Source organism: Streptococcus pneumoniae, from assembly GCF_001457635.1.
Classification (GTDB): Bacteria; Bacillota; Bacilli; order Lactobacillales; family Streptococcaceae; genus Streptococcus; species Streptococcus pneumoniae.
This window is the reverse complement of sequence record NZ_LN831051.1, coordinates 1035237-1092907: the sequence shown is the minus strand read 5'-3', so window position 1 is coordinate 1092907 and position 57671 is coordinate 1035237. Positions and strand designations below refer to the sequence as shown.

At 39.7% G+C, this 57671-nt stretch carries 54 protein-coding genes and 3 pseudogenes (1 of these 57 only partly in view); 6 read left to right on the top strand and 51 right to left on the bottom strand.

Annotation, left to right across the window (positions count from 1 at the left end; translation table 11 throughout):
* From AT689_RS05845 to pbp2b, 11 genes are all read right to left on the bottom strand, one after another.
* Positions 1-565 carry the 5' portion of a YlmH family RNA-binding protein gene (locus AT689_RS05845; RefSeq protein WP_001032425.1) on the bottom strand. The gene continues 221 nt to the left of window position 1, outside the view, so the window shows 565 of its 786 coding nt (coding positions 1-565); it begins with the start codon at positions 563-565; its stop codon lies beyond the left edge, outside the window.
* Entirely contained in the window at positions 562-825 is a 264-nt protein-coding gene (locus AT689_RS05840) for a YggT family protein (protein ID WP_000576513.1), read from the bottom strand. Before AT689_RS05840 ends, AT689_RS05845 begins: the two co-directional genes overlap by 4 nt.
* On the bottom strand, positions 825-1364 hold the full coding sequence (locus AT689_RS05835; protein ID WP_000053388.1) for a cell division protein SepF: 540 nt from the start codon (positions 1362-1364) through the stop codon (positions 825-827). Before AT689_RS05835 ends, AT689_RS05840 begins: the two co-directional genes overlap by 1 nt.
* A gap of 9 nt (positions 1365-1373) precedes the next feature.
* Entirely contained in the window at positions 1374-2045 is a 672-nt protein-coding gene (locus AT689_RS05830) for a YggS family pyridoxal phosphate-dependent enzyme (protein ID WP_001101084.1), read from the bottom strand.
* A 4-nt stretch (positions 2046-2049) separates the two neighbouring features.
* Positions 2050-3309, bottom strand: coding sequence for a cell division protein FtsZ (ftsZ, locus tag AT689_RS05825; RefSeq protein WP_000144280.1), 1260 nt, complete (start codon positions 3307-3309; stop codon positions 2050-2052).
* Between the two features lie 16 nt (positions 3310-3325).
* Entirely contained in the window at positions 3326-4699 is a 1374-nt protein-coding gene (gene ftsA / locus AT689_RS05820; RefSeq protein WP_000090395.1) for a cell division protein FtsA, read from the bottom strand.
* A gap of 218 nt (positions 4700-4917) precedes the next feature.
* Entirely contained in the window at positions 4918-5622 is a 705-nt protein-coding gene (locus AT689_RS05815) for a YwaF family protein (RefSeq protein WP_001055246.1), read from the bottom strand.
* 94 nt (positions 5623-5716) lie between these two features.
* Positions 5717-7090: a UDP-N-acetylmuramoyl-tripeptide--D-alanyl-D-alanine ligase gene (locus tag AT689_RS05810; protein WP_000778712.1), complete on the bottom strand. Its 1374-nt coding sequence runs from the start codon at positions 7088-7090 to the stop codon at positions 5717-5719.
* A gap of 83 nt (positions 7091-7173) precedes the next feature.
* On the bottom strand, positions 7174-8217 hold the full coding sequence (locus AT689_RS05805; protein WP_000814633.1) for a D-alanine--D-alanine ligase: 1044 nt from the start codon (positions 8215-8217) through the stop codon (positions 7174-7176).
* A gap of 175 nt (positions 8218-8392) precedes the next feature.
* Positions 8393-8989: a recombination mediator RecR gene (gene recR, locus AT689_RS05800; RefSeq protein ID WP_000966743.1), complete on the bottom strand. Its 597-nt coding sequence runs from the start codon at positions 8987-8989 to the stop codon at positions 8393-8395.
* A 10-nt stretch (positions 8990-8999) separates the two neighbouring features.
* Positions 9000-11057: a penicillin-binding protein 2B gene (pbp2b, locus tag AT689_RS05795; protein WP_078132150.1), complete on the bottom strand. Its 2058-nt coding sequence runs from the start codon at positions 11055-11057 to the stop codon at positions 9000-9002.
* A 199-nt stretch (positions 11058-11256) separates the two neighbouring features.
* On the opposite strand from pbp2b, the pseudogene AT689_RS05790 reads away from it, so the two are divergent.
* Positions 11257-12113 (top strand): annotated as a pseudogene (locus AT689_RS05790) (MurR/RpiR family transcriptional regulator).
* Between the two features lie 15 nt (positions 12114-12128).
* Here the strand turns inward: AT689_RS05790 and AT689_RS05785 are convergent.
* The 38 genes and pseudogenes from AT689_RS05785 to nrdR form a co-directional block, all read right to left on the bottom strand.
* Positions 12129-13013, bottom strand: coding sequence for an ROK family protein (locus AT689_RS05785; RefSeq protein WP_000222983.1), 885 nt, complete (start codon positions 13011-13013; stop codon positions 12129-12131).
* A 17-nt stretch (positions 13014-13030) separates the two neighbouring features.
* Positions 13031-13948 (bottom strand): dihydrodipicolinate synthase family protein, encoded by a 918-nt coding sequence (locus AT689_RS05780; protein WP_001281529.1) that lies wholly within the window; start codon positions 13946-13948, stop codon positions 13031-13033.
* 168 nt (positions 13949-14116) lie between these two features.
* Positions 14117-14761 (bottom strand): YesL family protein, encoded by a 645-nt coding sequence (locus tag AT689_RS05775; protein ID WP_000057490.1) that lies wholly within the window; start codon positions 14759-14761, stop codon positions 14117-14119.
* 82 nt (positions 14762-14843) lie between these two features.
* Positions 14844-15035, bottom strand: coding sequence for a hypothetical protein (locus tag AT689_RS13430; protein WP_001811772.1), 192 nt, complete (start codon positions 15033-15035; stop codon positions 14844-14846).
* Positions 15036-15044: 9 nt separating this feature from the next.
* Positions 15045-15323 carry a hypothetical protein gene (locus AT689_RS05765; protein WP_001842512.1) on the bottom strand — a complete coding sequence of 93 codons (279 nt, stop codon included), beginning with the start codon at positions 15321-15323 and terminating at the stop codon, positions 15045-15047.
* Between the two features lie 171 nt (positions 15324-15494).
* Positions 15495-15947, bottom strand: coding sequence for a YhcH/YjgK/YiaL family protein (locus tag AT689_RS05760; protein ID WP_000575458.1), 453 nt, complete (start codon positions 15945-15947; stop codon positions 15495-15497).
* 272 nt (positions 15948-16219) lie between these two features.
* Positions 16220-17059, bottom strand: a complete 840-nt coding sequence (locus AT689_RS05755) for a carbohydrate ABC transporter permease (RefSeq protein WP_001192007.1) — start codon at positions 17057-17059, stop codon at positions 16220-16222.
* Between the two features lie 15 nt (positions 17060-17074).
* Positions 17075-17941, bottom strand: a complete 867-nt coding sequence (locus tag AT689_RS05750; protein ID WP_001821805.1) for a carbohydrate ABC transporter permease — start codon at positions 17939-17941, stop codon at positions 17075-17077.
* Between the two features lie 251 nt (positions 17942-18192).
* A complete protein-coding gene (locus AT689_RS05745; protein ID WP_000672121.1) occupies positions 18193-19521 on the bottom strand; it encodes an ABC transporter substrate-binding protein in 1329 nt (442 codons plus the stop codon).
* Between the two features lie 124 nt (positions 19522-19645).
* The gene (locus tag AT689_RS05740) at positions 19646-21163 is read right to left on the bottom strand and encodes a PTS transporter subunit EIIC (RefSeq protein ID WP_000477450.1); all 1518 of its coding nucleotides are present in this window, start codon (positions 21161-21163) and stop codon (positions 19646-19648) included.
* A gap of 18 nt (positions 21164-21181) precedes the next feature.
* A complete protein-coding gene (locus AT689_RS05735) occupies positions 21182-21880 on the bottom strand; it encodes an N-acetylmannosamine-6-phosphate 2-epimerase (protein ID WP_001135651.1) in 699 nt (232 codons plus the stop codon).
* 172 nt (positions 21881-22052) lie between these two features.
* Positions 22053-23156 carry a Gfo/Idh/MocA family protein gene (locus tag AT689_RS05730; protein ID WP_000241729.1) on the bottom strand — a complete coding sequence of 368 codons (1104 nt, stop codon included), beginning with the start codon at positions 23154-23156 and terminating at the stop codon, positions 22053-22055.
* An 11-nt stretch (positions 23157-23167) separates the two neighbouring features.
* Positions 23168-25261 carry a neuraminidase NanB gene (gene nanB / locus AT689_RS05725; RefSeq protein ID WP_001042164.1) on the bottom strand — a complete coding sequence of 698 codons (2094 nt, stop codon included), beginning with the start codon at positions 25259-25261 and terminating at the stop codon, positions 23168-23170.
* Positions 25262-25278: 17 nt separating this feature from the next.
* A complete protein-coding gene (locus AT689_RS05720) occupies positions 25279-26112 on the bottom strand; it encodes a carbohydrate ABC transporter permease (RefSeq protein ID WP_000730333.1) in 834 nt (277 codons plus the stop codon).
* On the bottom strand, positions 26112-26996 hold the full coding sequence (locus AT689_RS05715) for a carbohydrate ABC transporter permease (RefSeq protein WP_000237985.1): 885 nt from the start codon (positions 26994-26996) through the stop codon (positions 26112-26114). Before AT689_RS05715 ends, AT689_RS05720 begins: the two co-directional genes overlap by 1 nt.
* Before the next feature lie 78 nt (positions 26997-27074).
* On the bottom strand, positions 27075-28412 hold the full coding sequence (locus tag AT689_RS05710; RefSeq protein ID WP_000738763.1) for an ABC transporter substrate-binding protein: 1338 nt from the start codon (positions 28410-28412) through the stop codon (positions 27075-27077).
* Between the two features lie 18 nt (positions 28413-28430).
* Positions 28431-28883 (bottom strand): YhcH/YjgK/YiaL family protein, encoded by a 453-nt coding sequence (locus AT689_RS05705; RefSeq protein WP_000587478.1) that lies wholly within the window; start codon positions 28881-28883, stop codon positions 28431-28433.
* A gap of 1013 nt (positions 28884-29896) precedes the next feature.
* Positions 29897-32794, bottom strand: a complete 2898-nt coding sequence (nanA, locus tag AT689_RS05700) for an LPXTG-anchored neuraminidase NanA (protein WP_130883206.1) — start codon at positions 32792-32794, stop codon at positions 29897-29899.
* 287 nt (positions 32795-33081) lie between these two features.
* Entirely contained in the window at positions 33082-33309 is a 228-nt protein-coding gene (locus tag AT689_RS05695) for a hypothetical protein (protein WP_000576349.1), read from the bottom strand.
* A gap of 804 nt (positions 33310-34113) precedes the next feature.
* Complete coding sequence (locus AT689_RS05690) at positions 34114-35094, bottom strand: acetylxylan esterase (protein ID WP_000795120.1); 981 nt, start codon at positions 35092-35094, stop codon at positions 34114-34116.
* 315 nt (positions 35095-35409) lie between these two features.
* Complete coding sequence (gene recG, locus AT689_RS05685) at positions 35410-37425, bottom strand: ATP-dependent DNA helicase RecG (RefSeq protein WP_001048751.1); 2016 nt, start codon at positions 37423-37425, stop codon at positions 35410-35412.
* 18 nt (positions 37426-37443) lie between these two features.
* Complete coding sequence (gene alr, locus AT689_RS05680) at positions 37444-38547, bottom strand: alanine racemase (RefSeq protein ID WP_000648081.1); 1104 nt, start codon at positions 38545-38547, stop codon at positions 37444-37446.
* On the bottom strand, positions 38537-38899 hold the full coding sequence (acpS, locus tag AT689_RS05675) for a holo-ACP synthase (RefSeq protein WP_000635011.1): 363 nt from the start codon (positions 38897-38899) through the stop codon (positions 38537-38539). The genes alr and acpS overlap by 11 nt, the downstream gene beginning before the upstream one ends.
* A 44-nt stretch (positions 38900-38943) precedes the next feature.
* Complete coding sequence (locus tag AT689_RS05670; RefSeq protein ID WP_000864061.1) at positions 38944-39975, bottom strand: 3-deoxy-7-phosphoheptulonate synthase; 1032 nt, start codon at positions 39973-39975, stop codon at positions 38944-38946.
* Between the two features lies 1 nt (position 39976).
* Positions 39977-41008 carry a 3-deoxy-7-phosphoheptulonate synthase gene (locus AT689_RS05665; RefSeq protein WP_000232209.1) on the bottom strand — a complete coding sequence of 344 codons (1032 nt, stop codon included), beginning with the start codon at positions 41006-41008 and terminating at the stop codon, positions 39977-39979.
* 80 nt (positions 41009-41088) lie between these two features.
* The gene (secA, locus tag AT689_RS05660; protein WP_001274089.1) at positions 41089-43602 is read right to left on the bottom strand and encodes a preprotein translocase subunit SecA; all 2514 of its coding nucleotides are present in this window, start codon (positions 43600-43602) and stop codon (positions 41089-41091) included.
* 145 nt (positions 43603-43747) lie between these two features.
* Positions 43748-44035 carry a hypothetical protein gene (locus tag AT689_RS05655; RefSeq protein WP_000940714.1) on the bottom strand — a complete coding sequence of 96 codons (288 nt, stop codon included), beginning with the start codon at positions 44033-44035 and terminating at the stop codon, positions 43748-43750.
* A gap of 10 nt (positions 44036-44045) precedes the next feature.
* Complete coding sequence (locus AT689_RS05650; protein WP_001235283.1) at positions 44046-44696, bottom strand: ABC transporter ATP-binding protein; 651 nt, start codon at positions 44694-44696, stop codon at positions 44046-44048.
* On the bottom strand, positions 44693-45364 hold the full coding sequence (locus tag AT689_RS05645; protein WP_000475769.1) for a hypothetical protein: 672 nt from the start codon (positions 45362-45364) through the stop codon (positions 44693-44695). The genes AT689_RS05650 and AT689_RS05645 overlap by 4 nt, the downstream gene beginning before the upstream one ends.
* Positions 45357-46148, bottom strand: a pseudogene (locus AT689_RS12510) (hypothetical protein). Before AT689_RS12510 ends, AT689_RS05645 begins: the two are co-directional and overlap by 8 nt.
* A gap of 184 nt (positions 46149-46332) precedes the next feature.
* Positions 46333-46668, bottom strand: a complete 336-nt coding sequence (locus tag AT689_RS05635) for a hypothetical protein (RefSeq protein WP_000400509.1) — start codon at positions 46666-46668, stop codon at positions 46333-46335.
* Between the two features lie 139 nt (positions 46669-46807).
* Positions 46808-47143 (bottom strand): hypothetical protein, encoded by a 336-nt coding sequence (locus tag AT689_RS05630; RefSeq protein ID WP_000400502.1) that lies wholly within the window; start codon positions 47141-47143, stop codon positions 46808-46810.
* 139 nt (positions 47144-47282) lie between these two features.
* Positions 47283-47618 carry a hypothetical protein gene (locus tag AT689_RS05625; protein ID WP_000400493.1) on the bottom strand — a complete coding sequence of 112 codons (336 nt, stop codon included), beginning with the start codon at positions 47616-47618 and terminating at the stop codon, positions 47283-47285.
* 90 nt (positions 47619-47708) lie between these two features.
* A complete protein-coding gene (der, locus tag AT689_RS05620) occupies positions 47709-49019 on the bottom strand; it encodes a ribosome biogenesis GTPase Der (RefSeq protein WP_001207696.1) in 1311 nt (436 codons plus the stop codon).
* Positions 49020-49032: 13 nt separating this feature from the next.
* Entirely contained in the window at positions 49033-49746 is a 714-nt protein-coding gene (locus tag AT689_RS05615; protein WP_000140849.1) for an NADPH-dependent oxidoreductase, read from the bottom strand.
* Positions 49743-50639: a primosomal protein DnaI gene (gene dnaI, locus AT689_RS05610; RefSeq protein ID WP_000446531.1), complete on the bottom strand. Its 897-nt coding sequence runs from the start codon at positions 50637-50639 to the stop codon at positions 49743-49745. The genes AT689_RS05615 and dnaI overlap by 4 nt, the downstream gene beginning before the upstream one ends.
* A complete protein-coding gene (locus tag AT689_RS05605; protein WP_000802394.1) occupies positions 50640-51809 on the bottom strand; it encodes a DnaD domain protein in 1170 nt (389 codons plus the stop codon).
* Complete coding sequence (gene nrdR / locus AT689_RS05600; protein WP_001203672.1) at positions 51810-52283, bottom strand: transcriptional regulator NrdR; 474 nt, start codon at positions 52281-52283, stop codon at positions 51810-51812.
* 139 nt (positions 52284-52422) lie between these two features.
* On the opposite strand from nrdR, the gene AT689_RS05595 reads away from it, so the two are divergent.
* The 3 genes from AT689_RS05595 to AT689_RS05585 are packed head-to-tail and all read left to right on the top strand — an operon-like array spanning position 52423 to position 54272.
* Positions 52423-52788, top strand: a complete 366-nt coding sequence (locus tag AT689_RS05595; protein ID WP_000119153.1) for a GntR family transcriptional regulator — start codon at positions 52423-52425, stop codon at positions 52786-52788.
* A 4-nt stretch (positions 52789-52792) separates the two neighbouring features.
* Positions 52793-53488 (top strand): ABC transporter ATP-binding protein, encoded by a 696-nt coding sequence (locus AT689_RS05590; protein ID WP_000054201.1) that lies wholly within the window; start codon positions 52793-52795, stop codon positions 53486-53488.
* A gap of 16 nt (positions 53489-53504) precedes the next feature.
* A complete protein-coding gene (locus AT689_RS05585; protein ID WP_000498745.1) occupies positions 53505-54272 on the top strand; it encodes a membrane protein in 768 nt (255 codons plus the stop codon).
* 352 nt (positions 54273-54624) lie between these two features.
* On the opposite strand, the gene AT689_RS05580 is transcribed toward AT689_RS05585, so the two are convergent.
* Positions 54625-55824, bottom strand: a complete 1200-nt coding sequence (locus AT689_RS05580; RefSeq protein ID WP_001245355.1) for an ABC transporter permease — start codon at positions 55822-55824, stop codon at positions 54625-54627.
* Positions 55821-56714 carry an ABC transporter ATP-binding protein gene (locus AT689_RS05575; protein WP_000895297.1) on the bottom strand — a complete coding sequence of 298 codons (894 nt, stop codon included), beginning with the start codon at positions 56712-56714 and terminating at the stop codon, positions 55821-55823. The genes AT689_RS05580 and AT689_RS05575 overlap by 4 nt, the downstream gene beginning before the upstream one ends.
* Before the next feature lie 122 nt (positions 56715-56836).
* On the opposite strand from AT689_RS05575, the gene AT689_RS13425 reads away from it, so the two are divergent.
* Both AT689_RS13425 and AT689_RS05565 read left to right on the top strand, forming a co-directional pair.
* Positions 56837-57073, top strand: a complete 237-nt coding sequence (locus tag AT689_RS13425) for a hypothetical protein (RefSeq protein WP_000836792.1) — start codon at positions 56837-56839, stop codon at positions 57071-57073.
* Positions 57074-57465: 392 nt separating this feature from the next.
* A pseudogene (locus AT689_RS05565) lies at positions 57466-57654 on the top strand (IS30 family transposase); the annotation flags it as partial.
* Positions 57655-57671: the final 17 nt, after the last annotated feature.

Here is a 57671-nt window from a genome sequence, read left to right as displayed (position 1 = left end):
AAAGAACATCTAATCGAAAACTAGACACAGATAAATCCAGTTCTCGATACTGTTCTAGCTTATCTATTTTCTCGGTGAAAGGACGTTCCTCCAGCGAAACAGGTATACGACCAATTTTCTTTAGTCCATCTTGAAAGAGAAGAAGAAACTGCTGATTAATCATAATCTGCGCCCGTTCTTCATCTACTAGGATATCTCCAAAAAGTTTCCGTTCAATCCCTAATTGATTGATGACTGTCCCTAAAATCTTAGCATGCGTTAAATGTTCAAATTTATTGGAATACACAATTTCCTGGAGAGATATTTCAAAATCTGAAAACTCTGGTTGGAAATAATCTGGGTATAATAAAACTCGAACATACTCACTCAAGACGAATTCCCCACTACTGCTACAAGCAAGACCATAGGTTTTGGCCAAAATCTTTAATAGCTTCTCCTGATGAGGATTGATAAAAGGAGTTAAAAAAGGAGTATAGCTATCTTCTACCTTCTTTATCCATTCCATTCCCTTGTCAAGAAATGGACGATCTTCTATGGAGAAATGCTGATAAATCCCTTTATTCATCCTATCATCGCCAGAAAACGCACTAGGTTTTCTCCTAAAAATCGAACCAAAACAATCGCGACCCAAACAGATAAATCAAGACCCGCTATCTGTAAAGGCAGGCGTTGCAAGGGAGCAAGCACTGGTTTTACCAACGCTACAATCCAACGACCTAAACTGGATTCGTAGGCACCTGGAAACCAAGACATGACAGCGAAGGCTACCAAAATCAGGGAGTAAATATCCACTGCATTATAAATCATACGAATTAAAAAAATCATTATCGTACTCTATTTCGCTTCATATCAAAACCGAACTCACCCTGTTGATCTTCATCTGGTAAACGGATATCTTCAACATTTACAATAACGTTCACTGGTGTCAACAAATACATGGTAGAAGCTACCTTTTTCAAATTTCCAGCTAAAACATGACAAGCTCCATCCAAATAGTCCAAACAACGACGAGCCTGCACCTCTGTCATATACTGAAAATCAATCAAGATACTTTCGTTTCCTGCCAATAAATCAACAATTTCTGTTGCATCCTCATATTTTCTAGGATAACGAACATCTATAATGACCTTATCCGTTGCACGCTGACTCTGATTTGCCAATTCCTGTTGTCTTGCATGAAGTCTGGTGATATTGTTCTCTTTTGTACCAGCCGACTGTGAAGGTTGATTCATTGGGAGAGCCGGTTCCTGTGAAGAATTTACTGAAGTAAACACAGGCTCATCTCTTTTTTCATAAGGGAGACTTGAATCCTCATCCTCCGTAAAATAATCTATAAATCTATCGAATCTATCTTTTAAAGACATGGTTCTCTCCTACTTAAAAAATGATGTACCTATACGAACAAAAGTGGAACCGAATTGAATCGCTTCTTTATAATCACGACTCATTCCCATACTTAACTCGGTCATAGGCATAGTTGGAATTTGTTTCTCTTGAATTTCTCTTTGTAAATCTTGGGTCGCCTTGAAAATCTCTTTCAACTGCTCACTGCTAGCCTCAAAAGGTGCCATCGTCATTAAACCAACATATTCAATCTTATCTAGTCTGGCTAACTCTGGCAAGATTTCCAGCAGTTCCTCTCTCGAAAAACCGTGTTTGCTTTCTTCTTTAGAAATATTTACTTGAAGGAAACACTTGATGACTCGGTCACTTCTTTTTTGAATTTCCCCTGCTAGCTTTACTGAGTCCAATGCATGGAAATAATCAACGTATTGAATGACATCTTTCACCTTACGTCTTTGCAAGGTACCAATCAAATGCCAAGTCACATCTCGATCTTTTAAAGCTTCATATTTTTCCAGAAACTTATCTACACGATTTTCACCGATATGATGGACACCTAGCGGAAGCAAGGCTTCCGCTGTCGGTACATCTACATACTTGGTAACTGCAATGACAGAGACCGAACCACTCTCTCGATGAGCACTCAGACTAGCCTCTGCAACTTCTCGAAAAACAAGTTCTGTATTTTCTTTTACATTCATTTACTTAACGATTTTTGAAAAATGGAGGTGTATCCAATTCATCTTCATCTTGTGAAATTGGGGCTTCAAAGCGCTCGACTGGAGAAACGACTGAATCTGTTGTACGAACAATCGATTCACGGCGAAGATCCCAATCACCAAAAGCAGATGCCTGAGTTGGTTCCAAACGACGTGGATTTTGTTTTGGCAATTCAACTGTTTCTGCCATATCAAAATGACGATCAAAGCCATGTGAATGAGCTGGTTTCACTGTCTCACGGTAGTTAGTAGCAGATCTAGCTTGTGGAGCCACAACCTTTTCTACGCGGTCTTGACGAACACCCGTTGCAACAACTGTTACACGAATTTCATCACGCATACTTTCATCAATTGAAGTACCGAGCCAGATGTTCACTCCTTGACCTGCTGCCTGGTTCACAATTTGTGAAGCCTCTTCTGCCTCAATCAAGGTTAAGTCAAGACCACCAGTAACGTTGACGATAACATCCTCAGCACCGTCAATAGTTGTTTCAAGAAGTGGTGAATAGATTGCCTTACGTGCCGCTTCTACCACACGTTCTTCTCCACTACCGATACCAATACCCATAAGAGCATTCCCTTTGTTTGCCATTACCGTTTTCACATCGGCAAAGTCAAGGTTAATCAATCCTGGATTGGTAATCAAATCGGTAATCCCTTGAACACCTTGACGAAGAACGTTATCCGCTTCGCTAAGAGCCTCCAAAAGCGGTGTTTTCTTATCAACAATTTCAAGCAAATTGTTGTTTGAGATAATCAATAGAGTGTCTACATGCTCACGAAGTTGATTGATTCCTTCTACAGCAAATTGTCCACGCTTACTTCCTTCAAAACCAAAGGGACGTGTTACAACACCAACTGTAAGCGCACCTAAATCTTTGGCGATACGAGCAATAACAGGAGCAGCTCCAGTTCCAGAGCCTCCTCCCATACCAGCAGTGATGAAGACCATATCGGCACCACTAATAGCTTCCGTCAGTGTTTCTTCGCTTTCTTCAGCGGCTTTACGACCAACCTCAGGTTGACCTCCTGCACCCAAACCACGAGTCAATTTAGGTCCCAACTGAATAACAGTCTCAGCTTTTGTACTACTCAATGCTTGTACATCTGTGTTTGCTGCGATAAATTCTACGCCTGTAACACCTTCGTCGACCATACGGTTGATGGCATTGCCACCACCTCCACCGACACCAATTACTTTAATCACTGCCCCTTGAGCAGCAGCTGTATCAAATGAAAATGTCATAATTTATTTTTCCTCTTTATTCGTCAAACATGCTTCCGATCAATCCACGGAAACGATCTGCTAATTTCGGTTTATTTTGTGAAGCTTGTTGGAAATCCGCCATTGGTTCTGTAGGCGCCACCGGCTCTACTTCTGGAGCAGGAGCTGGTTGAACAGGCGTTGATTGTACAAACTGAGCTGTTTTTTGCAGCATCCCACCAAAACTAATTGGCTGATGACTTAAGTCATTCTCACCTTTTATCGCTCCCTGAGCCAAAAGATTAACTTCTGTTAATTGACCCGCAAATTCTGATAAACTAATCACATGCGCAAAGGCTGGATTACGGATACCAACTTGATTTGGAACATAAAGCTTGACACGGACGCCAAAGACTTCCTGAGCAAGCTCAACCATACCTGGTAAAATGGCATTCCCACCGATTAAGACAATACCACCAGGGAGGTCCAATAGACGCCTTCTATCTAATTCTTGCTTGATTTGTTCAAGGATGTGCTTGATTCGTGCAGAAATAATTTCTGACAAGTAGGCTTCCGTCACTTCGACTGCTTCTACTTCTCCAATAACCTCTACTTGGAAGGTTTCTTTGCTTGCAAGAGGCGGATAGGCTTCCCCGTAATTCAGTTTCAAGTCTTCCGCTAATTTGCGAGAGGTTTTCAAAACCTTGGAGATATCTTTAGTTACATAATCTCCACCTTCTTGGAGAATATGTGTGAACTGGAGTTCTTGATTACGGATTGTAGCGACAGTCGTTTGACCTGCCCCCATATCAATCACTGTAGCACCAAATTCACGTTCCCCTTCGTTCAAAACAGACTGAACCATTGCTAGTGGTGAAATGATAACATTTTCAACCTGAACACCTGCACGCTCAACCGTCTTACGCAAATTGTGCAAGATAGTACGAGGTCCTGTATAAAGCAAACCACGCATTTCAAGGCGAACCCCCATCATGCCACGTGGGTCACGAATCCCTTGGAAACCATCCACAATAAATTCTTCAGGAATAAAGGTAATGACTTCACGGTCAGGTGTCATACTCTTTGTCAAAGCTGATTTGACAACATTTTCAACATCTTGATCCGTAATTTCCTTAGTATCAGATGTTACTGGAATCATCCCCTGAGTTGGTTCTACCTGCAAAAGATTACCAGGCAAGCCGACATTCACTGATTTAATCGAAATGCCTGCCTTTTCTTCCGCTTGGGAAATGGCTGACTTGATAGCAGTTGCTGCTGCATCAATATCAACAATAATTCCATCCTTTACACCTTTACTTTTGGCATTACTCACGCCAATTACATTTAATTCACCATTTCTCTGCTCGGCCACAAGCACCTTGACAGAGCTTGTTCCAATATCTAGACCTGTAAAAAAGCCTTCTCTAGCCATTACATCGCTTCCTCTCTATCTTCCAAGTTTCGCACTTCGTATTATTCCATAGCTAAACATAGGCATAGCTATTCACAAAATATTATAACACAAAAAATTTAATCGTGCTTGCTTTTTTCCTAAATTTCCCAGCCATTTTTTGAGTTTGTCTATTCAGAAATTCTTATTTTATAAGCTGCTTGTAAAAACTCTCTAAGAGCAAAAAAGAAAGCTCTGTGTTAAGCTTCCTTTGCAATCATTTTTTCTGCTTCTTGAGCTAAAAAGAATTCTAAGATTTTCTTAGTCAAACTGATAGTAGCTACCAGCACAATTGAAACAAGTAAATAATTAGCTACTAGACCGTGATCCCCAACCAATGGCGGTTTTGTCAAAAATCCGTAATCGCCACCTGTCACCAAATTGACCACAAAAATCAAGGCATTTAGGGCAAAGGTCATGAGAAAAATTCCCTTCACATCCAGCAATCGCGCATTATACTGTCTCAATAGATAAACTAGAGAGTTCCCCAAGAGTGCTAAATGACCAAAGATAAAGGATAGAATGGTGATATGTGGAAAAGGGTAAGCATCTGGCACTGGATAAACAAAGGCTGCTAATGTCCCAAATGTTCCCAATAATGCAAAGTATTGTTTATATTTGGATTGACCAGGAAGCAAGAGTACCACAAACATAGCCATACGGCAATGGTAAAAGGGTAGGCTTTCTGACAGTGGCATATGATTGACCCAGTACCAACCATAAAGAAGGATTAACTGAACAGTCTGCAAGATTTGGAAAAATCGTTGGTAAACCTTCTTTTCACGATAGCGATGGGCTGTATAAAAGGTTAAGGCTAAGAGCGTAAATAGGCTAACATACCAAAAAAGGTCAAATTTGGGCGGCTCGGTTGCCTGAGTCGTAAAGAAAATATCCCATAAATTCATCTAGTCTTCCTCATAATTCAAAATTTTCCTGCATATTATTATACCATGCTAGTTGTTAAAAATGGATTTAGAAATACGTAAATGTTTGACAAAATCACTTGACTTCATTTTCTAAACGTTCTACCAATTTGGCTAGATTCATAGAGTTAGAACCTTTTAGCAAGATTTGGTCATAGGCTCCAAGGCTTTCTTTGACCTGCTTGACTAGGTCTTCAAATTGGTCTTGGTCTTCTGTTTTCTTGAAGTAGTAAACGTGGCCTATTGGGAACATTTGACTAGCCAATTGGGCTAATTCAGCAATATCTTCTCCATAGAAAATAACGGTATCAAGCACATCTGGAGAAAGGCTCAAAATCATCTGATTATGGAGTTGAACTGACTGGTTACCCAGTTCCTTCATGTCCGCTAAAACCGCAATTTTCTTGCCACCTTCATTGGCTGGAATGGCAGAGAAAGTCTCTAAAATCAACTTCATAGCAGTTGGATTGGCATTGTATACATCAGACAGGATATCTGCTCCATTGGCTGCTTTCTTCCATTCGGTACGGTTACGCGTCAATTCAAGATCTTGGAAGGCCAAACGAATTTGCTCCTCTGAAACTCCTTCTTGCAAGGCAACATAGGATGCAATCATAGCATTTGTCGCATTGTACTTGCCAGTTACTGGCAAATCAAGGGCTTGCTCTAAGAAATTGGCCTTGAAGGTTAGACTATCTTTGCGCTCAACCAAGTCAGTAATTTCCAGCTCTGCTCCTTGACCAAAACGAACCACCTTTTTATCAGTTGGCAAATAGTCCTCTACGATAGGGTCAGCCGGCGCTAAAAGCAAGGAACCTGAAGCCATTCCGTCTGCAATTTGCATTTTTCCTTTAGCAATCTCAGAACGATCTTTGAAAAAGGCCAAATGAGCTTCTCCAACCAAGGTCACGATGGCTGTTTTTGGACGAGCCAATTCAGACAAGAGATGAATATCTCCCAAGTGGTCCTGCCCCATCTCCAAGACCAACTTTTCTGTTCCTTCAGGCATGTGGAGAACTGTGTAAGGAAGGCCAATCTCATTATTGTAATTTCCTTGTGTTTTGTAGGTCTTGTATCTTGTTGACAGTAAATGCGCCAACATATCCTTAGTCGTTGTCTTGCCATTTGAACCTGTAACAGCAAAGACATCAACAGTCGTTTTTTCAAGATAGTAGGATGCTAGGGATTGAAAGGCTGTCAAAACATCATCTACTAGAATGTAAGGATGATTTGAGACCTCTTTCTCAGACAAGGTTACTGCTGCACCATTTTCAAAGGCTGTTTCAATAAAGTCATGGCCATCACGCGCACCTTTAAGTGGCACAAATAAATCTCCAGTTCCAATCAAACGACTATCAAACTCAGCTTTTTCTAACTGGGTGTCCTCAAAGATACTGATATCATTTTTGACTCCAACAACTTGGGCAATTTCATGGATTGTTAATTTCATTTCTACTCCTTTAAAAAGGGCTGAAGTCCGAGAACTCTAGTCACCTTGCAGTGATGGTTCTGGCTTCTACCCTCTCTTTCATTTTATATCAAATGCGCTTCGCGCTTGTCAAAACTTTCCTTGGCAAGGTCAACCAAACGCTCGATTAGTTCTGGGTAGCTGATCCCCATATTGTCCCAAAGTAGTGGGTACATAGACCACTGGGTGAAACCTGGCATGGTATTGAGCTCGTTGAGAAAAATCTCTCCCTTATCTGTATAGAAGAAATCGCAACGAGATAGACCAAGGCCACCAATGGCACGGAAGGCTGTTTCTGCATTTTGACGCATGACAGCCACCACATCATCACTGATTTTGGCAGGAATATCCATAGTAATCTTGTTATCAATATACTTGGCATCGTAGTCATAAAAGGCAACATCCTTGACAACTTCTCCTGGTAGCGTGCTCTTGACATCGTAGTTCCCCAAGAGGCCAACCTCAATTTCACGGGCATTCACTCCTTGCTCAACCAAGACACGGCTATCATATCGGAAGGCAAGTTCTAAGGCTTGACGGAGTTCTTCTTGGTTTTCAGACTTAGAAATACCGACACTAGACCCCATGTTTGACGGCTTAGTGAAGACTGGATAAGCCAATTTTTCTTCCACTTCAGCGATTTTAGCAGTCACATCATCGCCTTCAACGATAGCCACATAAGGAACTTGGGCAATACCAGCAGATTCCAGAACACGCTTAGTCGTGATTTTATCCATGGCAAGACTTGATGACAAAATGTTGCAACCAACGTAAGGCATTTTCAAAACTTCCAAGAATCCTTGAACAGAGCCATCTTCTCCCATTGGCCCGTGAAGGACTGGAAAGACCACTGCACCTTCTTCGTAGATAGCACTTGGTGCAACTTTCTTATCCCAATCAATGGTTTCATTGGTCATGAGACGGTCTTCTTGCCCCGGATCATGACTAAATTCCTGTGTTTTGATAAAGTCACCTGACTGACTGATAAAGAAAGTCTTGACTGTGAAACGGTCGTAATCGACCGCACGCATGACACTCTCAGCTGAAAGGACAGAGACTTCGCGTTCCGCACTCCGTCCACCATATAAAAGAATAATCGTTTGTTTCATATTATTTGTCCTAATTCTACTAGAATACTCGCTCTTTAGTATATCATATTTGCTTGGTTTTTTAAAACTTGAACCTGATCCTACTCATCACACTATACAAAAAGAGGCCGATAGGAACGATTTTCAGCCTCTTTGATTTTTTATAAATGAATGGAGTTCGTAAATTTGCCTACACTTACAACTCTGTCCGATTTTCAATCGCTCGTAAGAGTGTCACTTCGTCCGCATACTCAATGTCCGCTCCCACAGCGAGACCTCGTGCTAGACGCGTAACCTTGATACCAGCCGGCTTGAGCAAACGTGAAAGATACATGGAAGTCGCTTCACCATCCGCTGTAGCATTAGTCGCCACAATCACTTCTGAAACCTCACTATCCATAAGACGAGTCATAAGGCTCTTGAGATTGATATCGTCCGGACTGATACCATTCATAGGAGAAATGAGGCCATGAAGGACATGATAGAGTCCATGGTATTCTTGGATATTTTCCATGGCTGCCACATCTCTACTATCCTCAAGAACTAAAATTGTTGTCTGGTCACGAGTCGGATCAGTACAGATAGAACAAGGATCGTCGTCTGTCAAACGTCCACAAATAGAACAATATGTCAATTCTCTCTTAGCAGAAAGGAGATTTTTTGCAAATTCATTGACATCATCAGCAGACATCCCAATCGTATAAAAGGCCAGACGCGTAGCCGTCTTAATCCCGATACCTGGTAACTTAGAATAACTGTCAATCAACTTGGCAATAGGTGTTGGATAAAGCATAATTTCCTTTCTAGTTCATTGGATGGTATTTTTGATACAGATTGATAATGTCACGCGCAATGGAAGGTCCTACACCATTTGTTAGATTGGTATTATGAGGAAAGACCACTGCAACAGCGATTTGGGGATTATCAGATGGGGCATAGGCCACCGCATTGGTATTGGTTGCTTGCTGACCATCTGCCACATAGCTTTCGGCTGTACCTGTTTTTCCGCTAATGGATACCAAGGCGCCATTTGAAAAGGCACGTCCAGTTGTCAATTCACTAGTACCATGGGCAACCTGATAAAAACCTTGGTGCAAGATGCTCATATCGGAGTCGGATATATTGACCTTATTCATCTCTGTCGGTTGCAGTTGCTGAATCAAGTCACCCAGTCCTCCCTTATCATTATTACCATAAATGCCTTCAACAATACGAGGAGCCACACGAACACCATTATTTGCAATAGTTGCTACATACTGAGCCAACTGCATCGGCGTATAGTTATCAAACTGCCCAAAGGCATTAGTAATGTAATTAGCAAAGCTATACTCTTTGGGAACAAATCCAGTAGATTCATCTGGTAGGTCAATTCCTGTCGCAGTACCCAAGCCATATTCGCCAAAGGTTGAACGCAGTTTCTCCATAGCAGACTCTAGATTGCTGGTGCCGACAAACATATTGGGTTGATAGGTTTGCCCCATAAGACCTAAGGCTGTTTGGACCATATAGGTATTTGATGAATACTCCAGAGCTTGGACCGCTGTGATAGGGAATGAACCGTAAGCCTGAGTATACCAAGAATTGATGGGAGCTGAACCTTGGAAGACAATGGACTGGTCTGTCAAGGTCTGGTTTCCTGACAAGACTCCATTTTCCCAACCTGAGCTGATGGTCGCCGCCTTGACAACCGAACCTGGAACAAAGACATTGGTTACCGTTCCCAAGGAATCAGGCGTCAACTCTCCCGTTTTCAAGTCATGTTTAATCCCTGACATAGACAAAACCGCACCTGTTTTTGGGTTAAGGGCGACTGCATAGACACCTTCAGAATACTTGGCTCCACCATTTTCTAGCTCGGAATTGAAATAACTTTTCAGTAAAGCATCCACGCTATCTTGGAAGGCCAAATCAATGGTCAGTTTGATATTGTTTCCCTTACTACCTTCCTCAATTGTATCCACGCTTTCCATATTGCCATATTTATCCAGATGGATTTCTTTTACCGAGCGTTTTCCTTGTAAGGTCTCTTCATATTGCTTTTCCAAATAGGAGGTTCCTACACGATCATTTAGAGAATAGCCTTTTTTAAGATAGGCTTCTGCTTCTTCCGCTGGGAGACCAGCTTTTTCACTGGATACACTCCCAACTATAGAAGAAAGGGAAGTTTCCAAAACCTTTCTATCCCAAGAAGTAGAAATACTAATGCCAGGCATCTCCTTTGAAATAGAGGCAATAACAGCCACCTGAGAATCATTTAGAGGATCTGTCGCAATGGTTCCTGTCGCAAAGTTTCCAACAGCATTTAACTGACTAAAAAGATAGATTTCTTTCTTTTCATCCTCTGTATAGTTTAGTTGACTCGTTTGTACACTATCGACCGCATTGTTATACAGTTCTGATTCGGATAGACGATTGCCATCTGAATCCAAGCGTTTCTCGCTTGGGAGAGCTTCCACTGTTTTTTTATAGATTTCAGGATCAGCCAAATAGTAATCCGCCAGCTGGCGTTCTGTCAAATTTGGAGAACTGATGCTCACATAAGTCAGTAACTTTTTAGCTGTTTCTTTTAAGTCTGTAGCCGTCATTTTATTGCTACGCGTAAAGGAAACAACCTGCTTTAACGTATTTTCTACCAAAGGTTTTCCACTAGCATCATAAATTTCCCCACGGGCTGAACTGCTTGTAATCTTGGTCTGACTAGCTGAGGCTAGCTTTTTTTCGTAAAAATCCTTGTTCAAAACCTGCATATACAACAAACGACCAATAATGGTCATAAAGAGTAAAATGACGATTGAAAACAATAAATTAAGCCGAATCGGAATCGAATGGCTGTTAAATTTTCTCATACAAATCAGTCTCATTTCTAACTTAAAATCTTACTCTTAATTGTACCACAATTTGAGTAGAAAATTATGGAAAAGAGAGAAGCTTTTTCGATTTTTTCGTTTTTAAAACAGAGATGCGTTTTTATTTATCTATCCTTATATTATGTGTTATAATGAAGTGTGACTATTCCCTGATCTAGTCTTCCAGTATGACCCATGTAAAGGAGCTTTCCCTATGGACAAACCAGATATCGCAACTATCATTGATTCACATTTTGAAGAAATGACAGACCTAGAGCAAGAAATCGCTCGCTATTTTTTGCAAGCTGAAACGATTACAGATGATTTATCTTCTCAACAAGTCACCCAAAAATTACATATTTCTCAAGCTGCTTTGACCCGCTTTGCTAAAAAGTGTGGCTTTACTGGCTACCGAGAATTTATTTTCCAATACCAACATCAGGCAGAAAATCAAGCCAACCAAGTCTCCAAGCATAGTATAGTCCACTGACCAAACGAGTCCTCAGAAGTTATAGCAATATGAGGGAACAAACACAAGACTTGATTGACGAAATCCAACTAGAGCGAATTGCCCAGCTAATCGAAGATGCTGAGCGTATCTACTTCTTTGGAACAGGGAGTTCTGGCCTCGTCGCCCGTGAAATGAAATTACGTTTTATGCGACTAGGTGTGGTCTGCGAAGCTTTGACAGACCAAGACGGCTTTGCCTGGACAACCAGCATCATGGATGAAAATTGTCTAGTACTGGGTTTCTCACTTTCAGGCTCAACTCCTTCTATTTTAGATAGTCTATTAGATGCCAAGGAGATGGGGGCAAAGACTGTACTCTTTACAAGTGTTCCCAATAAAGATAGCCAGACCTATACAGAGACTGTTCTTGTAGCCACCCACAGCCAACCCTCCTACATCCAACGAATATCCGCTCAACTTCCTATGCTCTTCTTTATCGATTTGATTTATGCCTACTTTTTGGAAATCAATCGCGAAAGCAAGGAAAAAATCTTTAATAGCTACTGGGAAAATAAAAAACTCAACGGCTATCGTAGACAAAAACGTGTAAGAAAATCCTAGTTTGGCTGAGCCAAACTAGGATTGTTTTGTCTTAAAATGATAATATGCACCCAACATCCCTGCTGTATTTTGGTGATGAGCAAATTCTAATCGTGTTTTTTCTGCTAAACTTGGTACCAAAGCCTCTTTCAAGGCTGTGCGGATCTTAGGTTTGAGGATAGCCTCTTGCCCCATGATACCACCACCAAGAATAACCACTTCTGGATTGGCAACGTAGCAAATATTTGCCAGACCTTTTCCTAGATAGTCAACCATACGGTCAATACCTTCCATGCAGATTTTGTTTCCTTCAGTGGCTTCTTTGAAAATTCTACGGCCATTCCACTGATCAACATCTTCTCCATGGGCTTCAGCTACATATTTCACTAAAGCTGTTGTAGAAGCCAAGTCTTGAAAAGCTCCATCCTGCATATGCATATACCCGACTTCACAGGCTGAATTGCTAAAACCATGGAAGACTTTCCTATCCATAATCAAGCAACCACCGATACCGGTTCCAATGGTCAAGCAAAGTGTCACACTTGCTCCCTTGCCTGAACCAGATACTGCCTCAGCAAGACCTGCACAGTTGACATCATTTTCAATCTCACAAGGAATAGTAAAGCTTTCTTCGATTTCCTTTTTGAACTGGGTGCCTGCGTAGTTAGGGATTTGCGGCCCAGCATAGAAAATCTCACCCTTATCCGGATCCACCATCCCAGCAGAAGATATGGCAACACCTGCTACTGGGCCTTTTTCTAAATAACTAGCTACGATATCTTTGGTCTTTTGTAAGATATGAGGTCCACCCTTATGCGCCTCAGTTGGCATTTCATGCGATTCAAGAAGTTGCCCCTCTTGATCAACCAAACCATACTTGATGTTGGTTCCACCGATATCAATTGCAACGTAATATGTCATAAATACCTCCTTTTAGATTAGAGGAAGCGCTCCTTGGTTTCACGAATCAAGGCAGCAGCCGCTTCTACAACTGGACGATCTTCTTCAGTCACTGGTGTCAATGGTGAACGAACAGATCCAATATTCAAGCCTTCATTGATTTTCAAGACTTCTTTGATGACACCGTACATATTCCCATGAGCAGAAGTGAGTTTACCAATGATTGCGTTGATAGCATACTGCAATTCACGCGCTGTTTCTAGGTCCTTATCCGCAATCAACTGATTGAGTTTCAAGAAGAGTTCTGGCATAGCACCATAAGTACCACCGATACCAGCCCTAGCCCCCATGAGGCGTCCTCCTAGGAACTGCTCATCAGGACCATTAAAGACGATATGGTCTTCTCCACCAAGGCTGACAAAGGTTTGGATATCTTGAACTGGCATAGAAGAGTTCTTCACACCGATAACACGAGGATTTTTCAACATTTCTGTGTAAAGGCTTGGAGTCAAAGCAACCCCTGCCAATTGAGGAATGTTGTAAATCACGTAGTCTGTGTTTGGAGCTGCAGAACTAATATCGTTCCAGTATTTGGCAACTGAGTATTCTGGCAAGCGGAAGTAAATTGGTGGAATCGTTGCAATAGCATCTACTCCCAAGCTTTCAGCATGGCGAGCAAGTTCCATACTATCTTTAGTATTATTGCAAGCAACATGGGCAATAATGGTCAATTTACCTTTGGCTACCGCCATGACTTCTTCCAAAATCAACTTGCGATCTTCAACGCTTTGGTAGATACATTCACCAGAAGAACCATTGACATAAAGACCTTGAACACCTTTATCAATGAAGTATTGAACCAAGGCACGCGTACGCTCTGGACTTACTTCTCCTTGCTCATCATAACATGCGTAGAAGGCTGGAATGACGCCTTCGTATTTTTTCAAATCTGACATAGATTTTCTCCTATTATTTTTATTTTCTGCTAAAGCAGATTTTTCTTTACTTCTTTAGTATACACTTTACCGAAAAGGCTTTCAATATCTTATAGACACTTAGATTTTAGTTTCTCGCTTATAGAATAGCGTTTGGAGCCTTTGAAAGTAGTTTCAGAAATAAGGCTCCTATTGGTATTTTGCGAAAATTTTCTCCATCAATCCAGTCTGGATAAAGACCAATAGTCCAAACCCAAAAAGCAGGAAGACTGAGCCACCTAAGAGTAGACTGAAGGCAGACAGATAAAGAACCATCACAATGAGGACAAGAATGGCTAACATGAGGAAGAACCAAGGAAAGTTAAAACTTGCCAAGATAAGCCCTTTTTGTAACACTTCTTTCCAAGTTAAATCATAACGTGCCGCGATTGGATAGCTAGCCAACATCACAATCGTAAGGAAAATCAGAATGCCTAGACAAATAGCTTTCAGCAATTGGAAGGGCAGAGCTGTTTGACCCCAGAAAAGATAGAGATCTGAAAGGGTAAGAAACACAATTCCTAACTCCATTAAACCCAGCTGAAGACCTAGTTTCAGATTTTGCTTGAAAGATCTTAGATAGATTTTAAAAACAGGCACCCGTCTGCTCTTCTTAACTTCGAACATGGTCTCGTAGAGGCTGATTTTAGCCACTCCAATCGTCACGATGGGCAAACAAGAGACGACAAAAAGAAGATTGGCTGTCACGATGTCCAAGACTTTCTCACTAAAACGCATGAGAAAGTTGTCTGTATCAAATGCTGCCTTGATAAGGCTTACTCCTTTTTGTGCCATGTTTGCTCCTCCATCATTTTTCTTTGTAAACTGTTTTCTTTTTTGTCAGTAAAGCTTTCATAAGTCCCTACCATGAACAAATCTATTTTTTCTTTTTTCTTTTGGACTTTTTTCTATTTTTATCTATGGGCTTATAATCATATACCCCGAACAGCGAAGCAATTAAAATAGTACTCCAAGTATGCCTATCAAATCCATCTAGCCCTCCACGGATTATCATTGCAAGCACTGTCCAAGCTAACATATTCAATAAAAAAATACAAAGTGCTTTCATTCTCGCATTTTAAAAGTTTATACGACCATTGTTAGGGATTTTATCATGTGCATCCCAAGCTACAGCAATATTGTTGGCAAAATTACCATATACATCAGCTGCGAGCACAGCTATTCGTAAAATCCATCCAAAAATCTTAGTCAATAATCCTACTCTTGCTGCCGCAGTTGCAGCTGCCCTATTTAAGATAGAACGCGCCATACTAATACCATACTTAGCCGCATAAGTACCTAATTTTATGTATCTACCAATCAATGCATTCACAATGCCCCTAATTATCCAAGCCATCTCATCAACTGTAATTCCCTGTCCATCCAAGAAACTAGCTCTTGTAGCATACACAGACTGACAAGAAGATACCAATTTTTAAATATTTTATTCTCATTTCCCTACCTCACAAAGATCAATTTCATGGTAGAGTATTGTCAAAGCTTTACAAAAAAACAATTCATCCTATTTTTAATCAATCAAGATTTTAAAGAGATATTTTCGAACCTTTTCTTCCATGCCTGCATAACCATTTGGCTGATGTGGCTCACCTGGGAAGAAAATCGCAAAATTGTGATAACCCAATAAGAGTGGGTAGTGTTCATAACAATGAACAAAGCCAATGTCACTCGCTTCGTCGAATGCTACTGCCTCGTCTTTGATACGTGAACCGTAGCTCGAATATTCATGCCCTTCTATCAGCAAATGCAAATCTGCATAGTTCTTATGGTGTTCAAATTGATTATTCTCAACTTGATTGAGGACATTTTCCTGAACAACTAGAAAGACTTTATCTCCATCAATCTCATACTTTCCTAATTCGAATGAATCTTTACGATGTTGGTAGAGGTAGTCGATAGCCTTGTCTAAATTGGGATGAATCCCTTTGTAAAAGGTGATGTTTTTCAAATCGTCAAAAATCATACTCTTTCCTTCGTTTCTGATAGTTAACTAAAACCATTCTTAAGTTGATAAGTGTCTGACAAAACTTCATAAAGTAACTGCATACCCTCCATTTTGTAGACACTTATAACTTCTATATTCTCTAAATCTATAAAATATACTTCTGTATCTTGATAGATTGATTTTCCTATACTCAATGAAAATTGAAGAACAAACTAGGAAGCTAACCACAGGCAATACTTAAGTATGGCAAGGTGAAGCTGACGTAGTTTGCATTCGATTTTCGCAGAGTATTATCCTTTGACCGCTCCCATAGTAATACCCTGTGTGAAGGATTTTTGGAAGACTAGGAAGACTGTGACGATTGGAACAGCAGCAAGGGCAGCTCCTGCCATAATCAAACCATAGTTGGTTGCCATTTCAGCCTGCATGGTCGCAACCCCAAGTGAGATGGTCAAATTGTTACGTGAAGTCAACATTACCAATTGCATGAAGTAGTCATTCCAAGTATTGATGAAGGTAAAGATTGCAAGGGCTGCAAACCCTGGTTTCACAATCGGGAAGGCTACACTCCAGAAGGTACGAATCTCACCACAACCGTCGATTTTAGCTGATTCAAGCAACTCTGTAGGGATATTTTCACTGAACTGTTTCATGAGGAAGACACCGAATGGCCATCCAATCAAAGGCAAGATAACTGCCCAGAGAGTATCGTGGATTCCCATGAAGTTGACGATACGTACCAATGGTACAAGGACAACTTGTTTTGGAAGTGCCATAGCAGCGATAAAGATAGCAAATAGAATGCGTTGACCATAGAAACGTTTTTTAGCCAATACATAACCTGCTAGAGATGAGGTTGCACAGACTAAGAACATGGTTACCAATGAGATAAATACTGAGTTCCACATCCATTGCAAGGCAGGGTTCTGCACCATGAGTTGTTGGAAGTTTTCCATGGTTGGCATTTTAGGGAACCACTGAGGAGGAATAACAATTGTATCAGGTTGTGATTTGAATGCCCCTGTCAAAATCCAGTAGAATGGAAAGATGAACAGCACAGTCAACAAGAGCAAAATGATTGTTGAAATAACAGTAAAGGCTGTTAATGGTTTTTTTTCTGTAGATTGCATAGCTGTCTCCTTTCTTTAGTATTCTACGTCGTTTCCAAGTACTTTAAATTGAACAAAGCTTACGATAGCAATCATGACTGCCAAGAAGACACCAATTGTGTTGGCATAGCCGTATTCTGTCAATTGGAAGGCTTTTTCGTAAAGGTAGTACATCAAGGTACTTGTTGAGTAGTTTGGACCACCAGATGTCAAAAGCTGAATCAAGGCGAAACACTGGAATGAGTTAATTGTTGTGATGATTGCAATATAAAGAGTTGTTGGAAGAAGGCTTGGCCATTTAATCTTCCAGAAAACTTGAAACTCAGTTGCACCATCAACACGCGCCGCTTCAACCAGTGAATTGTCAATATTCCCCATGGCAGCGATATAAAGGATGATGGGCTGACCAACTGAAGTGGTCAAGAGAATAATCATAATCGCCATCAATGCCCAGTTTTTATCTCCCAACCAAGAAATGTTTTGGCTGATGATGTGGCTTGACTTAAGGACAAAGTTTAGAATCCCTGATAGTGGGTCATAAATCCATTTCCAAACAACTGTCACGGCAACACTACCCGTTACAACAGGAAGGAAGAAGACGAAACGGTAGAAAGATCTGGCAATGACATTTTGATGATAGGTCTGAGATGCTACAAAGAGTGAGAATAGAACAACAACTGGTACAGATCCAATAACCAAAATAACTGTGTTAATCAGAGATTTTGTAAAGACAGGATCTTTAAACATACGGATATAGTTATCCAAGCCTACAAACTCAAATTTAGTCATTGAGTAGTTAAAGAAACTTGTAATGAAGCCCATCACCATCGGAGCCAACACAAAGATGACAAAGAAGAATAATACTGGTGCTAGGAAAGCGTAGGAAATCACTGTTTCCCGCATACGGATTTTATTGACTTTCACAGTCGGCACCTCTCTTTCAAATAGAATAATTTTTTGACTTTCTTGAACTGTTTTAAAATCAAAATGAAATTTTTTATGATTCGCTTATGTAAGAACTTCATTTTAATTTCGTGACAGTTTCTTACATTTTAAACAAAAGCCCCCTTTTCTTACACTATCTGTGTAGAGGGAAAAGGGGGTATACACTCTTAGGTTCTTTAAAAAACTACTTTTTATAGAATAACTAAGGACTATTGTTTCATAGCTTTTTTGATTGTTTCGTTTGCTTTTTCAGTGAAGGCTTTCAAAGCATCCGCTGGTTTTTCGTCACCATTTGATACAGATTGCAACATTGGGAACCAAAGTGTTCTCATTTCAGCAAATCCATCAATAGTGTTGTAGTATGGTGAGTAGTATTGAGTCCAGCCGCTGATTGTTTCCATGCGTTTGTCTTCATAAAGTTTTCCAAATGAAGTACGGACTGGGAAAGCACCTGTACGAACTACGTCTTTAGGTCCCCACTCTTTGTCATCTGCGATAAACTGGATGAATTTCTTAGATGCAGCGACTTTCTTGTCGTCTTTATTGTTGAATACTGCAAATCCGTTTACAAGGTATTCAAGAGCTGGCTTACCTTCGTCTGATGGGAATGGTACTTCTACCACTTCTACCTTACTTGCTTCTAAAAGTTTAGCTTGGATACCATTTTGAGCTGGTGCCCAAAGGATTGTGTAAGATGTTTGACCGTTGGCAAAGTTTTGGATATCTGCCCCACCGTCAAATTGTGAACCATTATTGATCAAATTGTCTTTAATCCAGCTAGTTGCTTTTTCAAGACCTTTGACGAATTTAGGATCATCAGTTGTATATTTGCTAACTTTTTCATCTGTTACAGAACCGCTATAAAGGTTAGAGATAAAGGCACGTGTTCCTTGGTCTCCCCCTTGACCAGAACTGAACAATGAACCTGGTGTGTAACCCTTGTCTTTAAGTGCTTTCAATACTTTTTCAAAATCATCAGTTGTCCAACCTTCTTTTACAAGGTTTGCTACTCCAGCATCTTCTAACATTTTCTTGTTCATTGCCATGTAGAATGGGGCAGAACTAATCGGATACATATAAGCCTTGTCTCCAGCTTTACTTGCTTGTACGATGTTTTCATTGTTGACATCTTTAACAAATTCATCTGTGAAGAGGTCATTCAACTCAGCCAATTTACCGTTTTTACCGTATTGGATGATACGTCCTGGTGCATCAAAGAGTACGTCTGGAGCTGTTCCTGCTTCGATGGCTGTTGTGATTTTTTCAGGACCTGACTTGAAGTCGATGGTTTCCAATTTCACTTTTATATCTGGGTTTGCTTTTTCAAACGCTTCGATGATTGATTTTTCATAAGTTCCAACACCGTCACCAGTTTTTTCTTGGGTAAATACTGGGAATGCCCACCAAGTGATTTCTGTTTTGGCACCGTCACCACCTGATTTGGCAGCATCTTTACTTCCGCCAGAATTGCCACAAGCAGCAAGACCAAGAACCGCAGCACCCGCAAGTACTGTACAAGCTAATTTTCTAAATTTCATTTGTATTCTCCTATGTAATAAGCGTATCCAACTTGGATAATGAGTTCTTTATTTCTTGTATGCGATTTCATTTCATCCTACTCATCCATCACTCTCCTCTGTTTTTTATTAAGTCAGTAAGTACTTAATCATCTACACCTAAAATTTCATTAATACTATTTTTATATAAGATTGCTTTTGCTCCATAGATTGCTTGAATGCCACCCTTCACTTCTAAGACATCAACTGCACCAATTTGTTTTAAAAGTGCTTTATCAACTTGATTAACTTCTTTTACAGCTACACGTAAACGTGTCACACAAGCATCTACATCTTCTATATTATTTGATCCACCCAAGGCTCTGATAATTTGTAGGCTATCCTGTTTTAAATAATCTGCAGTATTTGAAGTTGAATCTGCGGATTCAGAAATTTCTTTAGAATCTACTTCTTCTCCTCGTCCTGGCGTTAGAACGTTGAATTGAGTAATGAACCATCTAAAAATAATATAATACAAAACACTCCAAATAAGTCCAATTGGAATCTGAAGAACCCAATTCGTCTTAGCGTTCCCCTGCAAAATTCCAAATAAAGTGAAATCGATTACACCTCCTGAAAATGTGTTTCCTATTGAAATATTTAAGACGTCTGCAATAAAGAAGCTAACACCATCAAGGAATGCGTGAACAACATATAGAACCGGACTGACGAATAGAAACATAAATTCAATTGGTTCTGTAATACCGGTAATAAAAGATGTTAAAGCAACTCCAAAAAACAAACCCGCGTATTTTTTACGACGATTTTTAGGAACACTATGGTACATCGCTAAACAGGCAGCCGGTAAACCGAACATCATTGTTGAGAAACGACCTGCAAAAAACCTTGTTCCTTCTGTAAATAATCCAGAATGGGCCGGATCGGCTAATTGAGCAAAAAATATTTTTTGAGCTCCAACCACTGTTTGTCCTGCAACAGTTTCAACACCACCAAGTTCAGTATACCAAAACATAGGGTAAATTATATGATGTAAGCCTACTGCTCCAGAAAGTCTCATTAAAAATCCATATAGAAAAGTTCCAATTGGACCCGCCTGAGAAATATATCCACCTGTAGAAACAAGAAGTTGTTGGAAAGGTGGCCAAATAACAAAGAAGACAAAGCCAATCAAGATAGAAGAGAACGATGTAACAATAGGAACGAAGCGTGAACCTCCAAAGAATCCTAAAGCGGAAGGTAATTGAATATTGTTATATCGGTTGTGCAAATATACGGCAACTATTCCGACAACTAATGCTCCAATAACTCCAGTATCAATTGCAGATCCTTCTGCCATAAAAAGTTTTACCAAAGCTTTGATCGTTGCAGTCATAACTAAGTAACCAGTTACTCCTGCTAACGCAGCGGTTCCTTTATCTCGTTTCGCTAAGCCAATACATAATCCCACACAGAGAAGTAGTGACAAATTACTGAATACAACCTCTCCTGCAGAGCTCATTACTTGGAATATCGATTGAAAAATACTATTGTCTAGTATTGGATAAGTTGCTATCGTGGTTGGGTTTGAAAGTGCACCACCAATCCCCAAAAGTAGACCTGCTGCAGGAAGTATAGCTATAGGTAACATAAAAGCTTTTCCAACTTTTTGTAAAACTTTAAACATAAAACTCCCTCTCACATCTTATTTAAGACTAGCAACGAAGCGTTCTGTAATCTCTTTTGGTCTAGTAATGGCGCCACCAACAACGATGCCTCGCACTCCATATTCAAGGATTTGTTTGGCTTGTTCTGGTGTATGAATTTTTCCTTCTGCAATGACATCTACACCGGCATCACAGAGTTTCTTAATCAATTCAAAATCTGGACCGTCTACTTTTGGACTGTAGGATGTGTAGCCTGATAAGGTTGTTCCGACAAAGTCAATTCCTGCTTCTACAGCTGCTAGCCCTTCTTCGAAGATACTAGTATCAGCCATCAAAAGCTGATTAGGATATTTCTCCTTAACCTGACGAATGAACTCTTGAATTTCCAAACCATCGTAGCGTTCACGCTTGGTACAATCCAGAGCAATCACCTCGATGTCCAGTTCTGCCAATTCATCAACTTCTTTCATAGTAGCCGTGATGAAGGGTTCCTGAGGTGGATAATCACGTTTGATAATCCCAATGATTGGAAGTTTAGTGACTTCCTTAATTTCCTTGATATCGCGAACACTGTTTGCTCGGATACCGACTGCTCCACCTTGCTCAGCCGCTTTGACCAGCAAGGGAATCACCCCTCCCGCTTCTGTATAAAGCGGTTCATGAGGAAGAGCCTGACAAGAAACGATGATTCCATCTTTGATTTGCTCAATCAAGGCTTCTTTGCTAATCTGTGGCATCCTCTTTCCTCCTTTTCTTTATTTCTATGAGATTATTATACCTTAAAATTAAAACGCTTTCAATAGTTTGTAGTATAATAGATTTCAGTTTCAAAAACTAGCAAAGTCAAACAGCTCCTCTAAAAGTACTTTCAGAGGAGCAAGTCGACCTATAATAGGAGAATACCAAAATTTATTTTACAATTTCTGACAATTTTACTTTGCGATCTTCAAACATAGACTGGGTACAAGCATCTGCAGTAGCAATTGCTTCTAGGGCAGCTTCACCTGTCAAAAGTTTTGCAAATTCTTCTGATACTGGAGCTCCTTCCATAATCTCATGCAGATAGCGCATTTCTTTATCAATGACAGATGATAGCCATAATGGAGTACGTTTACCTGGTTTACCATAAGCAATTGCTCCATCCATCTCTGTACTATGATAGATACGAGTCCGATCATCATCTTCTTCTTGCGATTCGTGAATCAAGAAATAGCTTTCTTGCCCATCTAGCTTAAGAGTTCCTTTACAGTTGAATAAGTCTAAGCGGATGGCACCTTTGCTTCCTTGGATTAAGACATAATGTTCACCCCAACGATAAGCTGAACCCCATTCTAACAAGGCAAAACGCTTATTAGAAAATTCCATATTGACAAAAATCATATCATCTTCATCACCGAAATGTTCACCTTCATGGGCCACATTTCCACCTGTCATGGTTACAGTTTCAGGCATGCCCCCCATAAGGAATTGAACGCAATCCAATTCATGGATGTGGTGATACAAGTGACCACCTGATTTTTCACGAATTTTTTTCCATGATACTGACGGTTGTTGTTCTTCCCAACCATTACGAGCTGTATGACAATATAGAACGTCTCCGATAACTCCTTGATTAATGAGTTCTTTTGCATGATGAACACCATTAAAGAAATTCATAATATGTCCTGCCATAAAGGTTACATTGTTTTCTTTACACGCATCTACCATCTCGCGACAATCTTGATAAGAAAGCGCAATTGGTTTTTCACAGAAAACATTTTTACCATGCTGTGCAGCCTTAATAACCGGTTCCTTATGAAGATTATTTGGAGTTGCGACGATAACACAGTCTACTTCATCGCTAGAAACCAACTCATCTAAGGAACTTGCTACTTTTGCTCCCAATTCTTCTGCAATCGCCTCTGCATTATTTGGATCATAGAGAAGAGTAATCTCTGCTCCATCATTTTTTTGCATGTAGCGAGCCAATTCAGCTCCAAAATACCCTGCTCCAACAACACCGTATTTAACCATGTTTTTCTCCTTTATTTTGTTAAATCATTAATTTCCAAATCTATATACTGAACTACATTGCTTAAATGCAATTCATTTCTCGACCACGAATCATATTTTTCAAACAGTACACCTATGTGATGATTTGGCAATTCTGTAATCGCAGAATAGGCATAACCATACGAAGGCAAATCAATATCATAGTGGTATTTCCAATCAATACTATCATCTTCTTTATTAACTAAACCGACAACTAATTGACCTCCCTTACGGCCACTTCTAGAATTTGGTGTACTCAAAATGACTGCTTCTTTTCCATCAATTAATTGAGAGTATTTAATTGCAGATACTTGTGTGCCATATGAAGTTTGTTGGATTCCATCAATATACGAAACTTTCGACCATGTTTCTCCAGAATCTCTACTAGTCATATAAGCTATCTTACCTGTAGTGGTTCTAAAGAATGTTCTAATCACACCATCTCTCAGTTCAACCATTTGTGCTTCTGCTGTTGCATTTTTAAACGGAATTGAAGCTGAGGATTTCTTCCATGTTTGACCACTATCATCAGAAATGAGATAGGTTAGTTCTCCACTAGTATATGTTGCAAAAATCAATCTGTTACTTGATTTTAATGCTAAACCTTGTCCGGGACATAAGTAAGTTCCATTATGTTTTTCTCCTAAGAACGGAGGCAACAACTTAAATTGTTCCCAACTCTCTCCTCTATTCTGACTAGTTGTCATTGCTATATAATTAGTAGGAGTCACTTTAAATAACGAATCTTTGTAGAAAACATTCATAGGGACCTGTTTTCCATTATGTTTTTCTCTTAAAGAGCCACTATCAAAATCAACCGAATATTGTTCGACTGTTAAAGACTTTCCTCCCTCCAAAACTTCATACTTATCATTTATAGTATAATTTGTAGGTTTATTAGTTGTTTCATCATAAACGACACCATTTTCTCTAACTGTATAACGGAAATCGTTATCTCCATTCTTCTTTAGTTTTAAATAATAATGACCATTTATTTCTTTAAAACCTGAGTCGGCTTTATTTGCATTATTATTTCCAATACCCGCAGGCATAACATCAGCTAGTAATATCGTTTTCCCAGATTTTTTATCTTCAACAATGGATGAATCTATGAATGAAGCACTTCCACTAATTTGACTATTCTTTAATTTATTATCTCGTGGCCAGTAAACTAACTGCTCCTCATAGTCATTAAACTTCATAGCAAAAATTGGCTCACTCCACGTTTTCCCATTATCATCACTATAAGAAGTGGCAATATTAATCTTACTTTTAGAATCATGAGTCCCACCATAACGTGCATCAATACTTGATAGAACTCTTCCACTACTTAATGTATATAGTGTCGGTATTCTAAAATAGTTAGCTTGAGTAGAATCTCCTGATTGGAAAATTAACTGAAATGGATTTGACAAGGGAATATTTGAAACTTCCTGATCACTAATTGCTTTGTTAAATAGACTGATTTCATCAATACTTCCTTTTGCGAGGTAATGTTCCTTACCTTCACGATTAACAGCTCCTAGTGTTGCCTTATCTATACCATTTATATTTGAAATTGGCAAAAATGTATCAACTGTTTCAGAGAACACTTCTATTCCATTAACATACATTGTGTATGTTTTATCTTTAGAATCAGATACAAATACTAGTGTATTTTCAACTGCCTGTCCTTTATGTTTTCCCCATAATGAAGCTGGTCTGGAAAATAAATAATTTATTCCCTTTTGGGCGTCTCTTATTTCTACACCTATCTCACCAGAATCTCTCATGAAAATTGAAAAGTAATTATTTTTAAAGCCTGCTTTACTATTAGATAGGCCAAACAAAGCTTGAAGAGAGTTTGGTTCATCTGCTTTAAATTTCATTACTACTGTCTGACTCTCTCCAGACAATTTATCTAATAACAAAGAGCTGATATCTATACTCTTATTGTTCAGTTGATATGAACCTCCTTGAAAAATAGGAGATATGGACAGTTGACCATAGTTTAATTCATTCGCATGAATCAAAGTGGGAACTCCCATTAAAAGACTAATGCCTACAACAGAAATTCCTAGTTTTGAATAAAGACCTCTTTTATTCATTTTTTTCCTTCTTTCGTCTACTTCACAGATCCTTCTGATAATCCACTTGCAATCTTATTTTGGATGATAGAGAAGAAAATAATTGATGGAAGAACTACAATAACAGACGCTGCCATCATATCTCCCCAGTCTAGTATTTCTGAACCATTAAGTGAACGAAGGGCTACTGCTACTGTCATCTTTCCTGTATTGTTAATCAAAATCAAGGCATACAGGAATTCATTCCAAGCATTGATAAATGTATAAATAGCTGTTGCTACAATACCTGGTGCTACAATCGGTAGCACAACTTTATAAAACGTAACAAATTTATTTGCACCATCAATTCTAGCCGCTTCTTCAATTCCAATTGGAACTGTTTGGAAAAATCCAACTAAGAGCCAAACTGCATATGGAACACTAAAAGATAGATAAACCATCATCAAGCCAAATAAACTATTTGTTAACCCAACTTTAGCAATGGCAATTGAATAGGGAATTGCTAACAAAATTGGTGGGAAAATATAGGTAATGACGAGTAGTCTCGACATGATTGCTCCCAATTTAGGAAAGAATCGAACAATACCATAGGCTGCCATAGCAGAAATAATAATCGCAATAAGGGTTGTAGCCAAGGCAATGATTAAACTGTTTCGAATGTTATCAATGAAGTGCAAATCGTTGATAACATGAGTGAAATAATCTAATGTAAACTGTTCAGGCCAAAATCGTGTTGGATACTGAGTTAATTCCCCTTTCCCTTTGACAGAAGATATGATAATCCATACCAATGGGAAAACTGCAACGATGGTCGCACCAACTAAAAGTACATGTGAGAGAATATCTAAATAAATACCGGATTTCTTCTTCATTATTTTCTACCCTCCTTTTCCCACTTACTGATGATAGCAAAGTAGATAAAGCAAATCGCCACCAAGAAGATAAAGAGCAATACTGTAACTGCTGAAGCACGACCCAACAATTTAGTTCCCCAGCCCAGGTTGTAAGCAAAAATTGGAAGCGTCGTTGTAGCATTGGCTGGTCCACCACCAGTAATGAGGTAGATAATGTCAAAGTTATTAAAGATCCATACAGTTCTCAAAACAACTAGAAGTCCTACAACCACTTTAATATGTGGAAAGACGATAAACTTGAACACCTGCCAACTTGAAGCACCATCTATCTTAGCAGCCTCAAATTGTTCTTCTGGTACTGTTTGCAAAGCTGAAAGCACATTAACCATAATCATTGGTGCTCCAAACCAAATGTTGATAAACACCAAACATAGGAATGCCCATGTACTATCTGTCAAAAATGCAGGTGTATGTTCCATTAAACCTAATTTTACGATTAGATTAGGTAAGTAGCCATAAACCCCGTTTAGAATCCACTGCCAAGAGAAGGCAATAACGATGGTAGGAAATGCCCAAGGAACAATCAATAAGGTCCTATATAATTTCTTGAAGTGGCGTACTCTGTGAAGAGCTAAAGCCAATACAAACCCTACTAAAACTTGACCAACTAATGAGAAAATGGTCCACTTAATTGAATTAAAGAACGCATTAAAGAAGTTGGGATCTGATAGCACAGCTTTATAGTTAGCCAAACCAACAAATTTATAATTAGGCATAATCAAATGCTTATTGGTAAAGCTATAAAAAATACTCGAGAAAAACGGATAAACAAAGAGTAATCCTACGATAATCATAGCTGGCAAAACAAATATCCAGCGAGTTAAATTACGTTCTTTAACCATTCTCCTTCTCCCTTCTTTTACAAGATTGGGCTAGAGCTTTTCAGCTCACTAGCCCACCTATTTTCTAGTCTTTTACATCTACTGAACAGCCTCAAATAAATCATTTAATTGTTTTTCTGCTTCTTTTGCTGCTTTCATAGGATCTGTTCCATTTGTAATGATATCTTGGAACATTTGTTCAATAATGTGTTGGTTAGTCAACATACCAGCTTGTACACTTGGCCCATTTTCATAACCAATAGCAGTACCTTTTTTAACAGCTTCAGTAATTACTTCTTCAGCATGTTTAAATTTCTTACGAGTTTCATTTTCTTTATAGGCTGCAGAATCGCTAATCCCCTTAATAGTTGGCAACATACCTACTGGAGTTGAATCAAGGAATTTAACGTAGTCTTCTTCATTATAAAGTGCTTCTAAGAATGCTTTAGCAACTTCTGGATGTTTTGAATTTTTCCAAACAACCATTGGAATGTTTGAGGTTTCAATTCCTTGGTCTTTATCAGACTCTTTGATTTTTGGAATAGGATAAGCATCAATCGAATCAATCAATTGAGGACTGTTGGCATTAATTCCTCCGATATGGAAGCCAGAGTTAAAGTCAAATGCTGTTTTTCCTTGATAGAACAAGGTAGCTTGTTGAAGGACATTAAAGTTCAAAGAATCTTGAGGTGAGATTTCTTTATACAATTTAACCCAGTATTTAATACCATCTTGAGCAAGTTGGCTTGTCAAGTCTGCTTTAAGATCTTTTGTTAAGAGGCTTCCTCCGCCACTACGTACGTAGAAGTTCAAGAAACGTGTTGCCATTAAGTCATTTGTTCCAAACGGAACAGACAAGCCATAAACTCCAGCTTCTTTCAATTTTTTAGAAGCTTCATAGAGTTGATCCCAAGTTTTAGGAACCTCAATATTATGTTCTTTTAACAAATCTGTTCTAACCCACATGACTTGTGCATGTGAATAAAGAGGAACAGAGTAGTAATCATCTCCGATTTTTGCTTCATTTAAGGCAGTTTCGTTAAATTTATCTTGTCCAATACGCTTGATAGAATCATTTAGCGGAACCAAAGCATCTGAGTTGACCATTTCCATTACTTGGTTAGGAAGAGCTGTACTGATATCTGGCACATTTCCATTTGCTAAACCTGTAGTCCATTTAGTATAGAAGTCATTCCAAGAAAATGTTTCAATCTTGATTTTCGTTTTTGGATGCTTTTGCATGAAAGCATCTGCTGATTTTTGAATACTTTCTAAACGGGGTCCTTGAGTAAAGGAGTGCCACATTGTAATCTCACCAGATAATTCTGTTGGTGGTTCAGTACTAGTTGTAGCTTCTTTTTTTCCTGAACAAGCTACCAAGGCAACAGCCGCTAGCGCAATTCCAGCTAGACATAAAAACTTTCTCATTTTTTTCATCGTTCTTCTCTTTCTACATTAAGAAATCGCAACTTTAAAGACAACTTTTTTCACAGGTTCATCATTTATACGAACCTTGGGTTGATGTAAATCTTCTGGAAAAGTGATGAGGCATTCGCCAGCTCTCAAATGAACCAACTGTTCCACTTTCCCTGTGTATAATTCAATATCTTTCTCTTCATCATATTCTTGGGTAACGCTTACATTTTCCGGTGATGTAACAGCCATGGCTTCTTCGTTTTCCAAAACTAAATGAATATCCAAATATTTTTGGTGTGTTTCAAAGAAATCCCCTGCTTGACCATCTGCTAGATAAGTAAAGCAATTCCCAAACAATCGATTACCATCGATAGCAATCGAACCTTCTGTTAAATTTTCTAGTCCTGTTTTTTCTAGAAAATCTATTAATGTTGCAAAATGTGGATTTACTCCCACATAAGTTCCTAAACGGCTAATTTTTGTAATAATCATCTCTTCTAACCTCCTTTCTCAATCTATTTTTCCTATCCAAGTTCCCCATTCTTCTGTCTAGCATTTTCTACTAGAAGGACATAAAAACACTACTCTCTAGCCTATACTCTTTGAAAATCTCTTCAAACCACAGTCGCTTCACCTTGGATTATATAGGTCAGTCTTATCTACAACCTCAAAGCGGTGTTTTGGGCAATCTGCTACTAGCTTGCTAGTTTCTTCTTTGATTTTCATTAAGTATCTCCTCAATCTTCACAAGGAGGTCTGATTTTTCTAGCGACAAACAGAATAAATAAGTTAGTTCAATTAGCTACCTTCCTTATAGATGAAATTGATATTCATGAAGGAAGTCGCCCTTTATTTTTTGCAAAAGATACTAGTATGAATCTATTTGGGGACTTGAATTTATAAGCTGCTCACTTCGTTTTTCTAAAATAATTCTAATCTATTATTCTAGCACTAATAGACTCTTTGGCTAAATCTCCTTTCTACATCTCGTTTCACCAAAAACTTTTAAGAGAGAAATACTCTATATTTCATTCTCTAAATTAGTTTTGTTACCGTTTTCAATTAAAGTATACTTTTTTTTTTAGTATTTCAAGTCTTTTTCTAATTTGGAATTTAGTTTCAAATCTTTTTTAACTATATCAAGTATATTAAAAGTACTTTCAAAAATAATCAAATTCTTACAATACTTGTTTCGAGTGGACAAGATAAGAAAACAAGAAAGTCAATTTTAGGAGAAGACAAGGTTAATAGTCGCATAATATATTGAATCTATAACAGTACACCTTGACTGCTAAAATTTTTCTATAAATTAATTTGACTTTCCTGATAGAGTTGTTCACATCTTATTTCAATCTACTATATTTTATAGAACAGACTACTCTGAAAGTAGTTTCAGACCTCTTATGATTTCGTATCAGCTTGAATGTTATCAAAAAAAGATAGCAGGCTTGAAAACCTGCTATCTCCTTCTATTTTTACAAAATCAAATGTTTAGAATTCTTCTCTTATTGTTCTCTCTTTTTCCCTAGCGTAAACAGACCAAGGAAGAAAGCTGTTAGTCCTAGTGAAGCTAGGAGGTCACTCTCCTTGTTTCCTGTTTCAGGAAGTGCCTGCTGAGCAAGAGGAGCTTTGTAAGTATAATCTTCTTTTGTAGTAAGAGTTACAAGCGAATCAGATCCCTTATACTCTGCGATTTCATGAACAGCTGGCTCTGTACCATTAACTCCCCCTGTAAATTCTGGAACTTCATGCACCGCTGCTTTGCTACCATTTACTCCGCCAGGAACTCTGGCACCTGCTAGATTTACAGGAAGATTATGCATACTTTCGATGCTTCCTTTAGCTATACCAATAATTTCCTGTCCGATATCTTCCTTATCTACTGCAAATAACAAGGTCTTGCTATCATACTGGGTTAGGAAAGTCGCTGTTTTACCATTTGCCAATTGAAGGGTTGGAGCCTTGTTGACCAATACTTCTGAGTCGAACTCCAAGCCAATAACTCCTTTGCCCATCTCTCCTTTGCCCATCTCTCTAGTTCGCTTCACTTTCGCTTCGGTAGGAGAAATCAGATCTTTGCTCAAAAAGTCCCAATTAAATTTTCTAAATGATAGGGTATAGGCATTTTGTCCTTTTTCAGTATGTTCATACAAGATGCCATACTCCCCATTTCCTAATTCTTGGAGCGAATTATAGGCAAACTCTCCTTTTTGAATTGGATTGTGTTTGAGCCAAGTCAACTCACCATTTTCTTCGACACGTGCCAAGTGGACCATCCCATTTTCACGTTTCGGTCCACCTGCATTACTGAGGATGATGTATTCTTTTCCTTCGTGCATCGTATGGATAGCAGACATTTGAACATAGACATCTTTAACCTGTGGATAACGTTTGATATCCTTCTCCCAAGTCACTCCTCCGTCTTTACTTGTAGCAACCTGAAGATCTCCAGTCAAACCACGCATAAAGAGTTTAACATCTCCATTGTTTAGTTGTACCACCGTTGATTCTGTATTTTGCGCACGTTTATTGTTCATCGTAGAAGAGTGGATCTTTTGACCGTCTACCTGACGGTTATCGTTGACCGCTTCTCCAGCATGCCAAGTTTTTCCATGATCATCTGAATAGATGACACGAGAAGATTGCGAGCCATTTAAGTGAGATACATTATTAGTCGTATAAACCGGTATCAAAATCCGTCCCTTGTGAGGCCCATTCCGAAGTACAATTCCTGTTCCAGGACCTACACCCAAGAATTTCATCCAATCGGCTTTGACCATCGGAGTAATATCTTGAGGAGCTGACCATGTCTTCCCGTCGTCATCACTGTAGGACATCCATAGGTAGCTATCCTTGGCAATTCTAAATGGAGAAGTTTTGTTTGTTGTGAAGTAGATATTGCCTAGTAATTGGTCACCCTTGTATAGATCACCCTTGTCGCTATAGGCTGGTTTAACAGGATCTACAACAACGCGATAGTCTGTCGCCTTACCATCTGGTGTATAGACAGTACCATTTTCTCGAATGGTATAAGCTCCCTTTTCTCCTTCACGATAGAGGATTTGATAGGTTTTTCCATCGATTTCTTTGTAGGCTTCTTCTTTTTGTGAAGACATTCCAAAGATTCCCTTCCCTTCTGGGAACATGTCATAGATAGAAAAGATTCGTTTGGTTTCAGGATCTTGAACCAACACCATATCGATATTCACTGGTGAACCGATCGATGGGTCAGAAGCTTTTGGATTGTCACGTAAGTTGGTAATGGTTACTCGGTCACCCCATGTCTTTCCATTATCTTCACTACGTCTGATGACCATACCGATATCACCCCAGTCACTCGAATGGAGACGGCGTTCATCTGCACCTGCGATCAAAGTTCCTTTATCTGTCTTGAGAAGTGCTGGAATACGATAACTCTTTATTCCATCTTTATTTGGGTTACCGTTACGCCCGCTTTCGAATATGTCCGTTTTCTCTGTTAAAGCCGCTCCTTCAGGTAGTTTTTTTTCTAAATCTGAGCGTTTAAAAAGTTGACTACGTTTTTGTACTTCTTCTGGTGTTAAAGCACGATTATACACAGTGAGATTCCGAATCTGTAGATTTGACCCCCAAACCGTATTGTTGGCACGCTTGGTTGCTCCGATTTGCACATGCGTTACATCTGGCATATCTTTAATGAAATTGCCAGATCTCAGACTTGTTCGAGATAATACCCCGTTTACGTAGAGGCGCACTCGGCCTTTAGGTAGTTCTGCTGTCGGTTTTTCAACTGTGAAAGTCACAGAATTCCACTGACCTGGTTTAACTTTTAAGGGTGCATCGTTGTAATTATTGTAAAACTGTTTCCCATCCGAACCACGCCCCTCTAGAGTAGCAGTATTATTGTAAACTGCCATAGTGAAGTACTCATCTTTTTTAGTAGCACTTGACACAGAAAAGAGATTATAGAATGCTGGGGCCTTGGCATCTGGCTTAAACTCCATGTGAACTGTTGCGTTTTCAAGTTTCTTTAGTTTATCTAGTTCACTTGATAAATCAACTCTCTGACCATTTGAAGCATTGGTTTCAACATCTTCTTTTTCTATCACTGTTTCGACATTTTCCAAATCTCGTGCATAGTAATCTCTTGGAATTTTTTCTTCTTGCTTATCTTTCCTTTCTTGTTCTTGCTTATTGCCAGAAAGTTCAGTCTCTGAAGAAGGCTGGCTCTTTTCTGTATCAGTTAGGGTTGAGCTCTCCCCCGAAAGTTGAGTTTCATTTGCCAGAGGTTGCTCACTTGCCCCTTCTTGAGCTAAAACAGGAGACGTTCCAAATACCACTGCTCCTACAATCATAGAAACCGCTCCTACCGATAGTTTCCTAATGCTATAACGACACTTACGTTCTTGAACACTCCGATTCATACTGATCCTCTCTATATCTATATCCCGATTTCTGAAATAAGACATTTATTCCAGAAAATGCACTTAGTTTGTCTTTTATTAATTTTCTTTTACTACAGTTCATTTAAATGACAAAAATGAACTAAACAAACTATCTCAAATTGGTGCCAAATTTCCCCTCTCCTTTCTCCAATCAGACTCCTGCCAATCTAGTTTATCTACCAGGACACCGCTGCAATTAAACTAAACTATCTCTTTATAAGCAAATGATGGACATCAGCTTATGCTATTTACACCATACTTCCTGCTCAATCCTTATCGAACACTTTTTCAAATAGCTTTTCATAAGCATAAATACTTGTAGAAATAATGGGAAATATAATCAAGCTCACAATCAGAATCTTATCCAGCTTAAAGGGGACAATCCCAAATAAGTGAAGAAATAAATCAATCAGAAAACTGTCGAAAAAAACTGTCAAAAGTAGTTCAACTTGTCTTTTTCTCTGCTTTTTTGTCTTGAATGCCTTAAATATCATATTATTCCCCTTTTCTAAGCTTCAATCCCTTCTCTCTATCTGTTATTTCGCATAGCTACTACTATTTTTACAGCAATCTATCTTTAAATATACATAAAGATAGATTCTATCACTTTTTATAAGTGTTAATAAATTTATTATACCTTATTTTTAAAACGCTTTCAATATAGTGTAATATAGTAGATTTTAGTTTCAAAAAATTCTTTTATATAATAATGTCCTTGAAAGTAGTTTCAGCTGAACATTTATAGTCCATAAAAAGAAAACAGAAACTCATCTGTTTTTATACTCAATGAAAATCAAAGAGCAAACTAAGAAGCTAGCCGCATGATGCTCAAAACACTGTTTTGAGGTTGTGGATAGAACTGACGAAGTCAGCTCAAAACACCGTTTTGAGGTGGCAGATAGAACTGACGAAGTCAGTAACATATATACGGCAAGGCGAAGCTGACGTGGTTTGAAGAGATTTTTGAAAAGTATTAACACCTACAGACAAGCCTGACGATAGCAAGAACTACCCTACTCGATAGGTATCGGCTTTTGCTTTCTGAAAAAAATTATTTTAAGCAATTTGACAAATCTAGCAACAAAAAATTCTATAAATATAATAGATTGAAATTAGAATAGTACACATTTGTTTCTAAAACATTGTTAGAAATCGATTTGACTGTCCTGATCGATTTGTCCTGTTCTTGTTTCATTTCACTATATTTCCATGATAAAACGCATAGTATCAAGTTTTCTTAATCCCCTGATACTATGCGTGTTTGTAAGTTTTAAGATTTTGTGCTTAGAGTCGACTCCTTATTTTAGATATTTAAAAGGAATCTCACTTCCACAGAGCCAGTTGTAGACTTGGTCATTGACAAATACATTCATGGCTTCGTGAGCATACTCAGGCATGATGCGATAGGTTTTATCGCAGGTCAGACGATTATAAATCGCAAACTGGGTAATGGGATAGCAAACATTGTCGTCCAAGCCCGTAATCATCTTAACCTCACCTTGGATACGATGGGCAAGATTTTTGACATCGATATAGGCAAGGGTCGCCATGATTTCCTCCTCTGTTTCATGGAAGGGGTCGTGAAACTTGAAATAACGGAAAAGTTCGTCGTAAGCCTCGCTAGTATTACCAATCTCAATCACCCGTCTGAAGTCTGACAAGAAGGGATAAATGGCAACTGTTTTCTGAATTCGAGGATTGAGCGCTGCTGCAACTAGAGCTAGAGCCCCTCCTTGTGAGGCACCATAGCTAGAAAGACGCTTCTCATCAACCTGAGACAGACTAGCAACAATTTCGACCAACTGGTAAATATCCAGATAAACATCCTTATAAAAGAGGTAGTCCCGACCTTCCATAGCACCACGGATAATATGCCCCTTCACGGTATTTCCTAAAGGAGAACGCAAGCCGTCTTGTGAGTAACCTGACTGGCCCCGCACATCCATGGAAACAACACCGTAACCAGCTACGGTGAAGCCCAGCATGTCGGCCCAGTCCCAGCCACGTCCCATATAACCATGAAAATGGAAGATTAGTGGAACCTTCTCCTCACTCTTTGGAAGAACAATGCGTGCATAGACCTTTCCTTCCTTGCTTCCTTCAAATGTTAACTCATAGCACTTGACTTGAGGAATGTGGAAATCTCTTTCCTCCAAGTGGTAGGATGGAAGCGTGGAAACATTTTTCACTTCCCCATCCCAGAAAGCATCAAAGTCTTCCGGAACCTCATCCCTTCCTCTATAGGTCTTAATTTCTTCTAGCAAAGCTGGATTTTTCATAGCATGCTCCTTTTATTTTGTAATCGTTACCACAACTGTAGCATATCTATGTAATCAATGCAAGAAAGAAGGATAAATAGAAAGTGAATTTAGATTCTTTACTTTTAGGATGATGGGCTGAAAGTAGTTTTAGAAACGAAAAAGAGCATTTCGCTCTCTCTTCTGTTTATACTAGTTTTTTGCTTCCTTCTTTTGGAAAGTGGTTTGGTAATTTACTTTAATCGTTACTGTCATATGAGAGTCCTCGTTTCTTTTTGATGACTCTAGTATAAGAGCCAAACCTAAAAACTAGCTTAAGTTTTCCTTAGAGAAAGCTTAATCCAGATGTTCTTTCTTTTCCAGATGAAGGGCAATCATGCGCCACTCTGGATCTTCTTGCCAAGCTTCTATAGAACTAATGTAGCTAGCAACCTTTCTTGCTTCTTCTAAAATCGGAAAATCTTCGATAATATCAGCCACTTGGAACTCTGGAAGTCCTGACTGTCTGGTTCCAAAAATCTCACCAGAACCACGCATTTTCAAATCTTCCTCCGCAAGGACAAATCCATTGGTCGTTTCTGTCATGATGCGCATGCGGTCTTTCCCAGAATCCGTCTTGGGATTGGCAACGAGAACAGCGTAGGACTGCTTGTCCCCCCGACCGACACGACCTCTAAGCTGGTGAAGTTGACTGAGACCGAAGCGATCGGCATCCATGATAATCATGACAGTCGCATTGGGAACGTTGACCCCAACCTCAATAACCGTCGTCGAAACCAGAATATCCGTCTTTCTCTCCTTGAAATCCTGCATGATCTGGTCTTTTTCGTCACTCTTCATCCTACCATGTAGAAGAGCCACCTCTGCCTTGCCTGCAAAATGAGTCGTCAACTCCTCTGATAAGGCAATGGCATTTTTCAAATCTAGAGCTTCTGATTCTTCAATCAAAGGAGAGATGACATAGGCTTGGGAACCTTTTTGAATTTCCCCCTCTAACCAAGTCAAGACCTGAGGTAGTTGCTCATGTTTGATCCAGCGCGTCACAATAGGCTTCCGACCTGCTGGCATCTGGTCGATAATGGAAACATCCATATCTCCAAAGGCTGTGATGGCAAGCGTCCGTGGAATGGGAGTCGCCGTCATCATGAGGACATCTGGATTGTCACCTTTTTCCCGTAAAATACGCCTTTGCCCTACACCAAAACGGTGCTGCTCATCGATAATAATCAAACCAAGACGAGCATACTCCACCCCATCTTGTATCAGAGCGTGAGTTCCGATAATCAAATCAGCCTCACCCTTGGCAATGGTCTCCAAGACCTCTCTCTTTTCTGCAGCTTTCAAGGAACCTGTCAAGAGAGCCAGTTTCAAATTGGGAAAAAGGTTCTGTAAACTCTCAAAGTGTTGCTCTGCGAGGATTTCTGTTGGTACCATTAGGGCAGCCTGATAACCTGCTGTCACTGCCGCAAACATGGCCAAGCCAGCGACTACCGTTTTTCCACTCCCCACATCCCCTTGTAGGAGACGATTCATGTGGTGGTCGGACTTCATATCAGTTAAAATTTCCTGCAAACTCTTTTCCTGAGCTTGGGTCAGGGCAAAAGGAAGACTTACTTTAACTGCTGTCACTTTTTCCTGAGACCAATTCAGAACCAGACCACTTCCCTGAACTCTATTTTCAGACTTGAGCATCTGCAGCTGCATTTGGAAATAAAAGAGTTCCTCAAACTTTATACGGCGAAGAGCCTGCTTGTATTCTGCCAAATCCTTTGGAAAATGCATAGCACGGACTGCCTGACAACGGGACATGAGTTTGTATTTGTCTAGTAAAGACTGGGGCAGATTTTCTTCTATCAAGAGGTCCAGTCCCTGATCAAAAGCCGTCTTGATGACCTTGACCAGACTAGCCTGACTGATTCCCTGAGCCAGACGATAGACAGGCTGGAGGTCATCTTCTACCTGAGCCAGAACCTTCATCCCAGTCAGACTAGCCTTAGCGCGGTCCCATTTTCCAAAGACAGCAAGGGTTGCTCCCAACTCTATTTTATCAGCCAGATAGGGCTGGTTAAAGAAATTCACCGCAAAAACGACCTCTCCCTGCTTGAGACTAAAACGCAGGCGATTGCGCTTGAAACCATAATACTGGACACTAGCAGGAGTCACTACCTGACCAGAAAGAACTGCCTTCTCACCGTCTTCCAGCTCCAGCACCTGCTTGGTTTTGAAGTCTTCATAACGGAAAGGAAAGTAGAGCAAGAGATCTTGCAAGTTTTCAATTCCTAGTTTGGCGTATTTTTCTGCTGACTTTGGTCCCACACCAGGCAAGACATGCAAGGGTTGATGTAGATTCATGCTCCACTCCTTTCTTTTCTAATAATATTCTCTCGGAATACGGTCGCTGAGGAGGCAAACCACCTCATAGTTAATGGTTACGCGGTAGGTCGCTACCTGAGTTGCAGTGATTTCCTTATCCCCATTGGAGCCAATCAAGGTTACCTTGGTTCCGAGTGGGTAAGGCTTAGGCAATCGAATAGTGATTTGGTCCATCGAAACCCTGCCGACAATTGGGCAAGCTTGGCCATCTACCAAGACAGAGAAATTTTGCATGTCTCTTGTCCATCCATCTGCATACCCGATTGGCACGGTCGCGATGACTTGCTCGCTATCCGCTTGATAAGTTGCTCCATAGCCCATGCAAGCTCCAGCTGGAACTGTCTTGACATGAACCAGAGCAGACTCCAAGGTCAAGGCCGGTATCAAATCATAAGGCAAATCCAAGACCGCTCCACTTGGATTGAGGCCATACATGGCATCTCCCATACGAACCGCATTGAAAATAGTCTCTACATGCCAAAGAGTAGTTGCAGAATTGCTAGCATGAACCAGCTCTGGAACTTCCTTCATACTAGCTAAAATAGTTTTAAACCGTTCTAACTGGGCATTAAAATAGTCATCTGATTCCTCATCAGCAGTAGCAAAGTGGGTAAAGATTCCTTCAACACGAACACCGTGTTGTTGGAGCAAATCTTGAGCCTGCTCAACCTCACTGGCCTCTCTAAAACCAATCCGTCCCATCCCTGAATCAATCTTGAGGTGGACTGTCAATCCAGTTAGGTCCACTTCCTTATCTAAGAGTGCTTGAATCCACTCCAGTCCAGCCACTGTCAAGGTGAAGTCATATTCTTTAGCTAGAGCAACAGCTTCGATTTCAGAAACTCCTAAAATGAGGATTGGCTTGCTGAGTCCAGCTTGTCTGAGTTCAATGGCTTCATCGATATTGGAAACGCAAAAGCCATCAACATCATCTTGAATTGCCTTGGCAACGGCAACAGCTCCATGACCATAAGCATTGGCCTTAACCACAGCCAACTTGAGCGTTCCTTGAGGGATATGAGCCCCCATTTGCTGAATATTTTGTCGAATAGCTCCCAGATGAATCAGAGCCTTGGTTGGTCTATGTGGACTAGCTTTCATGATTTTCCTCCAAAATGACACTGGCTGTCACAAACTGATCGGTGTGGCTGATAGACAACCAAATCTTTCCTGAAAATGGTGCCTGACTAAAATAAGGCGCCCCACGTTCATTGTTCAAGACTTCCAAATCCTGAAAACCCAGCTTGCTAATGCCCGTTCCCATAGCCTTGGAAAAAGCCTCCTTAGCCGACCAGCGACCAGCTAAATATTCTATTTGCCTGCGTCCTTTGAGACTGGTGAAGCGCTCCATTTCCTGAGTGGTCAGTACACGCTTAGCAAATCCTTCATGTCGTGTAACTGCGCTTTCTATCGAAGCCAATTCTTCGATGTCAATTCCGTGTCCAACTATCATTCTCATCAAAAGGAGTTGAGATTCCCCAACTCCATCCTTTTCACTTATTTTGTCAAGGTAACATAAATCTCTTCTACCAAGGCCTCTGTATTTTCCCAACCTAGGCAAGGGTCAGTAATAGAGCAACCAAAGACCTCTGGTTGGTTTTGACGACCATCTGCTAGGTAAGATTCAATCATAAATCCTCGAACCGTCTTTTTAATTTTCTCATTCCAATCACGATTCTGCAAGGTCTGGCGAACAATTCGAATCTGCTCCATATATTGCTTGCCTGAGTTATCATGGTTGGTGTCAATGAGGATAAAAGGATTTTCAAGTCCCATGGTTTCATAGCGTTCAATGGCTTGGAGTAGGTTTTCATAGTAGTAATTCGGCATATAATTGCCATACTCGTTGACTGCTCCACGGAGGATAACATGGGCCAAAGGATTACCTGATGTCTCAACTTCCTGCCCATGATAAAGGAAGGTTTGCTTGTTTTGAGCAGCATAGATGGCGTTAAACATAACACCCAAATTTCCTGAGGTTGGATTTTTCATCCCTACTGGTGCATCAATCCCAGAAGCCACAAAGCGGTGCTCTTGGTCTTCCACAGAACGAGCTCCAACGGCATGGTAGCTGACCAAGTCATCCACCAAGATCAGATTTGACGGATAAAGCATCTCATCTGCCGTTGTCAAACCAGTCTCTGTAATCACGCGGTAGTGCAACTGGCGCACAGCCTGCAAGCCATTAATCAGGCTTGGAGCCTTAGAAGTATCTGGCTGGTGAACTAATCCTTTATAGCCGTCTCCATTGGTACGAGGCTTAGCAGTATACACGCGCATGACCATGAAAATCTTATCCGCTACCTTCTTTTGCAAGGCGGATAAACGGCGAGCATATTCCAAGACCGCCTCTTCATTATCAGAAGAGCAAGGACCAATCACCAAGAGAATACGGTCATCTTCCCCTGAAATAATATCTGCCAATTCCCTGTCACGGCTTTCCTTGAGTCTCAAGGCTTCCGCAGACAATTGGGTTTCAGCCTTGATGACTTCCATATCGATTTCTTGACCTTTTTCAATAAATGCCATCTTATTCTCCTAACGTTTTGTAAATTTCTCTGACAAGAGCTTCTGTGTTATCCCAACCCAGGCAAGGGTCTGTGATAGACTTACCAAATACTTCTGGCTCATTTTGTCGACCATCTTCCAGATAAGACTCAATCATAAAACCACGAACGAACTGCTTAATTTTTTCATTCCAAGCACGGTTAATCAAGGTCTGGCGGACAATTCGGATCTGTTCAATATACTGCTTACCAGAATTGTCATGATTGGTATCAATGATGATAAAAGGATTTTCCAAGCCCATTTTCTCATACTGGGCAATGGTATCAATTAAATTGTCATAATAGTAGTTGGGAATATTTTTTCCATACTCATTAAGAGCACCACGAAGAATAGCGTGTGAAAGCGGGTTCCCAGTTGTTTCTACTTCTTTTCCTAAGAAAAGGAAACTTTGTTTGTTTTGAGCAGCATAAATCCCATTAAACATGACATTGAGATTTCCAGAGGTTGGATTTTTAAAACCAGTAGAAAATCCTGCCCCACTTGCCACAAAGCGGTGTTGCTGGTCTTCAACTGAACGGGCACCAACTGCCATGTAAGAAATCAAATCATCTACAAGCGGAAGGTTTTCAGGATAAAGCATTTCATCAGCAGTTGTCATCCCTGTTTCTGTGATGACACGATAGTGAAGATGGCGAACGGCTTTGATTCCATTGATAAGACTAGGCGCTTCTGTCGCGTTAGGCTGGTGAATCAAGCCCTTATAGCCATCTCCGTTGGTACGGGGTTTGGCAGTATAAACACGCATAACCATAAAGATACGATCTGCCACTTCTTCTTGTAGGACTGCCAAACGCTTAGCGTATTCAAGGACAGCTTCTTCGTTGTCAGATGAGCATGGCCCGATTACCAAGAGAATTCGCTGGTCTTCTCCACGTATAATGGCTTCTAGCTCTTGATCTCGCTGTGATTTCCTCTCCAAAGCCTGACCTTCTAATTTTGACAAGGCACGAACTTCTTCTATATTTATTTTAGAGCTTTTTGCTGTAAATACCATAACTCATCTCCTTATAAAGCAAACGGATACCCAGTAAAAATTTACTTTTCACAAGATATCCGCCTCTAAACTATCTCATTTTATTGTCTTTTACCGTGACAGTTTTTAAATTTCTTACCAGAACCACATGGGCAAAGTTCATTGCGTCCAATCTGGCTCAAATCCAAATCTTCTGGCATACTTGCTTGGTGAGCAGCGATATTGCGAGTCGCTGTTGTACTGATATGACGTTCTGCCTGTGGTCTTTCTTGTTCATGAATTTGTGCTTTCATCATCAAGCGTGTCACATCAAACTCAATCGAACCAATCATATCATTAAACATACGGAAACCTTCTGCCTGATACTCAACAACAGGGTTGTTCTGAGCATAGCCACGAAGTCCAACCGCATTACGCAATTGATCAAGGGCATCGATATGATCTGTCCACTTGTTATCCACCACTCGTAGAATCAAAACTTTTTGGAATTCTTTAACTGCTTCTTCATCGCGTAGTTTTGAAACCTGACTATCGTAAACCTTCAAGGCACGTTGGAAAAGCTCTTCCTTGATGGCCTTATCAGACAAGCCTGACAAGTCTTCCATCGTAATAGAATCTTCAGGAAGCAAGTTGTACTTAGCAAAGTTCAAAATTGCCTCTAGTTTTTCATCTTGTTTGGCACGCGCATGACCATCAACGACACGTTCAATCGTGCGTTTGATCATAGACTGAATTTCAGGTGCCAAGTCACGATCTGCAGTGATGACATCGTAACGTTGAGCATAGATAATCTCACGTTGTTCACGCATGACATCATCGTATTGAAGGACTTGTTTACGGGTATCGTAGTTATTTCCTTCGACACGTTTCTGAGCTGCTTCAACCTGACGCGTCAACATGCGAGACTCAATCGCCTCTTCAGACATGTTCAAGCGTTCAAAGATTCCCTTCAAGCGTTCAGAACCAAAACGTTTCATCAAATCATCTTCAAGAGATAGGTAGAATTGTGACTCACCTGGATCTCCTTGACGACCTGAACGTCCACGAAGCTGGTTATCGATACGACGACTTTCATGACGTTCTGTACCAATAACACAAAGTCCTCCAAGTTCACGAACACCTTCACCAAGCTTGATGTCGGTACCACGACCCGCCATGTTGGTTGCAATGGTAACGGCACCACGTTGACCAGCATTCATGATGATTTGGGCTTCTCTATAGTGGTTTTTGGCATTCAAGACTTCGTGAGGAACACCAGCTGCAACCAATTTCTTAGAAATGTAGTCACTAGTTTCAACCGCTACTGTACCAACCAAGACAGGTTGACCCTTTTGGTAACGAGCCTTAACGTCTTCGACAACCGCTTTAAACTTAGATTCTATACTTGCATAAAGAAGGTCTGAGTGGTCAATACGTTGAACAGGACGGTTTGTTGGGATTGGAATAACACGAATGTTGTAGATTTCACGGAATTCTTCTTCCTCAGTCTTACCTGTACCCGTCATACCAGACAATTTCTTGTACATACGGAAAAGGTTTTGGTACGTGATTGAGGCAGATGTCTTGGTTTCATCCTGGATTGGCACACCTTCTTTGGCTTCAATAGCTTGGTGCAATCCATCAGAATAACGACGACCTTCCATGGTACGACCTGTAAATTGGTCGACAATCAAGATTTCTTGCTCTTCGCTCACCACATAGTCAATATCGAGAAGCATGATGTAGTTGGCACGAAGGGCGTTATCGATAAAGTGAGTCAAAGCCACGTTTTCGATGTCATAGAGGTTTTCAAGTTTGAAGTAGCTTTCAGCCCTGTCAATCCCTGAATCAGACAAACCAATAGTCTTAGACTGCACATCGATGATGTAGTCATCTTTGTTCAAAGATTTTACATAGTGGTCTGCCATGTGATACAACTGACTGGTTTCAACCGCATTGGCACCTGATACAATCAAAGGTGTACGAGCCTCGTCAATCAAGATAGAGTCAACCTCATCGACCAAGGCATAGTTAAGCGGACGTTGTACCATGTTTTCGGCGCGAACGACCATGTTGTCACGAAGGTAGTCAAATCCGATTTCTGAGTTAGTTGAGTAAGTAATATCACACTCATAGGCTTCTTTTTTCTCCATTGGAGATTTGGTAGCCAAGTTAATCCCTACTGACAAACCAAGCCAAGAGTACAATTCACCCATCTCAGTCGCGTCACGTTCTGACAGGTATTCATTAACCGTAACTACGTGAACCCCTTTACCTGAAAGGGCATTGAGGTATACCGGCATGGTCGCAGTCAAGGTTTTCCCTTCCCCTGTACGCATCTCTGGCACGTCACCATGGTGAAGAACAATCCCCCCCATGACCTGAACCTTATAAGGGAAGAGACCTAGGACACGTTTGGCACCTTCACGGACAACCGCAAATGCTTCGTAAAGCAATGAATCCAGTGATTCTCCATTTTGATAACGTTCCTTAAATTCAACTGTTTTTGCTTTTAGTTGGTCGTCAGTCAAAGCAGCCATTTGGTCTTCGTATTTGAAAACCTTGTCAGCCATCTTTTCCAGACGACGGATTTCTCCTTTATCATTTTCGATAATTGTTTTTAAAATATTAGCCATGTTTTTCCTTACTTTAAATTCCGAATATTTTAGAATGTTCCTTTAATTTTAGCACAATTACTGATTATTTTCAAGGAAGAATCCCCATTTTGAAAAGGAAAAAGAGGTTAGTTTTCAAGCTAACCTCTCCGACTTTTATGACTGTTTAATTGCCAAAAATCGGCAAAATGGCAAATGTGATAAATAAGTTAATCCAAAGAGAAAGACAGCAAATCAGTCCAAAAACAAAGAGACTGACTTTCTTGGACAGCAAGGCCATGAGAATGGACAGAATTCCAAAAGCTAGCAAGATTTTCTGCATGATGAAGATGTCAATCCTTACCCCCAGAATCGCTCTATCCCAAGGGATAAAGAAGAAAGACAGCCAGATCAGCAGAACTAAACCAATATAAACCTTGGAATAGCGTGTAATAAATGATTTTAGATGTGCCATAAGCCATCTCCTAGGATTGTATATCCTTTACATATTGTATATGTCCATTTTCGACAACTAATACATCTGTACAAAGGTCTGAAATATCTTCCGATATGTGCGACGTCAGGATAACCAGACCATTTTCTTTTTTCAGGTAAGATAAAATGACCTGTTTGGTTATCCTCACACTCTTCTCATCCAAAGCATTCATAGGTTCATCGAGAAAGAGTATAGAAGGAGAGGAAATAAAGGCTTGAATCAAGGCCATTTTTTGCTTTGTTCCCAAGGATAAATGACGGTATTCAACGTCTTCAAATTCCTGTAAATCATAGTATTGAATCCAATAGGCAATTCTTTTTTCCGTAACTTTAGATGAAAAATACCTTAACAGTTCCAAATTTTCTCTCAGGGATAAATGAGATAAAAACTCGACTTTTTCAATTAAAATTCCTGCATCCTGAATATAATGATTTTTTACCCCGTAAACTTTACCATCTTGAAGAACTTTTCCTTTGTCAAGCTTAATATAACCAGCAAGTATCTTTAAAAGAACCGTCTTGCCAGATCCATTATCACCTTTAAGTCCATAAATTTTTCCTGATTGAAACACCAAATTCAACTGATTTAAAATAGGTCTTTTCCCATAAATTTTCTGTCCATTTATAATTTCAAGTCTCATCGTTTATCCTTTCTTAAATTTCTCTTCCAAGCGACCTTAAATTTCTCTTCCAAGCGACTAACAATCAACATAACTAATAAACTTAAGAGTAGTAAATACACTGTTACAATATGATCCATCATCCATTCTTGTCCCACAAATGCTAAAAAATAGAGAAAAAAGGAAAAACCAGCGCCCGCACTAATCAGTGCTATCAGATAAGACAGTAGTAAGTACAACATCATTAACTGAGCAAGTAAAAAGAAAAGTGCGACTGTTTTGAAATGAATTCCTAGAGGAAGTAAACCAAGGAACCAGACAAACAAATCTTGAGTAAAAAATTTAGAAATGACAACCAATCGTTTCCTTGTATAATCGAAAAAGGAGCTTGATTGATAGCGAATCAAGTGATGGTAATGGTCTGCCAAATCACTTTCAAGTAAAATGACAGAGAGCCATCCTACCATGAAAAGCGAAAGGTTTAACAAGAGTTTGGGGATTTCTAAATTCGCTTCAGAATAGTCATTATAGGAAAAAATTGAAATCAATTCTCTCTTGAAAAAGATAACAGCATCCTGCTTTTGAACCGCTGTTGACAATAGATGGTTTATCAAAATCATCATCAGAACTATACGAAGTAGTAAAACAATCTTTCTCTTTAGCAAAATATTGTTAAAATTCTTAAACATTATCTTCATATTTTTCAAGCACCATGTAAGGGACAATATAAAGGATATAAGGAGTAAAGAGTTTCATCAAACTTACATCCCCATAGCTAGCTTGCATCAAACTCGTCATAGGAACCATATAGTAAGGCAAGGCACTATAGAGCAGCATAGAACCAAGCCAAAGAAACATCAAATAGGTGATTGCCGAACGAGTCACATTCCCCACATAATCAACTATTTGTAAAAAATAGATTGCATTGATGAAAATACCGATTAGCAGGACACAAGTAAAGAACTAATAGCTTTTTATCTCTCCATCTAGGAGTCTTTGTAAACCACTTCCATCAGAAAATAGAGAACTCCATCCAAGAGGAGAAAAAGTCCCAAGGAAATAGGTTATAATTGCAATTGTCAGCACAGTCACTAAATATATCAAACAAGGGATACTTGCAACTTGCAAAGTCAACTTTCTTTTTAACCCTTGATAGCTCACTTCTCTTCCAATACTCAATCGTAAAACTTTATTTTTCAGCTCAATATATTGAAAACCTAGCAAAACAATGATGATTGGAATAATAAATGATTGATAAAAACCTAGATTGAACTGGAGAATACGAAAATCTAATGCTGATTTTAATAAGTCATTTTTAATTGCTTGTCCATCGAATTTAGCTAGATCGGGCGCATGAATATCAAAAAAGAAATAAGTCATCAAAACGTCACGATAAACCAAAGCAAGAAAAAGCAAAGTAAGCAAGACATAAACAAATTTATGCCTTGCCAAAGTTAAGAGAGGAATCTTCATAAGCCACCTCCTAAAAATAGAAAGTAATATAATACTCAATGAAAATCAAAGAGCAAACTAGGAAACTAGCCGCAGGGTGCTCAAAGCACTGCTTTGAGGTTGTAGATAAGACTGACGAAGTCAGTTACATATATAATCCAAGGCGACGTTGACGTGGTTTGAAGAGATTTTCGAAGAGTATAAATCAATGCCTTCCACCTTTAGACTTCCCTAGTTCCCGTCTCAAGCGAAGCATTTTTTTGAAACAGATATAGTCTAACCAGTCACTAGCAAAAGCGATAAGTAGTAATAATAGCCAAATACCCCATAACTTGATATCTGTCAAATTTCTCAAGACGATATTGAAAAACAGAACTGAAAAAACTGTCCAAGCAAGGCTAAAAAGAGCATAGAGGGTGATGTAAATCCAGTAAAAATAGTAAAAAATTGGGAAAAATTTACTTTCTCTATTATCCTTGTCAATCCAGCTGAAAAAGTAAAAACAGGGTAATAAGATTATCATTTTAAACAAGTGTTCCATCACAAGCCTCCTTTTTTAAATTGTTTTCTTTAGTTTCGTTCTATTAAATGTTATTACCAATATAAACCTTGGAATAGCGTGTAATAAATGATTTTAGAGGTACCATAAGCCACCTCCTACAAATAGAAACCGATATAAATCAATGCCTTCCACCCTTAGACTTCCCTAGTTCCTGTCTCAAGCGAAACATTTCTTTGAAACAGGAATAAGTTAACCAATTCATACCAATAGCTAGCAGAATAAAAAGAAACCAAATACCCCATAACTTGATATCTGTCAAATTTCTCAAGACGATATTGAAAAACAGAACTGAAAAAACTGTCCAAGCAAGGCTAAAAAGAGCATAGAGGGTGATGTAAATCCAGTAAAAATAGTAAAAAATTGGGAAAAATTTACTTTCTCTATTATCCTTGTCAATCCAGCTGAAAAAGTAAAAACAGGGTAATAAGATTATCATTTTAAACAAGTGTTCCATCACAAGCCTCCTTTTTTAAATTGTTTTCTTTAGTTTCGTTCTATTAAATGTTATTACCAATATAAACCTTGGAATAGCGTGTAATAAATGATTTTAGAGGTACCATAAGCCACCTCCTACAAATAGAAACCGATATAAATCAATGCCTTCCACCCTTAGACTTCCCTAGTTCCTGTCTCAAGCGAAACATTTCTTTGAAACAGGAATAAGTTAACCAATTCATACCAATAGCTAGCAGAATAAAAAGAAACCAAATGCCCCATAACTTGATATCTGTCACATTTCTCAAGACGGTATTGAAAAACAGAACTGAAACAACTGTCCAAGCAAGGCTAAAAAGAGAATAGAAGGGGATGTAAAACCAGTAAAAATAATAAAAAATTGGAAAAAACTTACTATTTCTGTTGGCCTTCTCAATCCAGTTATCAAAATAAAAGTACGGTGCTAAAAGTAAGAATTTAAACAAATGTTCCATCACCGACATCACCCTCCTTCTTTTGATAGCGTTTTCTATTATTTTATTATATCAAAAAAATCCGGAACTGTCATTCCAGATTCTACTTTTTTATTTGCGTTTTCTTGCGATGAGATGAATCGGTGTTCCCTCAAAAACAAAGGCCTTGCGGATTTGATTTTCCAAGAAACGCAGGTAAGAAAAGTGCATGAGTTCTTCTTCATTGACAAAGATGACAAAGGTTGGTGGTTTGGTTGCCACTTGGGTCGCATAGAAAATCTTGAGACGTTTTCCTTTGTCTGTCGGTGTTGGGTTGATGGCAATGGCATCCATGATGACATCGTTCAAGACAGCTGATGGAATACGTGTATTTTGACTTTCGCTGATTTGCTTAATCATCTCAGGAAGTTTGTGGAGACGTTGCTTGGTTAAAGCTGATACAAAGATAATCGGTGCGTAAGGCAGGTATTGGAACTGCTCACGGATATCTTCTTCCCAGTTTTTCATAGTGTGGTTATCTTTTTCAAGCGTATCCCACTTGTTGACCACGATAATCATCCCTTTACCAGCTTCATGGGCAAATCCTGCGATACGCTTGTCGTACTCACGAATGCCTTCTTCCGCATTGATGACCATCAAGACCACATCTGAACGGTCAATAGCACGCATGGCACGCATAACAGAGTATTTCTCAGTATTTTCATAAACCTTACCAGACTTACGCATACCAGCCGTATCAATCATGGTAAACTCTTGACCATCTGTATCTGTAAAGTGGGTATCAATGGCATCACGAGTTGTTCCAGCAACAGGACTAGCAATAACACGGTCTTCTCCCAAGATAGCATTGATCAAGCTTGATTTTCCAACGTTAGGACGACCAATCAAGCTAAACTTAATGACATCTGGATTTTCTTCCTCATATTCATTTGGAAGATTTTCTACGATCGCATCTAGCACATCCCCTGTACCGATTCCATGGACAGATGAGATAGGCAATGGTTCACCCAAACCGAGAGCATAGAAATCATAGATATCATTTCTCATCTCAGGGTTGTCCACCTTGTTGACTGCGAGGATAACTGGTTTGTGGGTCTTATAAAGCTTACGAGCTACGTATTCGTCTGCATCAGTAATTCCTTCCTTACCAGACACGACAAAAACGATAACATCTGCTTCTTCCATGGCAATTTCTGCCTGGTGCTTGATTTGTTCCATGAAAGGAGCATCGACATCATCAATTCCTCCTGTATCAATCATGCTAAAAGAACGATTGAGCCACTCACCCGTTGCATAAATACGGTCACGTGTCACTCCTTCGACATCTTCTACAATGGAGATTCGCTCACCAGCGATCCGATTAAATAGGGTTGATTTCCCAACATTGGGACGTCCTACAATGGCAATAGTTGGTAGGGCCATAATTTCTCACTTTCTACAATAATTTCTTCTGTTCAAGATTTTTTCTAGTTGAGCTTGGTTCAGCTTGACCAAACTGTTCTGCTAGGCGCTGACTCCAGCTTGTGGTCGCACGCGCCCCAGCATAGTCAGCCTGAACACGGTCATAAGCTTGGATTGCCTCAGTTGACTGTTCTTGGTATTCTTCCTCAAAGACAACATTCTCTAGTGGCAGTCTCGGTTTCATATCATGATGTTGATTTGGCACACCCAGTGCCATCCCAAAGACAGAATAGGTGTAGTCAGGTAGGTTAAAGAGCTCTGCCACTTCTTCAGACTTGTATCGAACCAAACCGATAATCACACCACCATAGCCCAAGCTTTCAGCTGCCAACAAGGCGTTTTGTCCAGCAAGAGCTGCATCGACCGAACTAATCAAGAGACCTTCCACACCTTGGGGTTGGAAGGTGTCGGTATGAAGTCGGGCTCCCTTTTCTGCTCGGTTCAAATCTCCGACAAAGAGAAGGAAAACAGCAGACTGGCGAATGGCTTCTTGAGGTACCAATTCATACAAGGCATCTTTCTTCTCTTGACTTCGTACCACAATCACAGAGTAGGATTGGAAATTCTTCCAAGATGATGCCATCTGGGCTGCTGTCAAAATCTCATTTAAGTCTACTTGGGGAATTTCTTGCTCTTTAAACCTGCGCACTGAAGTATGAGCCTTCATCAATTTAATGGTTTCTGTCATCGACGGTTTACTCCTTCTAAACGAGTCTCCTCAGCCAAATAACGGATGCGTTCCATGACCCGTCTGGCTTCCCAGGTTTCGTCATTTCCATGTTTCACTTTCGCAAAATGCTTCTCCAAATCTTCAAAGTTGAAGTTGGATGTGAAAAAGGTCGGTAAATTTTCCTGCATCCGATATTGGAGAATGACCTGCAGGATTTCGTCACGCACCCAAACGGTTGATTGCTCGGCGCCAATATCATCTAAAATCAGGACCTCAGACAGCTTAATCTCATCCACCAAGGTCTTAACATTGCCATCACTGATAGCATTTTTGACATCAATGACAAAGCTAGGATAGTGGAGGAGAGTTGATGAAACACCACGTTTTTCTGATAAATCATGAGCTAAGGCCGCCACCATGAAACTTTTACCCACACCAAAGTCTCCATATAAGTAAAGACCTTTTCGAATAGCTGGATATTGCTCCACGAAGGCTAGTAGCTTTTCAAAAACTGGTAAGCGCCCCAAATCATCCAAGTCAACTTGAGCCAAACTAGCTTTCTTGAGACTGGCTGGTAGATTGATTAACTTGAGACGGTTCTTAATAGCCGCTTCTTTTTCAGCCGCGATTAGCTCAGGAGTTTCTTCATATGAAACATCTGCATAGCCATGATTCTTAACCAAAATCGGCTTGTAGCCTTTGGCAATATAATCCGTATCCCCACGGAGAAACTTGTCACGCTCGGTGATGTACTGATTAAACTTGGAGATACTGCGATTTAATTCCTCTGGAGTCAAGGATTCTTGCTGGATAAAAGCCGCAACATCAGGGTCCTTCATGATTTTCTGGACCAAATCTTGATAATAAAAACGGCTGGGTTGACGTTTGAGTACGTCTCCGACACTTTCCATCTAATCTCCTCCTTTTTCTAATCGAGCTAATAGTTCTTGCTTCTTACGTTCTAGTTCCAGACGAGTTTCCTCGCTGGTTTCATTCTTATATTCAGGATTACTCCATTTAGGAACATTGGTTTTTACTGGGGCAGTCTGATTCTGTTTTTGTGTTTTTGCTTTCTGTCCTCGCTCACGGATGCGCAAGACTGCCTTTTCTGCCGAATGAATCTTTTGATAGGCATAGTCATTGGCTACCTTCATGGCATATTTCTCATTGATATTTGCCGAATCGACCTTATTAAAGGTCAATAAAAGAATGATATTGATGACTTCGTCCAGCAAGCCCAAGCCAGCCATCTGTTGCAAGAGTTCTCTTTCTGTTTGGGTAATGGTTCCCTTGCGTGTTTGCTTGATTTCTGCCAAGAACTGCAGGGCAGTTTTACTTTTGGCTTCTTTGATAATGGTTGTTTCCTTAAGACTAAAGTCAGAGGAAACTGGTTTTTGAGCAATTTTTTCACGCATGCGTTTGGTTGAAATAACCTGAGAAACAGCTGTTGACTTGGCCAATTGATAGGTTTCAAACCAAGTCCATTTCTTCTCCTCGGCAATAGCAAAGAGGTTTAAGACATCGGACTGCTCATCCGCAAAACGAAGTCCATCTCGAACCATCAGCTGGCGAAAATGTTCCAAGTCAAAATCATTGGCCACTTTCTTCTTGAGACCAAGGTCTTCTTGACTGCCTAGTTCTGCCAATTCTGGAAAGACTTGATTGAGTGAGACAGGTATTTCTTCACCATCAGCACTTTCAACTTTCAAATCCTCCACAGCTACATCGCCAATCTTTTTCTCTAAGAGTCTGCGATAAACAGGATGCTCCAAGAAGTCTTGACTAGATAGAGGAGCATGGAGGGCTAGCTGATAAACATCCCCCTTTTGATAGAGGGTCAAGAGATTAAAAGCAGATAAGATTTTCAATGATTTTATCAGTCTATCCATCCCAAAGTTAAGATGGTTGAGAATGCTTGAAAAAAGATATTCCTTTCTACCATTATCCCAAAAACTGATTGTATAAAGATAAAGGCTCAGTGCCTCCTGACCGATAATCGGGAGGTAGCACTGTACCAGAGATGAGGTATCTTGCGACACCCGATTATTCTTTAGATAAGAAAAACGGTCAATTGGCTTCATTTATCTTTCCTTTTTCTTTTTAGAGGACTGGGTGATTTGTTGGAGCAAGCTCTCTAACTCACTGACATCCTTAAAACTACGATAGACACTAGCAAAACGTACATAGGTAATCTCGTCCAATTCAGCCAACTCCTCCATGACGAGTGAACCAATGTCCTCACTTTGAATTTCATTTTCATTTCGACCACGGAGTTTCTGTTCGATACGATTGACTACCATGTTGATTTCATCACTTGACACAGGACGTTTCTGGGCTGAGCGGATAATCCCATTAAAGATTTTATCTCTGGAGAATTGTTCCCGTGTGCCATCTTTTTTAACAACCACTAAGGTTCTTTCTTCTACTCGTTCGTAGGTTGTAAAACGGTGTTGGCACTCGTCGCACTCTCGTCTTCTACGAATGGTGTTCCCTTCTTCTGCTTGGCGACTATCGATAACACTTGACTTGGTAGCCCCACATTTTGGACAACGCATCCTTTCCCTCCTTATCGTTTTCTTTTCATTATACCATTTTTTAAGCGATTCCCAAAACAATTCTTCTTTTTGCTTGACAAGTTTTTTGTTTTGTTGTATTATTTAATTAAGACAAAAGGATAAGAGAAAGGAGACTAAGATGTCCTGGACATTTGACAACAAAAAACCCATCTATTTACAGATTATGGAGAAAATCAAGCTTCAGATTGTTTCCCATACACTGGAACCCAATCAACAACTTCCAACCGTGAGGGAGCTAGCTAGCGAGGCTGGTGTCAATCCCAATACCATCCAAAGAGCCTTATCAGACCTTGAACGAGAAGGATTTGTCTACAGCAAGCGAACAACTGGACGATTTGTGACTAAGGATAAGGAGCTAATCGCTCAGTCACGCAAACAATTATCAGAAGAAGAATTGGAACACTTCGTTTCCTCCATGACCCATTTTGGCTATGAAAAAGAAGAACTACCAGGCGTAGTCAGTGATTATATTAAAGGAGTTTAAGCCTATGTCATTACTAGCATTTGAAAATGTATCCAAATCATATGGAGCAACACCAGCCCTTGAAAATGTTTCTCTTGACATTCCAGCTGGAAAAATTGTCGGCCTTCTTGGGCCAAACGGCTCAGGAAAAACAACCCTGATTAAACTAATTAATGGCCTCTTACAACCAGATCAAGGACGTGTCCTCATCAACGACATGGACCCAAGCCCAGCAACCAAGGCCGTTGTAGCTTATTTGCCTGATACGACCTATCTCAATGAGCAAATGAAGGTCAAAGAAGCCCTAACCTACTTCAAGACCTTCTATAAAGATTTCAATCTTGAACGCGCTCATCATCTACTTGCAGACCTGGGCATTGATGAAAATAGTCGTCTCAAGAAACTATCAAAAGGAAACAAAGAAAAGGTTCAACTGATTTTGGTTATGAGCCGTGATGCTCGTCTCTATGTTTTGGATGAACCCATTGGTGGGGTGGATCCAGCAGCCCGTGCTTATATCCTCAATACCATTATCAACAACTACTCACCAACTTCTACCGTTTTGATTTCTACCCACTTGATTTCTGATATCGAGCCAATCTTGGATGAAATTGTCTTCCTAAAAGACGGAAAAGTCGTCCGTCAAGGAAATGTAGATGATATTCGCTACGAGTCAGGTGAATCCATTGACCAACTCTTCCGTCAGGAATTTAAGGCCTAAGCAAAGGAGATTATTTATGTTTTGGAATTTAGTTCACTACGAATTTAAAAATGTTAACAAGTGGTATTTAGCCCTCTACGCAGCCGTGCTAGTCCTTTCTGCCCTCATCGGAATACAGACACAAGGCTTTAAAAATCTACCTTACCAAGAAAGTCAGGCTACTATGCTACTTTTTCTAGCTACAGTCTTTGGTGGCTTGATGCTTACACTTGCGATTTCAACCATTTTCTTGATTATTAAACGCTTCAAAGGTAGTGTCTACGACCGACAAGGCTATCTGACTTTGACCTTGCCAGTTTCTGAACACCATATCATCACAGCCAAACTAATCGGTGCCTTTATCTGGTCATTGATTAGCACCGCTGTATTGGCTCTAAGTGCTGTTATTATTCTGGCTTTAACAGCTCCAGAATGGATTCCTCTTTCTTATGTGATTACATTTGTAGAAACACATCTCCCTCAGATCTTTCTTACAGGTATATCCTTCCTACTAAATACCATTTCAGGAATCCTCTGCATCTACCTGGCTATTTCCATTGGACAGCTTTTCAATGAATACCGTACAGCACTCGCTGTTGCAGCCTACATTGGTATCCAAATCGTCATTGGATTTATTGAACTTTTCTTCAATCTTAGTTCCAATTTCTATGTCAATTCACTGGTAGGACTCAATGACCATTTCTATATGGGAGCAGGTATAGCCATTGTTAAAGAACTCATATTCATAGCTATCTTTTATCTCGGAACCTACTACATCTTGAGAAATAAGGTTAATTTGCTTTAAATAATTTTTACCTAGATATGTAACATACTCATAGAACAAAAGAGACCAGGCAAAAAGTCTTTAAAATTAGAAAACGCATAGTATCAAGTGTTAAAAATCCTTGATATTATGCGTTTTTTGTGAGCTGACTTATTTCCTTTCGCTATATCGCAAAATGAAATAAGAACGGAACGATGGGATTTTGGAATTCAAATCAATTTATAAGAATGTTTTAGAAGTAATATTATCCTATTCCAGATTCAGTTCACTATACAATTGAGTTTTCAAGCAACCTGTTTACATAATGTGTACATAATTAGGTTCGTGATTCCACCCTTTTCACCTTTAAAAACCTCGCTTTCGCAAGGCTCTTCTATTTATAAGATAAGGCACGTTTAAAGGTTTTCCAAATCCCTAAATCATCCGTTTGAAGAACGAGACTAGCATACATGCGTCCGATAAATCCTGTTGCTACCACCGCAAAAATCACTGTAATAGCAAGTGAAATCCATGCTTCCGCTCCCTCCGCATAGCCATTAATCGTTCGAAACGGCATAAAGAAGGTCGAAATAAAGGGAATATAAGAACCAATCTTCAAGAGGAGATTGTCACCAGCTGCACCTAGAGCTGTCACTCCAAAAAAACCACCCATAATCAAAATCATCAAAGGCGACAAGGCTTTCCCTGAGTCCTCAGGACGAGAAACCATAGATCCTAGGAAGGCTGCCAAGACTACGTACATGAAAAGACTGATCAAAATAAAGAGCAGGGTATTCAGTGAGATAGCATCTCCCAAGTGAACCAAAATACCAGACTGAGCCAAGAATGGCAAATCTTTAAAGAGCAAAACGGCAGCCAGACCACCTACAACATAGATCCCAATATGCGTTAAAATCACTAGAAACAGAGCCATCATCCGCGCATAGAAATAGTGACTTGCCCTTATGCTAGAAAAAACGACTTCCATAATTTTGGTGCCTTTTTCACTGGCAACTTCCTGAGCTGTTACACCCGCATAGGTAATCAGAATCATATAAAGAAAGAATCCTAAGGCACCTGCTGCAATTGTTTGAATAAACTTTTTATTTTCCTTGGCTTCATCAATCTTTTCTGTGAATTGAATTGTCTGCGCTAAGCGTTTTTCCTGCTCTTGAGACAAGGAAGCAGTTGAACGATTAAGCTGATTTTGCAGTTCATTGAGTGTACCTGTAACCTCAAATTTAATTCCATTTTCAAGCGATGTTTCGCCATGATAAACTGCCTTTAGAACACTATCTTCTTGATCAATGGTCAAATAACCTTTTAATTTTTCTTCTTTAATTGCTTCTTTGGCACTTGCTTCATCTTTATAGTCGAAGTTAACACCATTTACATTCTTCAGTCCTTCTGCTACAGATGGCACTGTTGTCACTACTGCCACTTTATTATTTTTAGCCATAGAAGAACCTTGGAGATGCCCAATTCCTACAGAGATTCCTAAAAAGAGGAACGGCGAAATCACCATAAAGAAGAAACTCCATGACTCGACATGTCGAAGATAGGTTTCCTTGATTACAACCCACATATTTCTCATACTTCCACTCCTGATTCTAGTTTAAAGATTTCATCGATAGTTGGCGCTTGTTGGTCAAATGTTGCGATATATTGACCTTGAGTCAAGATTGGGAAGAGTTCCCTTCCAGCGCTCTCATCCTCCAAAATCAATTTCCAACTGCCTTGTTTGGTCAAGCTCACCTGTTTGACATGAGGAAGATTTTCCAATTCTTCCTTGCTTCGTTCACTTGAAACAAAGAGACGCGTTTTCCCGTATTGATTGCGGACATCCTGAACTGGTCCGTGCAAGACCACACGGCCATCTCGGATCATCAGAATATCGTCACAAAGTTCCTCAACATTGGTCATGACATGGTCAGAAAAGATAATGGTTGCTCCGCGCTCTTTTTCCTGAAAAATGACTTGTTTGAGCAATTCTGTATTAACTGGGTCCAATCCACTAAAAGGCTCATCCAAGATAATCAGGTCTGGTTCATGAATCAGAGTAATAATGAGCTGAATCTTCTGCTGATTTCCTTTTGACAGACTCTTGATTTTATCTGTCAGCTTTCCTTTTACTTCCAACCTCTTCATCCATTGAGGGAGTTTTCCTTTGACTTCTTTGGCATCCATGCCTTTTAGAGTCGCCAAGTAGCGAACTTGTTCAAGAACTGTCAATTTAGGCATGAGACTGCGTTCTTCAGGCAGATAACCAATCCGAGCATAGGTCTCCTGACGAATATCCTGACCATCCAGACCGATTTCTCCCTGATATTCTAGGAATTTCAAAATACTATGGAAAATCGTTGTTTTTCCAGCACCATTTTTTCCGACTAGTCCCAAAATACGACCTGGTCGCGCTTGAAAGTCAATACCAAACAAAACTTGCTTGGATCCAAAACTTTTCTCTAGACTTCTTACTTCTAGCATCTTTCACCTCCGAAATTTCTTGCACTCATTATACTCCTTTTTGATAGCCTTTACAACGTTTTGTGTCCATTTTTAGAAGACTATTGCTGTGTAAAATATGGCCTGGAGCACTTTTATACTCAATGAAAAGCAAAGAGCAAACTAGGAAGCTAGCCGTAGGCTGCTCAAAGTACAGCTTTGAGGTTGCAGATAAAACTGACGAAGTCAGCTCAAAACACTGTTTTGAGGTTGTGGATAGAACTGACGAAGTCAGCTCAAAACACTGTTTTGAGGTTGTGGATAGAACTGACGAAGTCAGTAACTATATCTACGGCAAGGCGAAGCTGACGTGGTTTGAAGAGATTTTCGAAGAGTATTAGTGATAAATCCATTATACAGTAGCAAACTTAATTTATACCTTCCGCTCCTCAACTGTCTATTTTTAATCCTGAATTGTTATTTGAGTAACTCCTTTTTCCTCGTAAAGTTTTCTTCCTCTAAAACTTCTGGAAAAAGGCTAATAGTTTCAGACAACATTTTTATAAGAAACAAGTTCATCTGTCATTTCAAGAAGGAGTAATCCTTTATCTACTAATGGACGGAACAGAATTCAACCGCTTGTCCCATATGTTTTCTAAGGATTATATAGTAAAATGAAATAAAAACAGGACAAATAGATCGGGACAGTCAAATCGATTTCTAACAATGTTTTAGAAGTAGATGCGTACTATTCTAGTTTCAATCTATTATATCTATTATGCACACCACTATAGGATCTAATAAAAATCACAACAAGTTCATTCATAGATGGTTACCTCAGGGAACTAAGAAAACGACTACAAAGGAAGTCGCATTCATCGAAAAGTGGATTAACAACTATCCTAAAAAATGCTTGAACTACAAGTCCCCCAGAGAAGACTTCTGGATGACTAACTTGAACTTGAAATTTAGCAATAATTAATTCACCATCTAACTATA

What these genes read in the sequence shown, in the direction of transcription:
- AT689_RS05630 (WP_000400502.1), bottom strand. Translation starts at nt 47,143, where the DNA reads ATGGAACACTTGTTTAAAATGATAATCTTATTACCCTGTTTTTACTTT.
- AT689_RS05705 (WP_000587478.1), bottom strand. Translation starts at nt 28,883, where the DNA reads ATGATTATTACAAAAATTAGCCGTTTAGGAACTTATGTGGGAGTAAAT.
- AT689_RS05835 (WP_000053388.1), bottom strand. Translation starts at nt 1,364, where the DNA reads ATGTCTTTAAAAGATAGATTCGATAGATTTATAGATTATTTTACGGAG.
- AT689_RS05715 (WP_000237985.1), bottom strand. Translation starts at nt 26,996, where the DNA reads ATGGTTAAAGAACGTAATTTAACTCGCTGGATATTTGTTTTGCCAGCT.
- pbp2b (WP_078132150.1), bottom strand. Translation starts at nt 11,057, where the DNA reads ATGAGACTGATTTGTATGAGAAAATTTAACAGCCATTCGATTCCGATT.
- AT689_RS05655 (WP_000940714.1), bottom strand. Translation starts at nt 44,035, where the DNA reads ATGGCACATCTAAAATCATTTATTACACGCTATTCCAAGGTTTATATT.
- AT689_RS05780 (WP_001281529.1), bottom strand. Translation starts at nt 13,948, where the DNA reads ATGTCAGATTTGAAAAAATACGAAGGCGTCATTCCAGCCTTCTACGCA.
- recG (WP_001048751.1), bottom strand. Translation starts at nt 37,425, where the DNA reads ATGAATCTACATCAACCCTTGCATGTCTTGCCTGGTGTGGGACCAAAG.
- AT689_RS05710 (WP_000738763.1), bottom strand. Translation starts at nt 28,412, where the DNA reads ATGAAAAAAATGAGAAAGTTTTTATGTCTAGCTGGAATTGCGCTAGCG.
- AT689_RS05625 (WP_000400493.1), bottom strand. Translation starts at nt 47,618, where the DNA reads ATGGAACATTTGTTTAAATTCTTACTTTTAGCACCGTACTTTTATTTT.
- nrdR (WP_001203672.1), bottom strand. Translation starts at nt 52,283, where the DNA reads ATGCGTTGTCCAAAATGTGGGGCTACCAAGTCAAGTGTTATCGATAGT.
- AT689_RS05775 (WP_000057490.1), bottom strand. Translation starts at nt 14,761, where the DNA reads ATGGCACAAAAAGGAGTAAGCCTTATCAAGGCAGCATTTGATACAGAC.
- AT689_RS05840 (WP_000576513.1), bottom strand. Translation starts at nt 825, where the DNA reads ATGATTTTTTTAATTCGTATGATTTATAATGCAGTGGATATTTACTCC.
- AT689_RS05720 (WP_000730333.1), bottom strand. Translation starts at nt 26,112, where the DNA reads ATGAAGAAGAAATCCGGTATTTATTTAGATATTCTCTCACATGTACTT.
- der (WP_001207696.1), bottom strand. Translation starts at nt 49,019, where the DNA reads ATGGCCCTACCAACTATTGCCATTGTAGGACGTCCCAATGTTGGGAAA.
- ftsA (WP_000090395.1), bottom strand. Translation starts at nt 4,699, where the DNA reads ATGGCTAGAGAAGGCTTTTTTACAGGTCTAGATATTGGAACAAGCTCT.
- AT689_RS05785 (WP_000222983.1), bottom strand. Translation starts at nt 13,013, where the DNA reads ATGACATATTACGTTGCAATTGATATCGGTGGAACCAACATCAAGTAT.
- acpS (WP_000635011.1), bottom strand. Translation starts at nt 38,899, where the DNA reads ATGATAGTTGGACACGGAATTGACATCGAAGAATTGGCTTCGATAGAA.
- AT689_RS05635 (WP_000400509.1), bottom strand. Translation starts at nt 46,668, where the DNA reads ATGGAACACTTGTTTAAAATGATAATCTTATTACCCTGTTTTTACTTT.
- AT689_RS05805 (WP_000814633.1), bottom strand. Translation starts at nt 8,217, where the DNA reads ATGAAACAAACGATTATTCTTTTATATGGTGGACGGAGTGCGGAACGC.
- ftsZ (WP_000144280.1), bottom strand. Translation starts at nt 3,309, where the DNA reads ATGACATTTTCATTTGATACAGCTGCTGCTCAAGGGGCAGTGATTAAA.
- AT689_RS05575 (WP_000895297.1), bottom strand. Translation starts at nt 56,714, where the DNA reads ATGCTAGAAGTAAGAAGTCTAGAGAAAAGTTTTGGATCCAAGCAAGTT.
- AT689_RS05580 (WP_001245355.1), bottom strand. Translation starts at nt 55,824, where the DNA reads ATGAGAAATATGTGGGTTGTAATCAAGGAAACCTATCTTCGACATGTC.
- AT689_RS05695 (WP_000576349.1), bottom strand. Translation starts at nt 33,309, where the DNA reads ATGATATTTAAGGCATTCAAGACAAAAAAGCAGAGAAAAAGACAAGTT.
- AT689_RS05585 (WP_000498745.1), top strand. Translation starts at nt 53,505, where the DNA reads ATGTTTTGGAATTTAGTTCACTACGAATTTAAAAATGTTAACAAGTGG.
- AT689_RS05830 (WP_001101084.1), bottom strand. Translation starts at nt 2,045, where the DNA reads ATGAATGTAAAAGAAAATACAGAACTTGTTTTTCGAGAAGTTGCAGAG.
- AT689_RS05745 (WP_000672121.1), bottom strand. Translation starts at nt 19,521, where the DNA reads ATGAAATTTAGAAAATTAGCTTGTACAGTACTTGCGGGTGCTGCGGTT.
- recR (WP_000966743.1), bottom strand. Translation starts at nt 8,989, where the DNA reads ATGCTTTATCCAACACCTATTGCCAAGTTGATTGACAGTTATTCTAAG.
- AT689_RS05760 (WP_000575458.1), bottom strand. Translation starts at nt 15,947, where the DNA reads ATGATTTTTGACGATTTGAAAAACATCACCTTTTACAAAGGGATTCAT.
- AT689_RS05690 (WP_000795120.1), bottom strand. Translation starts at nt 35,094, where the DNA reads ATGAAAAATCCAGCTTTGCTAGAAGAAATTAAGACCTATAGAGGAAGG.
- AT689_RS05755 (WP_001192007.1), bottom strand. Translation starts at nt 17,059, where the DNA reads ATGCAATCTACAGAAAAAAAACCATTAACAGCCTTTACTGTTATTTCA.
- alr (WP_000648081.1), bottom strand. Translation starts at nt 38,547, where the DNA reads ATGAAAGCTAGTCCACATAGACCAACCAAGGCTCTGATTCATCTGGGA.
- AT689_RS05615 (WP_000140849.1), bottom strand. Translation starts at nt 49,746, where the DNA reads ATGACAGAAACCATTAAATTGATGAAGGCTCATACTTCAGTGCGCAGG.
- AT689_RS05815 (WP_001055246.1), bottom strand. Translation starts at nt 5,622, where the DNA reads ATGAATTTATGGGATATTTTCTTTACGACTCAGGCAACCGAGCCGCCC.
- AT689_RS05765 (WP_001842512.1), bottom strand. Translation starts at nt 15,323, where the DNA reads ATGGCTTGGATAATTAGGGGCATTGTGAATGCATTGATTGGTAGATAC.
- AT689_RS05645 (WP_000475769.1), bottom strand. Translation starts at nt 45,364, where the DNA reads ATGTTTAAGAATTTTAACAATATTTTGCTAAAGAGAAAGATTGTTTTA.
- nanA (WP_130883206.1), bottom strand. Translation starts at nt 32,794, where the DNA reads ATGAATCGGAGTGTTCAAGAACGTAAGTGTCGTTATAGCATTAGGAAA.
- AT689_RS05670 (WP_000864061.1), bottom strand. Translation starts at nt 39,975, where the DNA reads ATGGCATTTATTGAAAAAGGTCAAGAAATCGATATGGAAGTCATCAAG.
- AT689_RS05740 (WP_000477450.1), bottom strand. Translation starts at nt 21,163, where the DNA reads ATGTTTAAAGTTTTACAAAAAGTTGGAAAAGCTTTTATGTTACCTATA.
- AT689_RS05595 (WP_000119153.1), top strand. Translation starts at nt 52,423, where the DNA reads ATGTCCTGGACATTTGACAACAAAAAACCCATCTATTTACAGATTATG.
- AT689_RS13425 (WP_000836792.1), top strand. Translation starts at nt 56,837, where the DNA reads ATGAAAAGCAAAGAGCAAACTAGGAAGCTAGCCGTAGGCTGCTCAAAG.
- AT689_RS05650 (WP_001235283.1), bottom strand. Translation starts at nt 44,696, where the DNA reads ATGAGACTTGAAATTATAAATGGACAGAAAATTTATGGGAAAAGACCT.
- AT689_RS05665 (WP_000232209.1), bottom strand. Translation starts at nt 41,008, where the DNA reads ATGGTATTTACAGCAAAAAGCTCTAAAATAAATATAGAAGAAGTTCGT.
- AT689_RS05590 (WP_000054201.1), top strand. Translation starts at nt 52,793, where the DNA reads ATGTCATTACTAGCATTTGAAAATGTATCCAAATCATATGGAGCAACA.
- AT689_RS05750 (WP_001821805.1), bottom strand. Translation starts at nt 17,941, where the DNA reads ATGCGGGAAACAGTGATTTCCTACGCTTTCCTAGCACCAGTATTATTC.
- dnaI (WP_000446531.1), bottom strand. Translation starts at nt 50,639, where the DNA reads ATGGAAAGTGTCGGAGACGTACTCAAACGTCAACCCAGCCGTTTTTAT.
- secA (WP_001274089.1), bottom strand. Translation starts at nt 43,602, where the DNA reads ATGGCTAATATTTTAAAAACAATTATCGAAAATGATAAAGGAGAAATC.
- nanB (WP_001042164.1), bottom strand. Translation starts at nt 25,261, where the DNA reads ATGAATAAAAGAGGTCTTTATTCAAAACTAGGAATTTCTGTTGTAGGC.
- AT689_RS05735 (WP_001135651.1), bottom strand. Translation starts at nt 21,880, where the DNA reads ATGCCACAGATTAGCAAAGAAGCCTTGATTGAGCAAATCAAAGATGGA.
- AT689_RS13430 (WP_001811772.1), bottom strand. Translation starts at nt 15,035, where the DNA reads ATGAAAGCACTTTGTATTTTTTTATTGAATATGTTAGCTTGGACAGTG.
- AT689_RS05730 (WP_000241729.1), bottom strand. Translation starts at nt 23,156, where the DNA reads ATGGTTAAATACGGTGTTGTTGGAGCAGGGTATTTTGGAGCTGAATTG.
- AT689_RS05810 (WP_000778712.1), bottom strand. Translation starts at nt 7,090, where the DNA reads ATGAAATTAACAATCCATGAAATTGCCCAAGTTGTTGGAGTCAAAAAT.
- AT689_RS05605 (WP_000802394.1), bottom strand. Translation starts at nt 51,809, where the DNA reads ATGAAGCCAATTGACCGTTTTTCTTATCTAAAGAATAATCGGGTGTCG.